Annotated in this window: 48 protein-coding genes and 2 tRNA genes (2 of these 50 running past the window's edge); 27 read left to right on the top strand and 23 right to left on the bottom strand. The window is 63.7% G+C overall.

The genetic code is table 11. The features are described from left to right. The 5 genes from AC5WEY_RS18905 to AC5WEY_RS18925 all read right to left on the bottom strand — a co-directional run. Window positions 1–36, bottom strand: partial view of an acyl-CoA thioesterase gene (locus tag AC5WEY_RS18905; protein WP_495647051.1) — the start only. The gene continues 381 nt to the left of window position 1, outside the view; only the first 36 of its 417 coding nucleotides appear in the window; the start codon lies at window positions 34–36; its stop codon lies beyond the left edge, outside the window. 1 nt (window position 37) lies between these two features. Then, window positions 38–1,717, bottom strand: coding sequence for an energy-dependent translational throttle protein EttA (gene ettA / locus AC5WEY_RS18910; protein WP_032402531.1), 1,680 nt, complete (start codon window positions 1,715–1,717; stop codon window positions 38–40). Window positions 1,718–1,843: 126 nt separating this feature from the next. Next, window positions 1,844–2,329 carry a single-stranded DNA-binding protein gene (locus tag AC5WEY_RS18915; protein ID WP_495647052.1) on the bottom strand — a complete coding sequence of 162 codons (486 nt, stop codon included), beginning with the start codon at window positions 2,327–2,329 and terminating at the stop codon, window positions 1,844–1,846. A gap of 165 nt (window positions 2,330–2,494) precedes the next feature. Next, a complete protein-coding gene (locus tag AC5WEY_RS18920; RefSeq protein ID WP_495647053.1) occupies window positions 2,495–3,127 on the bottom strand; it encodes an IMPACT family protein in 633 nt (210 codons plus the stop codon). A 10-nt stretch (window positions 3,128–3,137) separates the two neighbouring features. Beyond that, window positions 3,138–4,934, bottom strand: coding sequence for an ABC transporter ATP-binding protein (locus AC5WEY_RS18925; protein WP_495647054.1), 1,797 nt, complete (start codon window positions 4,932–4,934; stop codon window positions 3,138–3,140). A 95-nt stretch (window positions 4,935–5,029) separates the two neighbouring features. Here AC5WEY_RS18925 and AC5WEY_RS18930 point away from each other — a divergent pair, with 95 nt between their 5' ends. Next, window positions 5,030–5,455: a MarR family winged helix-turn-helix transcriptional regulator gene (locus AC5WEY_RS18930; protein ID WP_495647055.1), complete on the top strand. Its 426-nt coding sequence runs from the start codon at window positions 5,030–5,032 to the stop codon at window positions 5,453–5,455. Between the two features lie 10 nt (window positions 5,456–5,465). Here the strand turns inward: AC5WEY_RS18930 and AC5WEY_RS18935 are convergent, their stop codons facing one another. Beyond that, the gene (locus AC5WEY_RS18935) at window positions 5,466–7,529 is read right to left on the bottom strand and encodes a bifunctional copper resistance protein CopD/cytochrome c oxidase assembly protein (RefSeq protein ID WP_495647056.1); all 2,064 of its coding nucleotides are present in this window, start codon (window positions 7,527–7,529) and stop codon (window positions 5,466–5,468) included. A 44-nt stretch (window positions 7,530–7,573) separates the two neighbouring features. Then, window positions 7,574–8,731 (bottom strand): XdhC family protein, encoded by a 1,158-nt coding sequence (locus AC5WEY_RS18940; RefSeq protein ID WP_495647057.1) that lies wholly within the window; start codon window positions 8,729–8,731, stop codon window positions 7,574–7,576. Between the two features lie 145 nt (window positions 8,732–8,876). Between AC5WEY_RS18940 and AC5WEY_RS18945 the strand changes: the two genes are divergently transcribed. From AC5WEY_RS18945 to AC5WEY_RS18955, 3 genes are all read left to right on the top strand, one after another. Continuing rightward, window positions 8,877–8,949: transfer RNA gene (locus AC5WEY_RS18945), tRNA-Arg, on the top strand. A 70-nt stretch (window positions 8,950–9,019) separates the two neighbouring features. Continuing rightward, complete coding sequence (locus AC5WEY_RS18950; RefSeq protein ID WP_495647058.1) at window positions 9,020–10,162, top strand: N(5)-(carboxyethyl)ornithine synthase; 1,143 nt, start codon at window positions 9,020–9,022, stop codon at window positions 10,160–10,162. A gap of 13 nt (window positions 10,163–10,175) precedes the next feature. Beyond that, on the top strand, window positions 10,176–11,285 hold the full coding sequence (locus AC5WEY_RS18955) for a methyltransferase (RefSeq protein ID WP_495647059.1): 1,110 nt from the start codon (window positions 10,176–10,178) through the stop codon (window positions 11,283–11,285). A gap of 55 nt (window positions 11,286–11,340) precedes the next feature. Here the strand turns inward: AC5WEY_RS18955 and AC5WEY_RS18960 are convergent, their stop codons facing one another. From AC5WEY_RS18960 to AC5WEY_RS18970, 3 genes are all read right to left on the bottom strand, one after another. Next, window positions 11,341–11,577, bottom strand: coding sequence for a hypothetical protein (locus AC5WEY_RS18960; RefSeq protein WP_032379604.1), 237 nt, complete (start codon window positions 11,575–11,577; stop codon window positions 11,341–11,343). 23 nt (window positions 11,578–11,600) lie between these two features. Next, on the bottom strand, window positions 11,601–12,785 hold the full coding sequence (locus AC5WEY_RS18965) for a fatty acid desaturase family protein (RefSeq protein ID WP_057479843.1): 1,185 nt from the start codon (window positions 12,783–12,785) through the stop codon (window positions 11,601–11,603). Between the two features lie 61 nt (window positions 12,786–12,846). After that, window positions 12,847–13,959 (bottom strand): ferredoxin reductase, encoded by a 1,113-nt coding sequence (locus AC5WEY_RS18970; protein ID WP_495647060.1) that lies wholly within the window; start codon window positions 13,957–13,959, stop codon window positions 12,847–12,849. A 171-nt stretch (window positions 13,960–14,130) separates the two neighbouring features. Here AC5WEY_RS18970 and AC5WEY_RS18975 point away from each other — a divergent pair, with 171 nt between their 5' ends. Together AC5WEY_RS18975 and AC5WEY_RS18980 are read left to right on the top strand one after the other, a co-directional pair. Next, window positions 14,131–14,781: a TetR family transcriptional regulator gene (locus tag AC5WEY_RS18975; protein ID WP_200936716.1), complete on the top strand. Its 651-nt coding sequence runs from the start codon at window positions 14,131–14,133 to the stop codon at window positions 14,779–14,781. Then, window positions 14,778–15,632 (top strand): alpha/beta fold hydrolase, encoded by an 855-nt coding sequence (locus AC5WEY_RS18980; RefSeq protein WP_495647061.1) that lies wholly within the window; start codon window positions 14,778–14,780, stop codon window positions 15,630–15,632. Before AC5WEY_RS18975 ends, AC5WEY_RS18980 begins: the two co-directional genes overlap by 4 nt. Here AC5WEY_RS18980 and AC5WEY_RS18985 read toward each other — a convergent pair. After that, window positions 15,629–16,951 (bottom strand): MFS transporter, encoded by a 1,323-nt coding sequence (locus tag AC5WEY_RS18985; RefSeq protein WP_495647062.1) that lies wholly within the window; start codon window positions 16,949–16,951, stop codon window positions 15,629–15,631. The genes AC5WEY_RS18980 and AC5WEY_RS18985 overlap by 4 nt on opposite strands. Before the next feature lie 82 nt (window positions 16,952–17,033). Between AC5WEY_RS18985 and AC5WEY_RS18990 the strand changes: the two genes are divergently transcribed. From AC5WEY_RS18990 to cmrA, 3 genes are read left to right on the top strand one after another with little or no spacing between them, the layout of a single operon-like run. Beyond that, window positions 17,034–17,561 carry a PadR family transcriptional regulator gene (locus tag AC5WEY_RS18990; protein ID WP_495647063.1) on the top strand — a complete coding sequence of 176 codons (528 nt, stop codon included), beginning with the start codon at window positions 17,034–17,036 and terminating at the stop codon, window positions 17,559–17,561. Next, a complete protein-coding gene (locus AC5WEY_RS18995; RefSeq protein ID WP_495647064.1) occupies window positions 17,558–19,603 on the top strand; it encodes an FAD-dependent oxidoreductase in 2,046 nt (681 codons plus the stop codon). Before AC5WEY_RS18990 ends, AC5WEY_RS18995 begins: the two co-directional genes overlap by 4 nt. Window positions 19,604–19,626: 23 nt before the next feature. Next, entirely contained in the window at window positions 19,627–20,430 is an 804-nt protein-coding gene (gene cmrA, locus AC5WEY_RS19000; RefSeq protein WP_057479838.1) for a mycolate reductase, read from the top strand. 48 nt (window positions 20,431–20,478) lie between these two features. On the opposite strand, the gene AC5WEY_RS19005 is transcribed toward cmrA, so the two are convergent. Continuing rightward, on the bottom strand, window positions 20,479–22,203 hold the full coding sequence (locus tag AC5WEY_RS19005; protein WP_495647065.1) for a helicase HerA-like domain-containing protein: 1,725 nt from the start codon (window positions 22,201–22,203) through the stop codon (window positions 20,479–20,481). A 93-nt stretch (window positions 22,204–22,296) separates the two neighbouring features. Here AC5WEY_RS19005 and orn point away from each other — a divergent pair, with 93 nt between their 5' ends. The 3 genes from orn (at window position 22,297) to AC5WEY_RS19020 (ending at window position 24,138) form a co-directional block, all read left to right on the top strand. Beyond that, window positions 22,297–22,908, top strand: a complete 612-nt coding sequence (gene orn / locus AC5WEY_RS19010; protein ID WP_495647066.1) for an oligoribonuclease — start codon at window positions 22,297–22,299, stop codon at window positions 22,906–22,908. Window positions 22,909–22,986: 78 nt separating this feature from the next. Beyond that, a tRNA-His gene (locus AC5WEY_RS19015) sits at window positions 22,987–23,062 on the top strand. A gap of 326 nt (window positions 23,063–23,388) precedes the next feature. Continuing rightward, window positions 23,389–24,138 (top strand): M23 family metallopeptidase, encoded by a 750-nt coding sequence (locus AC5WEY_RS19020; RefSeq protein ID WP_495647067.1) that lies wholly within the window; start codon window positions 23,389–23,391, stop codon window positions 24,136–24,138. A gap of 19 nt (window positions 24,139–24,157) precedes the next feature. Here AC5WEY_RS19020 and AC5WEY_RS19025 read toward each other — a convergent pair whose 3' ends face one another. After that, window positions 24,158–25,351 (bottom strand): L,D-transpeptidase, encoded by a 1,194-nt coding sequence (locus tag AC5WEY_RS19025; protein ID WP_495647068.1) that lies wholly within the window; start codon window positions 25,349–25,351, stop codon window positions 24,158–24,160. Window positions 25,352–25,612: 261 nt separating this feature from the next. Here AC5WEY_RS19025 and AC5WEY_RS19030 point away from each other — a divergent pair, with 261 nt between their 5' ends. Beyond that, window positions 25,613–29,758 carry a bifunctional nitrate reductase/sulfite reductase flavoprotein subunit alpha gene (locus AC5WEY_RS19030; RefSeq protein ID WP_495647069.1) on the top strand — a complete coding sequence of 1,382 codons (4,146 nt, stop codon included), beginning with the start codon at window positions 25,613–25,615 and terminating at the stop codon, window positions 29,756–29,758. Here the strand turns inward: AC5WEY_RS19030 and AC5WEY_RS19035 are convergent. Continuing rightward, window positions 29,752–30,672: an alpha/beta hydrolase gene (locus AC5WEY_RS19035; RefSeq protein ID WP_495647070.1), complete on the bottom strand. Its 921-nt coding sequence runs from the start codon at window positions 30,670–30,672 to the stop codon at window positions 29,752–29,754. The genes AC5WEY_RS19030 and AC5WEY_RS19035 overlap by 7 nt on opposite strands. A 44-nt stretch (window positions 30,673–30,716) precedes the next feature. Further along, the gene (locus AC5WEY_RS19040; protein ID WP_495647071.1) at window positions 30,717–31,826 is read right to left on the bottom strand and encodes an endo-1,4-beta-xylanase; all 1,110 of its coding nucleotides are present in this window, start codon (window positions 31,824–31,826) and stop codon (window positions 30,717–30,719) included. A 149-nt stretch (window positions 31,827–31,975) separates the two neighbouring features. Here AC5WEY_RS19040 and AC5WEY_RS19045 point away from each other — a divergent pair, with 149 nt between their 5' ends. From AC5WEY_RS19045 to AC5WEY_RS19090, 10 genes are all read left to right on the top strand, one after another. Beyond that, a complete protein-coding gene (locus tag AC5WEY_RS19045) occupies window positions 31,976–32,683 on the top strand; it encodes a GAF domain-containing protein (protein ID WP_495647072.1) in 708 nt (235 codons plus the stop codon). Window positions 32,684–32,849: 166 nt separating this feature from the next. After that, a complete protein-coding gene (locus AC5WEY_RS19050) occupies window positions 32,850–34,316 on the top strand; it encodes a sugar transferase (protein ID WP_495647172.1) in 1,467 nt (488 codons plus the stop codon). A 49-nt stretch (window positions 34,317–34,365) separates the two neighbouring features. Next, on the top strand, window positions 34,366–35,739 hold the full coding sequence (locus tag AC5WEY_RS19055) for an O-antigen ligase family protein (RefSeq protein WP_495647073.1): 1,374 nt from the start codon (window positions 34,366–34,368) through the stop codon (window positions 35,737–35,739). Beyond that, window positions 35,649–36,701 (top strand): glycosyltransferase, encoded by a 1,053-nt coding sequence (locus AC5WEY_RS19060; protein ID WP_495647074.1) that lies wholly within the window; start codon window positions 35,649–35,651, stop codon window positions 36,699–36,701. Before AC5WEY_RS19055 ends, AC5WEY_RS19060 begins: the two co-directional genes overlap by 91 nt. Next, on the top strand, window positions 36,701–38,227 hold the full coding sequence (locus tag AC5WEY_RS19065; protein WP_495647075.1) for a flippase: 1,527 nt from the start codon (window positions 36,701–36,703) through the stop codon (window positions 38,225–38,227). Before AC5WEY_RS19060 ends, AC5WEY_RS19065 begins: the two co-directional genes overlap by 1 nt. Window positions 38,228–38,470: 243 nt before the next feature. Beyond that, window positions 38,471–39,736, top strand: a complete 1,266-nt coding sequence (locus AC5WEY_RS19070; RefSeq protein ID WP_495647076.1) for a YveK family protein — start codon at window positions 38,471–38,473, stop codon at window positions 39,734–39,736. Beyond that, complete coding sequence (locus AC5WEY_RS19075) at window positions 39,726–40,835, top strand: glycosyltransferase (protein ID WP_495647077.1); 1,110 nt, start codon at window positions 39,726–39,728, stop codon at window positions 40,833–40,835. The genes AC5WEY_RS19070 and AC5WEY_RS19075 overlap by 11 nt, the downstream gene beginning before the upstream one ends. Continuing rightward, the gene (locus AC5WEY_RS19080) at window positions 40,822–42,087 is read left to right on the top strand and encodes a hypothetical protein (RefSeq protein ID WP_495647078.1); all 1,266 of its coding nucleotides are present in this window, start codon (window positions 40,822–40,824) and stop codon (window positions 42,085–42,087) included. The genes AC5WEY_RS19075 and AC5WEY_RS19080 overlap by 14 nt, the downstream gene beginning before the upstream one ends. 39 nt (window positions 42,088–42,126) lie before the next feature. Continuing rightward, window positions 42,127–43,212: a glycosyltransferase family 4 protein gene (locus AC5WEY_RS19085; RefSeq protein ID WP_495647079.1), complete on the top strand. Its 1,086-nt coding sequence runs from the start codon at window positions 42,127–42,129 to the stop codon at window positions 43,210–43,212. Window positions 43,213–43,319: 107 nt separating this feature from the next. Next, window positions 43,320–43,904 carry a giguanylate cyclase gene (locus tag AC5WEY_RS19090; protein WP_495647080.1) on the top strand — a complete coding sequence of 195 codons (585 nt, stop codon included), beginning with the start codon at window positions 43,320–43,322 and terminating at the stop codon, window positions 43,902–43,904. A gap of 15 nt (window positions 43,905–43,919) precedes the next feature. On the opposite strand, the gene AC5WEY_RS19095 is transcribed toward AC5WEY_RS19090, so the two are convergent. The 6 genes from AC5WEY_RS19095 to AC5WEY_RS19120 are packed head-to-tail and all read right to left on the bottom strand — an operon-like array spanning window position 43,920 to window position 51,146. Then, window positions 43,920–44,969, bottom strand: coding sequence for an L-idonate 5-dehydrogenase (locus tag AC5WEY_RS19095; RefSeq protein WP_495647081.1), 1,050 nt, complete (start codon window positions 44,967–44,969; stop codon window positions 43,920–43,922). Window positions 44,970–44,975: 6 nt separating this feature from the next. After that, window positions 44,976–46,340 (bottom strand): MFS transporter, encoded by a 1,365-nt coding sequence (locus AC5WEY_RS19100; protein ID WP_495647082.1) that lies wholly within the window; start codon window positions 46,338–46,340, stop codon window positions 44,976–44,978. A gap of 49 nt (window positions 46,341–46,389) precedes the next feature. After that, window positions 46,390–47,907 carry a mannitol dehydrogenase family protein gene (locus AC5WEY_RS19105; protein WP_495647083.1) on the bottom strand — a complete coding sequence of 506 codons (1,518 nt, stop codon included), beginning with the start codon at window positions 47,905–47,907 and terminating at the stop codon, window positions 46,390–46,392. 4 nt (window positions 47,908–47,911) lie between these two features. Continuing rightward, a complete protein-coding gene (manD, locus tag AC5WEY_RS19110; protein WP_495647084.1) occupies window positions 47,912–49,129 on the bottom strand; it encodes a D-mannonate dehydratase ManD in 1,218 nt (405 codons plus the stop codon). Next, the gene (locus AC5WEY_RS19115; RefSeq protein ID WP_495647085.1) at window positions 49,126–50,133 is read right to left on the bottom strand and encodes a 2-hydroxyacid dehydrogenase; all 1,008 of its coding nucleotides are present in this window, start codon (window positions 50,131–50,133) and stop codon (window positions 49,126–49,128) included. The genes manD and AC5WEY_RS19115 overlap by 4 nt, the downstream gene beginning before the upstream one ends. After that, window positions 50,130–51,146 carry a LacI family DNA-binding transcriptional regulator gene (locus AC5WEY_RS19120; RefSeq protein WP_495647086.1) on the bottom strand — a complete coding sequence of 339 codons (1,017 nt, stop codon included), beginning with the start codon at window positions 51,144–51,146 and terminating at the stop codon, window positions 50,130–50,132. Before AC5WEY_RS19120 ends, AC5WEY_RS19115 begins: the two co-directional genes overlap by 4 nt. A 151-nt stretch (window positions 51,147–51,297) precedes the next feature. Here AC5WEY_RS19120 and AC5WEY_RS19125 point away from each other — a divergent pair, with 151 nt between their 5' ends. From AC5WEY_RS19125 to AC5WEY_RS19135, 3 genes are all read left to right on the top strand, one after another. Continuing rightward, window positions 51,298–52,227, top strand: a complete 930-nt coding sequence (locus tag AC5WEY_RS19125) for an aldo/keto reductase (RefSeq protein WP_495647087.1) — start codon at window positions 51,298–51,300, stop codon at window positions 52,225–52,227. A 193-nt stretch (window positions 52,228–52,420) separates the two neighbouring features. Continuing rightward, window positions 52,421–52,780 carry an STAS domain-containing protein gene (locus tag AC5WEY_RS19130; protein WP_495647088.1) on the top strand — a complete coding sequence of 120 codons (360 nt, stop codon included), beginning with the start codon at window positions 52,421–52,423 and terminating at the stop codon, window positions 52,778–52,780. Window positions 52,781–52,924: 144 nt separating this feature from the next. Beyond that, window positions 52,925–53,821 carry a glucose 1-dehydrogenase gene (locus tag AC5WEY_RS19135; protein WP_495647089.1) on the top strand — a complete coding sequence of 299 codons (897 nt, stop codon included), beginning with the start codon at window positions 52,925–52,927 and terminating at the stop codon, window positions 53,819–53,821. Here AC5WEY_RS19135 and AC5WEY_RS19140 read toward each other — a convergent pair. Both AC5WEY_RS19140 and AC5WEY_RS19145 read right to left on the bottom strand, forming a co-directional pair. Next, on the bottom strand, window positions 53,814–55,433 hold the full coding sequence (locus AC5WEY_RS19140; protein WP_495647090.1) for an MFS transporter: 1,620 nt from the start codon (window positions 55,431–55,433) through the stop codon (window positions 53,814–53,816). The two genes, AC5WEY_RS19135 and AC5WEY_RS19140, sit on opposite strands and share 8 nt — an antisense overlap. A 110-nt stretch (window positions 55,434–55,543) precedes the next feature. After that, window positions 55,544–56,119: a TetR/AcrR family transcriptional regulator gene (locus tag AC5WEY_RS19145; RefSeq protein ID WP_495647091.1), complete on the bottom strand. Its 576-nt coding sequence runs from the start codon at window positions 56,117–56,119 to the stop codon at window positions 55,544–55,546. Between the two features lie 111 nt (window positions 56,120–56,230). Here AC5WEY_RS19145 and AC5WEY_RS19150 point away from each other — a divergent pair, with 111 nt between their 5' ends. Continuing rightward, window positions 56,231–57,671, top strand: partial view of a nitroreductase family deazaflavin-dependent oxidoreductase gene (locus tag AC5WEY_RS19150; protein ID WP_495647092.1) — the 5' portion only. Its footprint extends 248 nt past the window's final position; 1,441 of the gene's 1,689 nt are visible here — the first part of the coding sequence; its start codon is at window positions 56,231–56,233; its stop codon lies beyond the right edge, outside the window.

A 57,671-nucleotide genomic window follows, 5' to 3' on the forward strand; every position in this document is an offset into this window, starting at 1 on the left:
CACCTGGAGAGTGCAGGTGAAGGTCTTTCCCGACATGTCAGTCCCTGGTGAGCTTCCGGTGGGTGACGCGGTGCGGACGTGCAGCGTCGGGCCCGAGACGCTCGACCTTGTTGGCCTCGTAGCCCTCGAAGTTGCCCTCGTACCAGTACCACGCTGCCTCGTTGTCGCCGAAGCCACCTTCCCACGCCAGGATGTGGGTGCAGGTGCGGTCCAGGAACCAGCGATCGTGCGAGATGACCACAGCGCAACCGGGGAATTCTTCGAGCGCGTTCTCGAGCGATCCGAGCGTTTCGACGTCGAGGTCGTTGGTCGGCTCGTCGAGCAGGATCAGGTTGCCGCCCTGCTTGAGCGTCATCGCCAGGTTCAGACGGTTGCGCTCACCACCGGAGAGCACTCCGGCAGGCTTCTGCTGATCGTGGCCCTTGAATCCGAACGAGCTGATGTACGCGCGGGATGGGAACTCGGAGCTGCCGACGGTGATGAAGTCCAGTCCGTCGGAGACCGTTTCCCAGACCGTCTTCTTCGAGTCGATGCCCGAGCGGTTCTGGTCGACGTAGCTGAGCTTGACGGTCTGTCCGATCTTGACCTCGCCGCCGTCCGGCTCCTCGAGCCCGACGATGGTCTTGAACAGCGTCGTCTTACCGACACCGTTGGGTCCGATGACGCCGACGATGCCGTTGCGCGGCAACGTGAACGACAGATCCTTGATCAGCACGCGTCCATCGAAGCCCTTGTCGAGACTCTTGACCTCGACCACGACGTCGCCCAGGCGCGGCGGGTTGGGGATCTGGATCTCGTCGAAGTCGAGCTTCCTGGTCTTCTCGGCCTCGGCCACCATCTCGTCGTAACGAGCCAGACGAGACTTGCTCTTGGCCTGACGCGCCTTGGCACCGGAACGAACCCAAGCGAGTTCGTCCTTGAGGCGCTTCTGCAGCTTCTGGTCCTTCTTGCCCGAAACCTCGAGACGCTCGGCCTTCTTCTCCAGGTAGGTGGAGTAGTTGCCCTCGTACGGGTACAGGTGGCCGCGGTCGACCTCGGCGATCCACTGCGCGACGTGATCGAGGAAGTACCGGTCGTGAGTGACGGCGAGGATGGCGCCGGCGTACGCGGCCAAGTGCTGCTCGAGCCACAGCACACTCTCGGCGTCGAGGTGGTTGGTGGGCTCGTCGAGCAGCAGCAGGTCCGGCTTGCTCAAGAGCAACTTGCACAGCGCCACGCGGCGCTTCTCGCCACCGGAGAGGTTCGTGACGGGAGACTCGGGCGGCGGGCAGCGGAGCGCGTCCATTGCCTGTTCGAGCTGGGAGTCGATCTCCCAGGCGTCGGCGTGGTCGAGCTTCTCCTGCAGCTCGCCCATCTCCTCCATCAGCTCGTCGGAGTAGTCGGTGGCCATCAGCTCGGCGATCTCGTTGTAGCGCTTGAGCTGGACCATCGTTTCGCCGAGACCGTCCTCGACGTTCTCGCGGACGGTCTTGGTGTCGTCGAGAACCGGCTCCTGCATGAGGATGCCGACCGATGCACCGGGAGCGAGGAACGCCTCGCCGTTTCCGGGCTGATCGATTCCCGCCATGATCTTGAGGATGCTGGACTTACCGGCGCCGTTGGGGCCGACGACGCCGATCTTCGCTCCGGGATAGAAGCTCATCGTCACGTCGTCGAGGATGACTTTGTCGCCGTGCGCCTTGCGCACCTTCTTCATGGTGTAAATGAATTCAGCCATGAGTCCCAGCTTATCGGTGCGAGCGCGTCCGAACACCATCGCCCGAGAAGGTGACCGACCCGCATCCGCCGTCCACAGTCGATCGCAGCTTCCGATGCAGCGTGGACAGCGGATGCCGGCAGTCGTTCAGGCCGGAACCGACTCCCGCACGTCCTCGTCGATCGATTCGCGGTCCTCGATCGATTCCCGATCGCGGTCGACGGGTTCCACCGCTCCAGGATCGCCGTCCGTCGTCGCCTCCGGCACCACTGCTTTGGTCCGATGGATCGAGACGTTGCACCGTGCGAGGTCCGGTCCGACCGCACTGGCGCTCATCTCCAGATCGGCGCGTTCGAGTCCGTCCCGGTTGGTGTATTCGTTGGTTCGCAGCTGTCCGTAGGCGATGATGGGATCGCCCTTCATCAGTGAGGCTCCGACTCCGCGCACCAGACGGCGCCAGCACGTGACCGTCAGGTAGAGGGTTCCGCCATCGGTCCATTCACCCGTGTTGCGGTCCTGACGCCGAGCGTTGCTGGCCATCCGAAAGCTGAGGACCTCGTCGCCGGTGGATGTCGACCGCTTGACAGGGTTGGTGATGACTGTGCCGACCACGGCGCATTGTGCTTCGTACATGGTGTTTGCCTCTCGATTGTGTATCGCGTGATTGCGATCGACATCGAGACTGCTACGCGCAGGACGTCCGTGGTGAACGTGTTCGCAAAATGTGGACATACGCGTGCCCTGTGGATGAACGGCCCGGATCGGGGCTCGTCGAACCCAAAATGTCGGTGTGCTGTGCTATTCCGGAATTTCCGCGTACGTGTGTCCGCTGCGCACCGGGTCCACGCGTCCGGCGGTGAGCGAACCGACCAGTGCCACAATCGAATCCGCATCTGCGGCCGCGACGGTCAGAACCGCACGAGCTGCGTAGGATGTCCCCACCACGTGCACTCCGCGCCCTCGAAGTTCCGATTCGACTCGGCCCACCTCGGCGTGATCGAGTTCGAGCGTCAGGATCTCGCGTCGCTCCCGGGTCAGAAATGCCGCTCCGGTCAGCGCCTCGGTCACCGCGCCGGAGTACGCGCGGGCCAAGCCGCCGGTGCCGAGCTTGGTTCCACCGAAGTATCTGCTGACCACCGCGACGACGTTCGTCAGGTGATGCCCACGCAGCACTTCGAGCATCGGCATCCCTGCCGTACCACCGGGTTCACCGTCGTCGTTGGACCGCTCGACGCGCGGGTCGGTGGACGACGCGCCGACGATGAACGCCGAACAGTGATGGCCGGCAGCAGGATCGGCCCTGCGGGCGCAGTCGATCAGCACTCGCGCGTCTGCTTCGTCGGCCGCGCGATCGACGACCGCGACGAAGCGAGACCTCTTGATCTCGATCTCGCACTCGACGCGCCCCGCGATGGTCCGCACTGGGATCACCCGGTCTCGCTCATGCAGCCACACTGTCCACGACATCGTCTGCGGCTCGGACCAATTGGGCGTACATGCCGCCCTGCTCCAACAGGGATTCGTGGCTTCCTACCTCACGAACTACCCCGTGGTCGAGCACTGCGATGCGGTCCGCGCTGCGCACCGTGGACAAGCGGTGCGCGATGAGTATGGTCGTGCGACCTTCCATCAGACCGTCGAGAGCGGTTTGCAGTGCACGTTCGGTGCGGTTGTCCAGGGCACTGGTCGCTTCGTCGAGCACCAGAATCGGTGGGTTCCGCAATACGGTTCGCGCGATCGCGATCCGCTGCTTTTCACCACCGGAAAATCGGTATCCGCGCTCACCGACCATCGTGTCGTAGCCGTCGTCGAGTCCGTCGATGAAGTCGTGGATCTGCGCGGTTCGGGCGGCTGCAACGATCTCCTCGTCGGTGGCGTCGGGTTTCGCGAAGCGCAGATTCTCCCTGATGGTCGCGTGAAAGAGGTATGTCTCCTGCGAGACGACGCCGACCAGGTCGGCGATGTTCTCGGACGCCATCTCCCGCAGATCGATGCCATCGATCGTCACCGATCCGGACGTCGGATCGTGCAGTCGCGCAACGAGATAGCCCAGAGTCGTCTTACCCGATCCGGTGGCACCGACCAGAGCAAGAGTGCTTCCGGCGGGGACCTCCAGGTCGATGTCGCTCAAGGTCGGAACTGTCGCCGCGGTATAGGTGAAATCGACGCCGCGGAAGGCGACGTCACCGTGTACCTTCTCGCGTGACAACGCCACCGGATGCGCCGGCTCGGCAACGTCGATCGGCAGATCGAGGTACTCGAACACCCGCCCGAACAGGGCGAGTGAGGCCTGCACCTCGACCCCGGTGTTGAGCAATTGCATGGTGGGCCGGAACAATTGAGTTTGCAGAGCGGTGAAGGCGACCAGAGTGCCGATGGTCAACGTGCTCCCCTGGCCGATGGTGATGCCGGCGAACCAGTACACCAACGCAGGCATGACCGCGAAACTGATCTGGATGGTGGCCATTCGCCACTTTCCCGCCATCATCGCCGCGAGCTCGACGCCGGCCACTTCATGGGATCGGTCGGCGAACTTCTCGGTCAACACCTGCGCGGAACCGGTGGTCTTGCCCAGCAGAATGCCGCTGACGGACAGGGATTCCTCGATCTGGACAGACAGATCACTGAGCAACTTCTGCCGCTTTATCGAGATCTTGCGGCGCTCGTCGCCGATGCGGCGCGCTACGCGAACGAATATCGGCAGGATGATCAACGAGAACGTGGCGAGTTTCCAGTCGAGCAGGAAGAGCGCGATCACCGTCGCGACCACCGTGGTCGCGTTCTGCGCGATGGACGTCGCGGTGTTCGTGACGACCGACTGCATACCGCCGATGTCGTTGGCGATGCGCGATTGCACCTCACCGGTGCGCGTGCGAGCGAAGAATCCGAGGGACTGCCGCTGCAGGTGCGAGTAGACCTGTACGCGGAGGTCGTGCATGAGTTGCTGACCGATGCCGTTGGACATCCAGGTCTGCACCACGCCGAGGGTATTGGTGGCGACTGCTACTGCGATCATGCCGAGCGCGATGAAGGTGACCAGGGTGACGTCACGGTCAGGGATCGCATGATCGAGGAGTTCGCGAAGGAGTAAGGGAGAGGCGAGGGCGATGATCGCACTGGCCACGATGATCGCGCTGACGATGGCGATCTTGCGCCGGTATGGCGTGAACAGAGCCAGGACTCGGCTGACGGGTGCTGGATCGGATGCGGGTACTGCGCGTTCGGGACGGCTTTCCAAGTAGACCTCCGCAGGAGTAGTTCCGGGCTGATGGAGTAATATGCAGAGGTTACCTCACTATGAGGTTGCGAGCAACCCTCGCTATGATCCGTTGCATGGAACCCGGACATTCGACGAATCTGAGCGAGAGTTTCATGGCTGTCGCCCGGCGCATCCGGCGCAGCCACATGACCGCACTGGAACCGTTCGGACTCAATCCTTCGCAGAGCCGGGCTCTGCACGTCCTGGCCCGCGAGCAGGAATCGATGCGCCTGCGCGACCTCGCCGAACACCTGCGTATCGTGGCGCGATCGGCCACCGACATCGTCGACTCGCTCGAAGCGGCACAGCTGGTGACGCGGCAGCCGGATCCGAGTGATCGGCGGGCCGTGCTGGTGACGCTGACAGATACAGGTCGCGCGCTGCTGGACCGGATCGACGACGCGCGTCGTCAGGTGTCGTCCGAGATGTTCGACGGCCTCGAGTCGGACGAGCGAGTCGAGCTCGATCGACTACTCGCGAAAATCACCGAGAGCGACTGACCCCGCTCGGCTAGCGTTCGCCCGTCTGATCTCGTCTGGCGAGCTCGGCGAACATTGCGTTGTGAGCCGCCAGGTCTGCGTCGTGATCGCGCTCGGCGGCGCGGTCGCCGCGCCTGGCATCTCTGTCGTCGCTCCGAGACCACTGGATCAGCAGCGCCAACATGACGAGCACCAACGGAATTTCGCCGGTGGCCCAGGCGATTCCGCCGCCGAGCTTCTGATCTCCGAGCAGATCGGAGTTCCAGTCCAGTCCCAGGGTCCGGTAGAACCAGGCACCCATGACCGTGTTCATGCTCATCAGGGCAACCCCGAAGAACGCGTGGAACGGCAGCGAACCGAATACCACCGCCAGCTTCGTGACCGGCGCAATCTTGCGCGGCGACGGATCGACGCCGATGACGGTCCAGTAGAACAGGTAGCCACTGAGCACGAAGTGCAGATTCATCAGCAGGTGCGCGCCGTGACTGTCCAGCACGGCTCCGAAAATCCCGCCGAGGTACAGCACGTAGAAGCCGCCGACGAAGATCAGTGCCGCCACGAGGGGGTGAGTCACGAACTGCGAGATTCGACTGTGCAGTCCCATCAACAACCACTCGCGCATTCCGGGGACACCGTCCTTGCCTGCTGCGGGCAGGACTCGCAACGCCAACGTCAGCGCTCCGCCGAGCGCGAGGAGGACCGGTGCCAGCATCGAGAGCATCATGTGTCCGGTCATGTGCACGCTGAACACGGCCGTGGAGTAGCGACCGATTCCCGAGGACGTGCTGATCAGCAGCGTGAGGCAGCCCAGAATCCAGGCGACGGTGCGGCCCACCGGCCATGCGTCTCCGCGTAGCCGCAGCCGTCGCACACCGATCAGGTACACCACGGCCATCACGATCGCGGCGGTGCCGAAGATCAGATCGAAGCGCCAGTCGAAGGCCATTCGGGCGAACGTGGGCGGGCCGCTCAGGTCGTATCCGAGTTCGGCTTCCGCGGGTGTGAGGTTGGGATCGATCTCGGCCGGCGGCGGTGTGCGCCCGAGCCCGACGGCCAGGCCGATGGTCGCGGCGAGCACGAGCACCTCGGCCCCGGCGAAGCGAAGCAACGGTCCGCGAGCAGTGGGGTCGGCGACCAGTGCGGGCAGTGCCCGACGACGCTGCATCCACCCGAATCCACCGAGCACGACCAAGGCGGTGATCTTGCCCACGATCAGCAGACCGTAGGTGGTGGTGAACAGGTCGCCGATCGAGACCCGAACCATCGCGTTGATGACGCCGCTGATGCCCATCACGACGAAGCAGATGCCCGCGATGGTGGAGAACCGGCGCGCTGCGACGTCGGCGTGCGCGCCTGCCCTGCGTACGTGCGCCAGCAACGCGAACAGCCCGCCTGCCCACAGTGATGCGGCCCCGAGGTGCAGAATCAGGCTGTTGGTCGCGACGTCATGCGACCCGCCCGCCGCCGAGTGGCCGCTCAACGCGATCGGCAACAGTGTTGCGAGGGACAATCCGAGCAGAGCGGGTGTCCAGGTCCACCGCAACACCGTGCGCGAAAAGATGGCCAGCACCACGGCCATGATCGCCGTCCAACGCCATGCACTGGCAATCTCCACTTGATCGAGCGCGACCCACAGGTTCGCCGGCTTGATGGCCTCCGCGAACGGCTGGCCGGAGGTGTCGGACAACGTCAGAGGCACGAGGAGAAGCGCAGACACGGCCCAGACGATGGATGCGACCGAGCCGGTGCGCACAGCCCGGTAGCCGTCGACGTCGAGGACACCGTTTTTCTGCGGCGGCACCAGAAACGCGGCCAGCAGGAAGGACCCGATGGCGATGACGGCGGCGATCTCTCCGATCGCCCGCAAGGCGGGCAGACCGTAGGTAGTGGCCGGACCCGGGTCCGGGATTCCCAGCAACACCAACGCGTCGGAAGCGGAGAGCATCACGATCAGCGCAGCCACCACACCGGCGATGACGCCCGCCGTGACGAACACAGCTGTGGTGGCCGAGCGCGGTTCCCCGTCCATCCCCACATCGTCCGCCGAGAGTTCGGCGGTCGAGGGTGCGGTCTTCGCGACATCCGGTGTTGCCATACCACCAGAGTAGGAGGTGATCGGCGATACCGGAAAGGCGAGTCCTACACAGCGTCGTACTTGCCCCCGCGCCCGTCCTCGATTGCATCGTGGTGGATGCGGCCGTGTCGGACGCGCAAGGGCTCACCGGTGCCACCCCAGCGGCGCGCGATGATCTCGGCCGCAATCGACACTGCGGTCTCCTGAGGCGTTCGGGCACCGAGATCGAGACCGATCGGGCTGGCCAACCGAGACAGTTCGGACTCGGTCAGCCCCGCAGCCCGCAACCGAGCCGTGCGGTCGTCATGAGTACGGCGTGAGCCCATCGCACCGACGAAGGCCAGGCTCGGCAGGCGCAGCGCGACCTCGAGCAGGGGCACGTCGAACTTGGGATCGTGGGTGAGCACACAGACAACGGTTCGCTCGTCCAACTCCCCCGCCGACCACTGCTCCGCAAGGTAGTCGTGCGGCCAGGCGACGACGACCTGTTCGGCGGCGGGAAATCGCTGCGGTGTGGCGAAGACCGCACGCGCATCGCAGACGGTGACGCGGTAGCCGAGAAAAACACCCTGCTGCGCGACGGCGGCTGCAAAATCGATGGCCCCGAACACCAGCATTCGGGGCGGCGGTGCGTGGCTGGAGACGAATACCTCCATGCCGTCACCTCGTCGCTGACCGTCGGGCCCGTATGTCAGGACGGCCGAACGGCCCGACACCAGAAGCCCTTTCGCGTCGTCGGCGACGGCAGCGTCGGCTCGCGCACTGCCGAGCGAACCGTGGATGCCGGACTCTCCGACGACCAGCCTTCGGCCGATGCGTTCCGGATCGGTGTGCGACACCACGGTCGCCACGGCGACGGGAATGTTCTCGCGCACGTCCGCCACGATCGACTCGAGTTCGGGGAACGTCTGCCGGGACAACACCTCGACGAAGACGTCGAGTGTTCCGCCGCACGTGAGCCCGACTGCGAACGCATCGTCGTCGGACACTCCGTATCGAGTGAGAACAGGAGACCCGGTGCGCAGGACGTCCTGTGCGAGTTCGTAGACCGCGCCTTCGACGCAGCCGCCCGACACCGACCCGGCAACCGTGCCGTCCGAGCCGACGAGCATGGCCGCTCCGGCGGGACGCGGCGCCGAATCGAACGTCCGGATCACCGTGGCCACTGCCGCGACGTCGTCGGATTTCCAGGCATGCAGCGCGTCGTCGAGGATGTCGTGCATCGAACCTCCTTCGACGTGCTTCGGGACGATTCCGAGAGCGTTGCTTTCCCGCTACGGCCGTCGCCCAACCCATGCCTGCGCGATCGGCGTATACGGAAAGGTACACTCGTCAACCGTGCTCGAGCGGGTCCGCCCGCACGTGCCAGCCTCCGTAGCTCAGGGGATAGAGCAAGGGCCTTCTAATCCCTTGGTCGCAGGTTCGAATCCTGCCGGGGGCACCCTCTGACCAGCAGAAACGAAAGTCCGTTCGGCTCACTGTGGTTGACTTCGCATAACGAAGGGTCACACGTGCATCAGCTCACACTCGGAGTCCTCTCACGTTCGCGCAAGCCCGATGAGCGGCGACTACCGATTCACCCACTGCATTTCGATCGAATAGATGCCGATATCCGCGCCCGGATGTTCCTCGAATCCGGCTACGGCGAGCCGTTCGGAATTTCGGACGAGCACCTGGCCACCCAGGTGGCGGGCATTCGCACGCGCGAGCAACTCGTCGCCGAGTGCGATGTGATTCTGTTGCCCAAGCCGCAGGCAGAGGATCTCGCATCCTTGCGCCCGGGGCAGACACTGTGGGGCTGGCCGCACTGTGTGCAGGACGAGAAGCTCACCCAGATCGCCGTCGATCGCAAGCTCACACTGATTGCATTCGAGGCCATGAACCACTGGACCCAGGAGGGTTCGTTCAATCTGCATGTCTTCCACAAGAACAACGAGTTGGCCGGCTACTGCTCGGTGCTGCATGCGTTGCAACTGATCGGGTCCACCGGCGACTACGGCCGCCGGTTGCGTGCTGCGGTCATCGGATTCGGAGCCACTGCTCGCGGTGCGGTCACCGCACTCAACGCACATGGCATTCACGATGTGGACGTTCTCACCCAACGCGGCGTCACTGCGGTGAGTTCGCCGATCCATTCGGCCAACATCGTCAATTTCGATCTCGACGACGCCGATCCTCGCCAGAGTCGAGCACTCACTCCGGACGGTCGAGTACCTCTGTCACGCTTCCTGGGCGACCACGATGTCATCGTCAATTGTGTTCTGCAGGATACCAATTCACCATTGACGTTCCTGACGAACCAGGACCTACCCACACTGGCACCGGGCACACTGGTGGTGGACGTCTCCTGCGACGAGGGCATGGGATTCGAGTGGGCCAAGCCCACGTCGTTCGCCGATCCCATGTTCACCGTGGGCGACAACGTGCGGTACTACGCCGTCGACCACAGTCCGTCCTACCTGTGGAATTCGGCCACCTGGGAGATCAGCGAATCGCTGTTGCCGTACCTGCGGATCGTGCTCGACGGCCCCTCGGCGTGGAGCGCCGATTCCACCATCGAGCGATCGATCGAGATCAGGGGCGGCGTTATTGTCAACCCCAATATCCTTGCCTTCCAACATCGCAGTGCGGAGTACCCGCACACTGCAGCCTGAACGAGAGCGCGGCATGAGCATCACCTGGGTCGAAGACGGTAGCGAGAGGACATCTCGCTGGCAGTCGGAGAATGCCGCTCCCCCGCCTCGGGTGGTGCGCATCGTCGACGACTCGATCACCGCGGACGTGGCGTACAAGTTGGCCACGATCGGCGAGGCCATGTTGTGGCGCGGTGACTACAACAATGCGCGACAACTGTTGTCCGCGATGACCCGCCGGGTTACGCCCGCCAAACGGTCGCCCGACGCGTCGCCCGCCGAGCAGTTTCATCTGCATCGCCAGTACCAGGCGCGCCGCGCTCGAGTGCTCGGAATGCTTCTGGTCGAACTCGATTCGAGTGCCCGCCTCGGTCTCGGCCGGGCACCGGATGTCCAGGCCGCAGTGTCGGAGGCCATCGGCCCGGACGCTGCGCCGTGCGTGCTCTCGTTGCGCGAACTCCTCGGCATGGTCGGCGCACACGAGTGGCGTCGCAAAGGAGTCTTCGTACCGGCTCTGGACGCCTCGATTCACCCGCATTACGGAGTCTTCTCCCCCATTCGCGGCGAGTACATCCACCTCGTCGCCGACGCACCACTGCCTCCCACGGACCGCGCGTTCGACATCGGTACCGGCTCGGGCGTTCTGGCTGCAGTACTCGCCCGCCGCGGCGTGAGCACGGTGGTAGCCACCGACAAGGACCCGCGGTCGGTCGCGTGTGCACGCGAGAACATCGAGACACTCGGTTACACCGATCGAGTCGAGGTGGTGCAGACCGACATCTTCCCGTCCGGACGCGCCGGGCTGATCGTGTGCAATCCACCGTGGATCCCCACGAAACCGACGTCGGGCATCGAGCATGCGGTCTACGACCCCGGTTCACGCATGCTGAAGTCTTTCCTGAGCCGCCTCGGTGGGCACCTCACAGCGAACGGCGAGGCATGGCTGGTGCTGTCCGACCTCGCCGAACTGCTCGGATTGGTCACGCGCGCAGACCTTCTCGACGCCATCGACGCAGCCGGACTGATCGTCGCCGACCGCACCGACACCACACCGACGCATTCGCGCGTCACCGACTCCTCCGATGTGCTGCACGAGGCCCGCTCGCGCGAGACGACGTCACTGTGGAGACTGCACCGTCGCTAGATACGACGAAGCCGCCCGAGCATGGCTCGGGCGGCTTTGTCGACAGTGCTCTACCTCAACGGCGGTCGCGAGTCTCGAACTCTCCGTTGATCACGGTGCCCAGAGGCGCGTCACGCTCCGCCTTCTTCGCAGCTTCCCGCATCTCGATGCCGTCGGTGATCAGATCTCCGATTTCACGAGTGACGTCACGAACCGCTCCGGTGATGATCACCACGATTCGGCCGACATGATTGGCGGCAGATTCGGTGAACTCCTGCACGGTGTCCTTGTTGCGCTCGAACTTTCCCACCAACAGGACCGCCCCCTTCGAAGTCGTCACGCTGCGTCGGTCTTCTTACGCTCGACGATAACACTGGCCGGAGCTGCCGATCCCGTGAGCGAGTTGGGCAGGGCGAGCTTGAAGATCTTGCCCCACACGGTGCCGATCTGGTGGAAGAAGCCGCCGGTGTTGTAGGGCAGGTCGTACTTCTCGCACAGTGCCTTGACCTCGGGCGCAATCTGCGGGTAGCGGTGCGCGGGCAGGTCCGGGAACAGGTGGTGCTCGATCTGGTGCGAGAGGTTGCCCGACATGATGTGGAAGAGCGGGCTTCCCTCGATGTTGGCCGATCCCAACATCTGACGCACGTACCACTCGCCCCGGCTCTCGTCGGCGGTCTCCTCCTGGCTGAAGGTTTGAACCCCCGTCGGGAAGTGGCCACAGAAGATGATCGAGTAGGTCCACACGTTGCGGACGAGGTTCGCGGCCACGTTGCCGACGACTGTGGTCGCGAAGAACGGTCCGGTCAGCGCGGGGAAGATCACGTAGTCCTTGAGCGCCTGCTTGCCCGCCTTGCGCCACATGCCCTGCAGCAGCGGCTTGACGTCGTGCCACTTGCGCTTGCCTGCGACGATGTTCTCGGTCTCGAGGTCGTGCAGCATGACGCCCCACTCGAAGAACGTCATCAGCAGGAATGCGTACACCGGATTACCGAGGTAGTACGGGTTCCACTTCTGTTCCTGGTCCATGCGCAGGACGCCGTAACCGATGTCGCGGTCCATGCCGACGATGTTGGTGAAGGTGTGGTGCATGTAGTTGTGCGAGTGCTTCCACTGATCTGCCGGGCAGACGGTATCCCACTCGAACACCTCGGAGTTGAGGCCGGGCTCGCGCATCCAGTCGTACTGGCCGTGCATCACGTTGTGGCCGATCTCCATGTTGTCGAGAATCTTCGCCACGCCGAGAGCACCGACACCGGCAAGCCACGCCGGCGGGATGAACGGCAGGTACATCAGGGCGCGTCCGGTGATTTCGAGGCCGCGCTGCGCCTTGATGATCTTGTAGATGTATTCACGATCCTCGTCACCGAGCTTGGCGACGGTGCGGGCCCGCAGGGCGTCGAGCTCGCGACCGAGCTCCTCGACCTGTTCGTAGGTCAACACGGTCGGCTCGTCCGGCAACGTTTCGTTGCGGCGAAACGGGAGGACGGCGGTGGGAAGGATCGAGAGAATCGTTCCGAGCATCTGATGATCTCCAATTCGATCGGGTCGAGATGGTCTGTGGCTGAGAGTGTTTCGGTTCGACCTAGATGTCGATGTCGACGTCACCGACGGCAACGGACACACAGAGCTGGATCTTCTTGTCGGACTCGGTGTCGGTCTCGCCGGTCTTGATGTTCTTGGTGCAACCGGATTTCTTCACCGAGGTGCAGGTGAAGCAGATCCCCATGCGGCAGCCGTTGGCCGGCGAGAGACCGGCTGCCTCGGCCTGCTCGAGCAGCGTCTCGCCGTCGTTCTCCGAGGACACATCGCTGCCGGAGAAAGTGGTGGTTCCGGTGACGTCGTCGCCGACGGTGGCGAACGACGGCGTGAACTCCTCGAGGTGCAGCCGCTCGCCGAGGCCGGCTTCGTCGAAGAAGGACCGCACTCCCTTCATCAGTCCGGGAGGGCCGCACAGGAACGTGTCGGCATCTGCGAACCATGGGGCCACGGCATCGAGGTGCTCTTGTCCGAAGAAGCCGTGCAGGTCTCCGCCGGTCTTCTGCTCGGTGTACGCGAAAACGATGTTCACGTTCTCGTGCTCGGCGGCGATCTTCTCCAGGTCCTTCTTGTACGCGACGTCGTTCTCGGTGAACGCGTAGTGCAGGAAGGTCAGGTCGCTGCTGTACCCCTCGTCCAGCAGCGACCTGAGCATCGACAACACCGGCGTGATTCCGCTGCCACCGCTGATCAGCAACGTCTTGGCCGGCCGCGGTTCGGGGAGCGAGAATGTGCCGTCCGCCTGCGACAGGCTGACCACCAGGCCGATGTGTGCGTTCTTGTGCAGGTACTGCGACACCAGACCCTCGGGGTGGGCCTTGATCGTCAGTTCGATCCGACCGTCCTTGCGGTATTGCGAGCAGGCCGGCGAGTAGCAGCGTGTCTGACGAACACCGTCGATGACGACACCGACCTGAACAAACTGACCCGCCTTGAAGCCTTTCCACTGACGCGTGGGGCGGATGGTCAGCGTCAGCGAGTCTTCGGTGGACCGATGTATCTCGGTCACTTCTCCGCGAAGGTCCCGAACCGTCGTCATAGGATCGACGAGTTCGAGGTACCGATCGAGCGCGTGGGGTGTGGCCATGGCCTCGAACAGGGAAAGAAGCGAGAACTTGCGTGAACCCGAGGTTCGCGACGGACGTTCTTGCAGCGTCATTCCATCCTCCCTAACCGGATCGAAACCAACGACCCATTCAGTGAACGATTGTGCACTAACATGAGTGTGACAGAGCGACACCGGTACCTGTCAACGTTTATGTGACCGTCGTTACAGAGATGGATCGACCGTCGACGGGTGCCGGGGTGGAACCGGGAGAGAGGTCACAGAATGCGCGCCCATAAACTGGACGTCGTGACAGAACCGGGGACTCGCGCCGAGCGCAAGGAGCGCACGCGTCAGGCCCTCATCGAGGGCACCCTCGATCTGCTTCGCGAACGGTCGTTCGCCAGTGTCAGCCTGCGTGAGGTAGCCCGATCGGCCGGCATCGTTCCCACTGCGTTCTACCGCCACTTCGCCTCCATGGAGGATCTGGGTGTCGCGCTCGTCGAGGACAGCATGCGCATGTTGCGCCAGATGCTGCGCGACGCCCGACGCAATCCGAGCGCCAGGACGGCCACCGAATCCTTCGGGATTCTGGTGCGGCAGGTTCGCAGCCACGAAGATCAGTTCCGCTTCCTCAGTCGTGAGCGGTACGGCGGCGTCACCGAGGTGCGCCGCGCCTTCGCCACCGAACTACGACTGTTCGTCAGCGAACTGACCATCGACCTCTCACGTATGCCGGGACTGGAACGCTGGGACATCGCCGATCTGGAGATGACGGCCGATCTTCTCGTGTCGACGATGCTCACGGCCGTGGTCGGTCTGCTGGAAATAGACAGACCGGGTAACCAGAACGAGAAAGACCTGATCGAGCGCACGGAGAAGCAGATCCGCATGATCATGCTCGGGATGAGCCGATGGGAACCACGTCGAGCATGACCGTGCGACAAGACGACTACGAAGGGACATCCATGACCGAGATGGGTATCGGCGAGTACGTGTTCGAGGTTGCGATGTCGGGGCCGGCGGACGGCATTCCGGTGGTTGCGCTGCACGGCTTTCCGCAAACCAACGCGTCGTGGACGAGCGTGACACCCGGACTCGTCGCCGCGGGTTGTCGGGTGATCGCACCCAATCAGCGGGGATACTCCCCCGGAGCCCGCCCGATCGGCGTCGAGCACTATCGCATCGAGCAGCTCACCGGTGACATCCTCGGTCTGCTCGACGCGCTGGATCTACCGTCGGCGCACCTGGTCGGACACGACTGGGGTGCGGTGGTCGCCTGGCACGTGGCGGCCGAACACCCTGATCGCGTGCGCACGCTCACGGCAGCATCGGTTCCGCATTCGGCGGCGTTCAACTGGGCCATCCGCGAGGACCCGGATCAGCAGCAGCGGTCGCAGTACTTCGGCCTGCTTCGGGAGCCAACGAAGGCCGAGCGAGTTCTGGTGGAGAACGACGCCCAGCGTCTGCGTGCAATGTTCGGTGCGGAGAGCCTGGACGACGAGTACGTTCGGCATCTCACCGTCCCCGGGGCGCTGACGGCCGCATCGAGCTGGTACGCCGCAATGACCAGGGAATTCGCGAACCTTCCACCGGTGACAGTCCCCACCACCTACGTATGGAGCAACGGGGACACCGCCATCGGCCGGGCCGGTGCCGAGCGTTGCGGCGAATTCGTCGATGCGGCGTACCGATTCGTCGAACTCGACGGCATCTCGCACTGGATCCCGGAAGAAGCGCCCGAGGAACTGACGGCCGAGATCCTGTCCCGTATCGCCTCCGTCTAGACCCGCTCCGGAGCCCGCACCTTCAGCAGCGCCAGCAGTCCGGCAGCGAGGACGATGATCAACCCGGCGATACCAGCGCGGTCGGCGTCGAACAACCACACGAACAGGCCGAACAGGGACGGCGCGAGGAACGACGCCGCACGACCCGTCGTAGCGAACAGTCCGAAGAACTGACCTTCGCGCCCGGGAGGTGCCAGTCGGGCCAGAAAGGTGCGCGCAGACGATTGTGCGGGGCCCACAAACAAGCACAGGATCAACCCGAAGATCCAGAACATCGTCGGCCCCGACACGAACAGCAGAATGGTTCCGGCCGCGATCATGGACGTGAGCGAAAAGACGATGACCTTCTTGGGTCCGATCCTGTCGTCGAACCGTCCGGCAACGATGGCACCGAGGCCTGCGATGACGTTGGCGGCCACGCCGAACAGCAGTACGTCCGCCGCGCCGATACCGTAGACGCTGACGGCGAGAACGGCCCCGAAGGTGAAGACACCTGCCAACCCGTCTCGGAACAGTGCGCTGGCGATCATGTAGTAGACGGCGCGCCTGTCTGCGCTCCACAACTCGCGCACATCGCGGACGAGAACTCGGTAGGACTCCGCGAATCCGGCCTGTGCAGCTTTGGGATCGGCAACGGCCCTGGGCACTTCGGGAACTGCGAACATCACCGGGATGGCCGAGACGGCGAACCATACGGCCGCGAGTACGGCGACGAGTCTGATGTTCAGGCCACCATCGGTGGTCAGACCCAGCACGCCCCGAGTGTCGCCGTCGCCGACGATGAAGCCCAGGTAGCACAGGAGAAGCAGCACGATCCCACCGAAATAGCCCATCGCCCAACCGAATCCGGATACCCGACCGATGTTTTCCGGAGTGGAGACCTGCCGCAGCATCGAGTTGTACGGGATACTGGCCAACTCGAACATGATGGATCCGAGGCCGAGCAGCACCAGGCCGAGCCAGAGATAGTGATAGTCGTCCTTCACGAAGAACAGGCCGGCCATGGCCACGACGGTCAGTGCGGTCAACACCCCCAGCAACCATCTGCGCTTGCCGCGCGCGTCGAAGTACTGCCCACAGACCGGTGCCAGGAGTGCGATGACGACGCTCGACAACGCGATGGACCAGCTGAACCAGGTGGTGGCCGAGATCGAGCCGGGAAGGTCGTCACCGACTGCGTCGGTGAGATACACCGAGAATACGAACGTGAGAATCACGGCGTTGAACGCAGCCGAGCCCCAGTCCCAGAATCCCCAGGCGGTGACCTGTTTCCGCGTGGTTGCGACTCCGACGACAACGGCCTCCGGCTGGGTTCCCATAGTTGCCAACACTAGACTGCGGCATCCGAGTTCTAGAGTGCACCTAGTTGCATAGTCACCGCGTTGCATACATACTCTCGTTGTGGCCTTGGAACACGCGATTTTGGTTTCACTCGCCGAGCTCAGTGGCTCGGGGTACGAGCTCGCTCGGCGGTTCGACAAGTCCATCGGCTTCTTTTGGAGCGCAACGCATCAGCAGATCTACCGGACGCTGACGCGGATGGACGACGCCGGATGGATCACCGGTGAGGCCGTCGCCCAGGACGGCCGTCCCGACAAGAAGGTCTACTCGGTCAGCGCCGCAGGCCGCGCCGAGCTCGATCGCTGGATCGCCGCGCCGACCGATCCCTCACAGCTACGCGAGGAGCTTGCGGTCAAGATTCGCGGCGCCGCCAACGGTGACATCGACGCCCTGAAAGTCGAAGTCGCCCGCCATCGCGATGTTCATGCCACCCGACTCGACGTCTACCGACTGATCGAGAAGCAGGATTTTCCGGACCCCGCTGCCCTCAGCGGCACCGCGTTGCATCAATACCTGGTGCTGCGTGGCGGAATTCGCGTCGAAGAAGGTTTCACCGAGTGGTGCACCGAAGTATTGGAGAAGCTGTGAAGACCGAGCAGACCGCTGGCCCGTATCCGATTCTGTTGTCGCCGTTGGACGTCGGTGCGACCACGCTGAAGAACCGGGTGATCATGGGCTCGATTCACACCGGCCTCGAAGATCGCGCCCGCGACACCGGCCGCCTGGCGGCCTACTTCGCCGAGCGAGCTCGCGGCGGCGTCGCCCTCATCATCACCGGCGGGTATGCCCCCAATCGCACCGGTTGGCTCTTGCCGTTCGGAGCCAAGCTGACCAACCGTCTCGAGGCCCGTCGGCATCGGCGGATCACCGCGGCAGTACACCGTGAGGGCGGCAAGATCGCGCTGCAGATCCTGCACGCCGGGCGCTACTCGTATCAGCCGCTGAGCGTGTCTGCTTCGTCGATCAAGGCTCCCATCAACCCTTTTCGGCCGCGGCGATTGACGTCGAGAGGCGTGCGCTGGCAGATCCGAAACTATGTGCGCTGCGCCCGTCTTGCCCAGAGCGCCGGCTACGACGGCGTCGAGATCATGGGCGGCGAGGGATATTTCATCAACCAGTTCCTCTCCGAACGCACCAACAAGCGGCGTGACGAGTGGGGCGGTTCGGCGAAAAATCGCCGTCGGATGGCCGTGGAGATCGTGGGACAGACGCGGGCGGCGGTGGGCGAGGACTTCCTCATCGTGTTCCGGCTGTCCATGGCCGACCTCGTGGAACAGGGCCAGAGCTGGAACGACATAGTCGCACTCGCCGAGGACGTCGAGGCCGCAGGCGCAAACATCATCAACACCGACATCGGCTGGCACGAATCGCGGGTGCCGACCATCGTCACCTCGGTTCCGCGAGCAGCGTTCGCCGATATCACCGGCAAGCTGGAAAAGTACGTCACCATCCCCGTCGCGGCATCGAATCGCATCAACATGCCCGAGATCGCCGAGAATATCCTCGCCCGCGGCGACGCACAGCTGATCGCGATGGCCAGGCCTATGCTCGCCGATCCGTTCTGGGTCGAGAAGGCAGCCACCGACTCCGCCGATCAGATCAACACCTGCATTGCCTGCAATCAGGCCTGCCTCGACCATGCCTTCGTCCACAAGAAGGTCTCCTGCCTGGTCAATCCTCGTGCGGGCCGGGAGATCGACCTGCAATTGCTACCGACGAAGAAGACGAAGAAGGTTGCCGTCGTCGGAGCCGGGCCCGCAGGCTTGGCAGCAGCGCTCAATCTCGCGCAACGCGGTCATGCCGTCAGCCTGTTCGAGGCCAGGGACGAGATCGGCGGTCAGTTCGGCATCGCGCGGCTGATTCCCGGCAAGGAGGAATTCGCAGAGACGATTCGTTATTTCTCCAGCGCGCTCCGCACCGCCGACGTCACCATCCATCTGGGCAGTCGGGTGACGGCCGCCGATCTGATCGCAGGTGAGTTCGACGAAGTGGTACTGGCTACCGGCGTCACTCCCCGGATTCCGAGCATTCCCGGCATCGAGCACCCCTCGGTGTTGTCGTATGCAGAGCTGGTGCGCGACGGCAAGCCCGTCGGTGATCGCGTTGCCGTCATCGGTGCAGGCGGAATCGGCATCGACATCTCCGAGTTCCTCACCACCGACGCCTCCCCCACGCTGGACCTGAAGGAATGGAAGCAGGAGTGGGGTGTCACCGAGCCCGAGGCGGCACCCGGGGCATTGACCACACCGGTGCCTGCGCAGTCACCGCGCGAGGTGTATCTGCTGCAGCGCAAGCCAGGACGCATCGGCGCGGGCCTGGCCAAGACGACCGGTTGGGTGCATCGAGCTGCTCTCAAAGCCAAAGGCGTGCATCAGCTTTCGGGAGTCAACTACGAGAAGATCGACGACGCGGGGCTGCACATCTCGTTCGGAGAGAAGCATGAGCGCGCGCGTGTGCTCGAGGTCGACACCATCGTGATCTGTGCGGGCCAGGAGTCGGTTCGCGATCTGGTCGACGAGCTGCAGGCCGCCGGTACCACCACGCACATCATCGGCGGTGCGGACGTCGCGGCGGAGCTGGACGCCAAACGGGCCATCGAGCAAGGCACCCGGCTCGCGGCCGCGATCTGATCTGTCCGCTAGCCTGTCTCACCGTGAGCCTGCCCAAGCCCAACCCCGATGCCCGCGCCGTCGTCACCGGAGCCTCTTCCGGTATCGGTGAAGCCCTGGCCACCGAACTCGCCGCCCGTGGTCATTCACTCATCGTGGTGGCCCGACGCGGCGAACTGCTCGAGGCGCTCGCCACGAAGCTCACTGCCGAGCACGGCGTCACCGTCGAGGTGCGGCAGTCGGATCTGTCGAACCGCGAGCAGCGCCAGGAACTGGTCACCGAACTGTCCGAGCGTGAGATCTCGATCCTGTGCAACAACGCGGGTATCGCGACCTTCGGACCGGTGGCCGGGCTCGATCCCGCGTACGAGCGTGATCAGGTGGAGCTCAATGCCGTTGCCGTACACGATCTCACGTTGGCGGTCATGCCCGGCATGATCGGCCGCGGAGCCGGCGGCATTCTCATCACCGGTTCGGCTGCAGGCAACATGGCCATCCCCAACAATGCGACGTACGCAGCAACCAAGGCCTTCGTCAACACGTTCTCGGAGTCACTGCGCGGTGAGCTCGCGGGCACCGGCGTCAACGTCACCCTGCTCGCTCCGGGCCCGGTCCGCACCGAGACACCCGACCCGGCCGAGGCCTCGATCGTGGACAAGATGGTTCCCGACTTCCTCTGGATCGACAGCGCCTACACTGCGAAGCTGTCGCTGGACGGCCTCGCGAAGAACAAGATGCGCGTCGTGCCCGGCCTGCTGAGCAAGGGCATGTCGGTCGCCGGGCAGTACAGCCCGCGCAGCATCTCCGCGCCGATCATCGGCAGCTTCTACAAGAAGCTCGGCAGCTAGTACCCGAATCCTGGTCGTTCCGCGGGCTCCACTCCCGACTGAGCAAGCTCAGCGCCGCCGACGGCGACCGGTTCCGAAGATGCTGCGCGAGATCTCCCGTCCGGCCGCCGACGCAGCCGATCTCAGGAAGCTCTTGACCGCCGGGTTGCCCATGATCCGTTCCGCGGCCGACGGCCCGTCGGGTTCGTTCGGAGGTAGGTCCGGCAGGTCCGCGGGCAGGGGCGGGATGTCGAACTTCTCGGCCGGGGCGGGCACATCCGCCACCCGCGCGTTCATCCGCTCGTAGGCGGACTCACGGTCGATGGTCTCCCTGTACTTCGCAGACAGAGTGCTCGACGAGGCGGCCGCCGCGATGGCGTCGTTGCCGATGGTGTCCATCAGTGAGCGGGGCGGGCGAATCTTCGTCCACGCCACCGGTGTCGGCGCACCTTTTTCCGAGAGCACCGTCACGATCGCTTCGCCGGTCCCCAGCGACGTCAGCGCCTTTTCGAGGTCGTACGCGTCGGTCTTGGGGTACGTCCGCACCGTCTTGTTCAACGCCTTCTGATCGTCGGGGGTGAAGGCGCGCAGGGCATGCTGAATACGTGCACCCAGCTGTGAGAGCACGTCGTTGGGAACGTCGGTGGGCAGCTGCGTGCAGAAGAAGACGCCGACGCCCTTCGAGCGAATGAGCTTGACGGTCTGTTCCACCTGCTGCAGAAAAGCCTTGGACGCATCGGCGAACAGCAGGTGTGCCTCGTCGAAGATGAAGACCAGTTTGGGCTTGTCGATATCACCGACTTCGGGAAGCGTCTGGAACAGGTCCGCGAGCACCCACATCAGGAAGGTGGAGAACATCACCGGGCGGGACGCCTGCGCCCCGAGCTCGAACAGTGTGATGACCCCTCTGCCGTCCGGTCCGACGCGCAGCAAGTCCTCGGTCTCGAGCTCCGGCTCACCGAAGAACGTGTCGCCGCCGTCTGCTTCGAGGTTGACCAGTGCGCGCAGAATCACCCCTGCGGTCGCCGAGGAGACCCCGCCGATGCCTTTGAGATCTGCCTTCCCCTCGTCACTCGTCAGGTGCATGATCACCGACCGCAGGTCCTTCAGATCGAGCAGGGCGAGCCCCTGGGAGTCGGCCCAGTGAAAGATCAAGCCGAGGGTGGATTCCTGAGTATTGTTCAGTCCCAACACTTTACTGAGCAGAATCGGCCCGAAGGCAGTGATGGTGGCGCGGACCGGTACCCCGATCCCCTCGGTGCCGAGGGAGAGAAACTCCACCGGATGTCCGGTCGGAGCCCAGTCCGGAATCCCGGTATCGGTTGCTCGGCTGCGGATCTTCTCGTTGTCCTCGCCCGGCTTCGACATGCCCGACAGGTCGCCTTTGACGTCGGCCATGACGACGGGAACGCCTGCGGCAGAAAGCTGTTCGGCAATACCCTGCAGCGTCTTCGTCTTGCCGGTTCCGGTGGCTCCGGCCACGAGACCATGTCTGTTCAAGGTCGCCAACGGGATTCGAATGCGGGCACCAGGGTCGGTGACGCCGTCGAGAACTACGGTTCCCAGCTCCAAAGCGGCACCCGCAGAGGCATATCCGGAAGCGATCTCCGCAGCCTTGCCGGTAGCCGGCGATACCTGCCCTCGTTCTGCCGCGATAGCCTCGGCTTCGGCCGCGTCGGCTGCAGCCATTGCTTCGGCAGCCACTCGCGCGGCTTCCACTGCGGCAGCCTTGGCAGCCTTCGCTTTCTCTGCCGGGCTGAGCGATGGCGTCGGCTGAGTCGGGTCGACTGTCATGTCCGCGTCCTCCATGAACTGTGCTGATGCTGAACTGGCTCGATCGCCACCGCAAACCCTAGTGGCATCGCAGCTCGCACTAGGGTGGAGCCTGTGCAGGACAAACTTGTGTGGATCGATTGTGAAATGACCGGCTTGGACCTGAGCAAGGACAAGCTGATCGAAATTGCGGCGCTGGTGACCGACAGTGAGCTCAACATCCTCGGAGAGGGTGTCGACATCGTCATCCACGCCGATGACGACGCGTTGGCGAACATGCCTGCCGTCGTCACGGACATGCACGCCAAGTCGGGCTTGACCGACGAAGTGCGCGCATCGACGGTGACGCTGGAGGAAGCCGAGCAGCGTGTACTGGCGTACATCAAGGAGCACGTCCCGGTGGCCGGAACGGTTCCGCTTGCGGGAAACTCCATCGGTACCGATCGTGGGTTCATCTCTCGCGACATGACCGCACTCGACACCTACCTCCACTACCGCATGATCGACGTCAGCTCGATCAAGGAACTTTCCCGACGGTGGTACCCGCGGATCTACTACGGACAGCCGGCCAAGGGTCTCGCACACCGCGCCCTGGCGGACATCAAGGAGTCGATCAAAGAACTGCAGTACTACCGCCGGACGGCTTTCGTGGCTCCCCCGGGGCCGTCTACCAGCGACATCGCTGCTGTTGTTCAGGATCTCGACACGCATCCAGGGGCGGATTAGCAACCGCGGATTCAACCCGCTAGTATTGTCGACGCTGCTGATGGAGAGCCCGAAAAGGTTCTGTGGACGCATGCAATGGTGGGCGTAGTTCAGCTGGTAGAGCACCAGGTTGTGATCCTGGATGTCGCGGGTTCGAGTCCCGTCGCTCACCCCATACGAATAAGGCCGGTCTCCTCGCGAGACCGGCCTTTTTCGTGCGTATGTCTCACCCCTCGGAGCGGCCGCACGTCCGCACGCAACGACCCTGACCTCGAATTACGTTGTTGTAATTCAACTTTCGAGTTCCCTGTGGGGTTGATGTGACGTACGGTAACTATTGGCACTTTTGGGGAAGAAAAGTACCGATGTGGTTCATGTGTTTTCTGCTACGTGAGTTCAACGTGCCCCGAAGCGTCACCGAACATGTTCTTACGTTCTCCGCGCGCCCGTTCGACGGATGCGCGGAGTACGCAGACGAGGAGGCTTTTCGTGGGTCGCAGAATGCACAGAGTCATAGCGGGTTCGATCTTGTCGGCAGCACTGTGCCTAGGCACAACCGGCTTGCTCAGCCCCGCGGTGGCCACCGCTCAACCCACGATCGAACTACCTCAGATCCCGATCCCCCAGCCCGATGCACAGCAGCGAGCCGCGATACTCGCCGCAGTGCTCGACGCCACCGGCGTTCTGATCAACCAGGTCGCGGCGATCGTTCTCGACGGCGATGTGTTGTCGGTGCCCGATTCGCCCGACGCTCCGAGCGCTGTCGATGTTCCCGAGATCGAACTACCGAGTGCGCCGCCGACCGTCGGTCTCGGCGGCGCGGTGCTCCCGATCGACGCGGGCAAATACCGCATCACCTCGGGTTACGGCGGACGCAACAACCCCACCGGTAACGGCGCGCAGTACCACCAGGGCGTGGACCTGGCCGCCGACAGCGGGACCCCCATCCATGCGGTGACCGGCGGAACCGTCGTTCAGGCCGGCGACGCGGGCGACGGCTACGGCAAGCTCGTTCGGGTCAAGAGCGGAAATACCGAGACCTACTACGGCCACCAGTCCAGCCTCGCGGTATCGGTCGGCGACGAGGTGGCTCCGGGAGACGTACTCGGCGCGGTCGGCAGCACCGGTAATTCGACCGGACCGCACCTGCACTTCGAGGTACGCAACAACGGCTCGAGCATCGAACCGGTGGCATACCTGAAGACACTCGGGATCGATCCTTCGCTCTACCAGACCCGCGATCGAAGCTGATCGGTCCGACCGACACCGATCACACCGTGGTGGCGTTGCCGGCTTTCCACTCGTCCCACGGGATGTTCCAGTCACCGAGGCCGTCGGTACCCGACAACGTTCCGCCGACGGTGTTCTTCACCACGACGATGTCGCCGCGCTTGGTGTTGTCGTAGACCCACTTGGCATTGGTCGGGCTCAGATTCAGGCAACCGTGCGAGGCGTTCGAGTACCCCTGCTGCCCCACCGACCACGGCGCGGAGTGGAAGAAGATGCCGCTGTACGACATTCGCGTCGCCCAGTCGACGGGCGTTCGGTATCCGGAGGACGAGTTCACCGGCACGCCGTAGGTCGAAGAATCCATCACGAGGTGCTCGAAGCGGTCCCCGATGATGTAGACGCCGTTGTCGGTCGGGGTGCTGTCCTTGCCCATCGACGTCGGCATGGTGATGACGTCCTGGCCGTTGACGTTGAACGTCACCTGCTTGGTGTTGTCGTCGGCGGTAGCGATGACAGCATCACCGATCGTGAACGACGTCGTCGCGTTCTCCTGACCGTAGATGTCGTCACCGAGGTCGCGGCCGTACACGTTCACTGCCACGTCGACCTCGGTGCCCGGAGCCCAGTAGTTCTGCGGTCGCCAGCGAACCTCTTTGTTGTTGACCCAGTAGAACGCGCCTTCGACGGCAGGCGTCGTGGTGACCGTGATCGCGTTCTGTGCAGCAAGCTTGTCGGTGATCGCTTCGTCGAACTGGACCGCGACCGGCTGCCCGATACCCACGATGGCACCAGGATTCGGCAGCACGTACGGCTTGGTGAAGTTACCGGGTTGACTGGTGGTGAAACTGGTGACCGTGCTCGACGCTCCCCCGAGTCCGTACGCGTCGGCCTGCACGCGATACTCGCGGTCGTAGCCGAGCGGCTCGGTGTTGGTCCACGACAACCCGTCGGGCGCAATAGCCCCCGACACCGGCTCACCAGCCGGGTTGAGCATCGTCACAGAGGACAACTTGCCGTCGGCCACCGACACGGTCACGGGGTCTGCGGGCGAGAATCCGACGGCGCCGTCGAGGACACTCGAGGTCAACTTCGGCTTCATCAGCTCGGTCATGGGATTGGAATCGATGGGCACCGACGGTTCGGAAATGTCCGATGCCGAACTGCATCCCGACAGGACCGCTACCGAAGCAACGATTCCCACCGCGGCGAGTACGAATCCGCGATTCACCCTCATCAAACACACCACTTCCCAGTTCGAGCCCGACTCGTGCGATTGTGCCAGCGCAGAATCTTCACATTCCACTCGACAGCCCGTTCGATCAATAACGTTCGAGTACCAATCGTCAGGCGCAAAGTTCGTGTTACCTCCCACCACGCAAGATGGGGCGTCGCGTCACGAGATCACCAGTCCCGGCCCAGCACGGTGAGGACAACGTCATATATGGCTAACTGACGTGTAATGGCCGCGCACCCTGAACCAGGCACTGTGGAATCCATGGTCACCACGGTGAAGACACTCTGCGCCTACTGCGGCGTGGGTTGCGGCATGGTGCTGCAGGTCGGGGGCCTCTCGACATCTGCCGGCGCATGCCCCCCGGTCGGCAAGCCCGCCGTGACCAAGTCCATCGGGGACAAGACGCACCCGGCCAACTTCGGCCGCCTGTGCACCAAAGGGACGACCACCGCAGACATGTTGGCCGCACCCGGTCGGCTCGAAAAAGCACAGATTCGGCATCGCCGCGGCGAGCGTCCGGACAGCACGGACACCGCGGTGGCGATCCACGACGCCGCCCGGCGGCTCCGCACCATCATCGACGAGCACGGTCCCGATGCAGTGGCCCTGTACGTGTCGGGGCAGATGTCGATCGAGGCACAATACTTGTCGAACAAGTTGGCCAAGGGATTCATCGGCACCAACCAGATCGAATCCAACTCACGTCTGTGCATGGCGAGTGCGGGAACCGGCTACAAACAGTCGCTCGGTGCCGACGGGCCGCCCGGGTCCTACGAGGACTTCGACCACGCCGACGTCTTTCTTGTCATCGGCTCCAACATGGCCGACTGCCACCCCATCCTGTTTCTGCGAATGATGGACCGTGTCAAAGCCGGCGCGAAGCTGATCGTCGTCGACCCTCGACGCACCGCCACCGCTGACAAGGCCCACCTACACCTGCAGCTCGAGCCGGGATCGGACCTCGCCCTGCTCAACGGGTTACTTGCGCTCCTCGTCGAGGACGGCAACACCGACCCACGATTCATCGCCGAGTTCACCGATGGGTGGGACGCGATGCCGGAATTCCTTGCCGACTACACTCCGGACAACGTTTGTGCTGCAACAGGTCTCGACGAGAAAGACCTCCGTGCGGCGGCCGCGATGATCGGTGCCGCGAACAATTGGATGAGCTGCTGGACCATGGGCCTCAACCAGTCGACCCACGGCACCTGGAACACCAACGCGCTGTGCAATCTCCATCTGGCCACCGGAGCCATCTGCAAGACCGGAAGCGGACCCTTCTCGTTGACCGGGCAACCGAACGCCATGGGCGGACGGGAAATGGGCTACATGGGTCCAGGACTCCCGGGACAGCGATCGGTGATCAGCGATGTCGACCGTGTATTCGTCGAGGATCGATGGGGTATCCCCGAAGGGACGCTCCGCACCGATGTCGGCGGCGGAACCATCGAGATGTTCTCGAAGCTGGCCGCAGGTGAGATCAAGGCCTGTTGGATCATCTGCACCAATCCGGTTGCGTCCGTGGCCAATCGAACGACCGTGATCGAGGGACTCGAGCGCGCCGAATTGGTGATCACCCAGGATGCATTCGCCGACACCGAGACCAACGGCTATGCAGATGTCATGCTTCCCGCGGCGCTGTGGACCGAAGCCGAGGGCGTGATGGTCAATTCCGAGCGCAACCTGACCCTGTTCCAACCGGCAGTCGCGGCACCGGGCGGGGCACTGCCGGATTGGAAGATCATCGCCGACATGGCCTGCGCACTGGGATATTCGGAGGCATTCACCTATTCGAGTGCCGAGGAGGTGTTCGAGGAGATCAAGCAATTCTGGAACCCCGACACCGGCTACGACATCCGGGGGGTCACCTACGAGCGCCTGCGCGAGAATCCACTCCAGTGGCCGTGCCCGCCCGGCGCAACGAACACCAGAAATCCGATCCGCTACCTCAACGACGGTGTCAGCCAGAGACAACGCGTCCGCGAGGACGGATCGATTCCCGCACTGTCGTTCCCCACCCCCAGCGGCCGAGCACAGTTCTTCGCCAGGCCGAGCATGGCGCCGGCCGAGATGCCCGACGACGACTACCCGTTCGTGCTCAATACCGGTCGTCTTCCCCATCAGTGGCACACCATGACCAAGACCGGCAAGGTCGCCAAGCTGAACAAGCTCGATCCTGGCCCGTTCGTCGAGTTACACACCATCGATGCCGACCGACTCGGTGTGGCCGACGGCGACAGTGTGGAAATTTCATCCCGCCGCGGCCGAGCGGTGCTGCCGGCTGTCGTCACCGATCGAGTTCTCCCGGGCAACTGCTTCGCACCGTTTCACTGGAGTGACGAGTTCGGCGAGAATTTGGCGATCAATGCGGTCACCAACGACGCGATCGATCCGTATTCTCAACAGCCCGAGTTCAAGGCGTGCGCTGTCACCCTCACCAAAGTTACTGTAGCCCAACCACTCTCACCCGTAGTCTACGAGCATTCCGAGGACCCGGTCGATGCACTCGCCGCAATCGTCGGCCGGCCTGCGCGCCCGGCAGAACCGTTGACTGTCATCGAGCAGCGTTACATCGCAGGACTTCTCGAAGGTCTGGGCAGTGAGGCAGGCCGCAGCGCAGCGGGAACGCCCGCTCTGCCGTCGAAGACTTCCCTGTCCCCCGAGACCCACGCGTGGCTCGACGGCGTTCTCGCGGGCCTGTTCTCGCGTAGACCCGACACCGACGGTGCCACTTCCGGAGTATCGGCCGATACCGCTGATCCGGACCGACGGCCGGTGCTGTTGCTCTGGGCCTCCCAGACCGGCACCGCCGAGGAGTACGCCCAGTCCTGTCTCTCCCACCTGAGGGGAGCCGGTCTGACGATTGCCGAACACTCGATGGATACGTTCACCGTCGAACGTCTGCCTGCCGAGGCCGATGTGCTGATCGTCAGCAGTACTACCGGCGACGGGGAAGCGCCCGACAACGGCGCGACGTTCTGGGACAGTCTCGTCGCCGAGTCCACCGTGAAGCTTGCGGGAATCCGTTATGCCGTACTCGCTTTCGGTGATTCGAGCTACGCCGACTTCTGCGGCCACGGACGCAGGATCGACGAGCGCCTCACCGAATTGGGTGCCACCCGGTTCCTCGAACGAGTCGACTGCGAACCCGATTACGAGGCCGAGGCGGGGGCGTGGCTCGATGCGGTGGTCGATCGGCTCCGGCACGATGACGGCACCACCAGCTCCAACGACGCACAGGTGGAGCCTGCTCCGCGCACCGTCCCGCAGACCCGAGCGGAGCCGGAGCGGTACAGCAAGAAATCGCCGCTGGTGACGACGCTCGTGCGCAACCGAGTATTGAGTTCGCGCGGATCCATGAAGGACGTGCGCCAACTCGGCTTTCATCTACCCGCAGGAACACTCGATTACGAGGTCGGTGACGCACTGGGGGTCTGGCCGCGTAACAGCGACGCCTATGTCGACGAGTGGCTCGAGGCCACCGGCCTGGACCGTGACACCGCTGTCGAACTCGCTGAACACGGCTCGATGACGCTGCGCACGGCGCTGAGCCGCCACCTCGAAATCGCTCGTGCGACGCCTGATCTGCTGAAGTTCGTCCATCGACGGACGGCGGACGACGACCTGGAGGCGATGCTGCATCCCGACAACAAGCATGCTTTGTCCGACTGGATGTGGGGTCGTCAGTCGATCGATGTGCTTGCTGCACATCCGGTTCGGGCTTCGGTGGACGACTGGTTGAGCGTTCTCAAACCGCTGCAGCCGCGTCTGTATTCGATTTCGTCGAGCCCGAAGGAGAATCCCGACGAGGTACAGGTGACTGTCTCGGCAGTGCGGTACAACGTGCACGGAGTTCCGCGACGTGGCGTGTGCTCGACCTATCTGGCCGACCACGCGGCAAACCACGAGGTGGGAATCTTCGTGCAGAAGTCCTCGCATTTCAAGCCACCGGAGGACCCCACCACGCCCATGATCATGGTCGGCCCCGGCACTGGCATCGCCCCGTTCCGAGCGTTCCTGCACGAGCGGCGCGCACTCGGTCATACCGGTAAGAACTGGCTGTTCTTCGGTGAGCAACACGCCGACACGGACTTCTACTACCGCGACGAGCTGACGGCGATGTTGAGCGACGGGTCGCTCGATCGTCTCGACGTCGCCTTCTCTCGGGACCAGAAGGACAAGGTCTACGTGCAGGATCGCATGCGCGAACACGGCAGCGAGCTGTGGAACTGGATTCACCGAGGTGCCCACTTCTACGTCTGCGGCGATGCGTCCAGAATGGCCAAGGACGTCGATGCAGCACTGAAGGGCGTGGTGGCCCAGCACGGGAAGCTCGCCCCGAGCAGCGCCGAAGCCTACGTCAAAGCCCTTGCTGCCGAAAAGCGGTACGTGCGCGACGTCTACTGAGTCGGTGGGACCGTGCGGGTCAAGAACTCGATCTGGTCTGCCACCACCCGCTCGAACGGCTCGCCCAGATAGATGGCGAAATGACCGGCCTCGTAGGTCTTGACCTCGCCTAGCGGTGCCGTTCGTGCGTAGCGCAGAGTGGCCTTCGCCGGAGCGACCGAGTCCGTCTCGCAGACCACGAACAGAATAGGGCAACGAACATCCTTGGCTCGACGTCCGGGCCGGTGCCGCACGATCTGCAGCGCGACTCTGGCAGCCACCCGGTTGTGGAACGACTCGTCGGCGTCCGGCGCGAGAGCCAGGTACCCGTCGTAACTGTCGGGCGACGTCATCAGTGCCGTCGTCCCCGGTCGCCCGGCGGTCGCCACCATCAGCGGCGGCCGCCCGACCACCGATCCCGCCAGATCACCGAGCGCCCGACCGGACAACTTCATCGACGTCCAGGTGTTCGACGCGAGTCCCGATGCAATTCCGTCGGTGAACGGGCACTGCGCCACGACGGCCGCAACCTTCTGGTCTCGGGCGGCAGCGACGATGACGTGGCCACCGCCGAACGACGAGCCCCACAACACGATGCGAGTGTTGTCCACATCGGTGCGCGAACGCGCATGAGCGATGGCCGACGCCCAGTCCTGCAGCTGCGATTCGATGTCGAGCAGTTGGCGCGGCTCACCGCCGCTGGCCCCGAAGTAGCGATAGTCGAAGACGAGGCATGCGTACCCGGCGGCACGGAAGCGCTCGGCGTAAGCGTCGAGCCGCATTTCCCGGGTACCGCCGAGGCCGTGAGCCATCACGATCACCGGAGCCGGCTCGGGACTGTCCGGCAGGTACAGCCAGGCCGCACAGTCGACCCCATCGGACTGGAACGTGATGTCTGTACGGTCGGGTACCGCGCCCCCCGGCTGCGAATTCATGGGCAGACCATAGCCCACCACGATCGGAAGCGGAACCGACGGTCCTACGGCGCCGAGTGCTCGGCGGCAAAAGCGTCGACACGGGCGTACGCCAGCTTCGGCGTCCAGTCCCGATGAAGCAATCCGAAGTTCTGCTCGACGTCCGAGGTGTCGGTTCCCGAGTCGCGCAGTGAATACACGAATGCGGGGCCGAGCCAGTCGGTGCCCAGGACTGCGTCGAGAATGATGCCGATGGTGTCGGATTGAACCTGCTCGGACACGCTGTTCGGGTTGGTTCCTGTCGGTGCACCGAATTCGGTGATCCAGATCTGCTTGTGCGAGTCACCGCCCGCGACCATGACATCCCGCATGGGCCACATCTTCATGGCGGTATTCCACGACGACGTGCCGGGATCGTTCGGGAGATACGGCCACGTGTACGGGTGGACGTTGAAGGCATCGAAGTACAGATTGGCTCCCTGCTCGTACATCGAGGACAGGAAGGTCGTCCCGGTGATGTTGCCCTGTGTGGTCTCGGCCGGAGCCATCCCGCCCGCGAGCACAGTGGAGTTGGGTTGAACCTGCTTGATCGCTTGATACGTCGCGCGTAGCAGCGCCGAGTAGGCAGCCACGTCGGGGGCCGGTGCGAAGAACGACACGAGGTTCGGCTCGTTCCACACCTCCCACAGGCTCATTCGGTCCTGGTACCGCTGGACGACGGTGCGCGCGAACGACGCGAATTGGGCGGGGTCAGCCGGTCGCGCATGCGGGTTGTCGATCGCGGCGGGCACGCGAGCCCACCGCGGCGTGTAGCCCACGATGCCGTACGGGCACATTCCATGGGCGACGACGGCATCGATGATGCGGTCGCTCAGCGCCCAGTCGAACGCGCCGCGAGTCGGCTCGATCAAGCCCCAGTCCAAGTCGAGTCGGACGGCGAAGGCACCTGCGTCCTTGGCCAAGGAGAGCTCACGATCGAGGTCCGTCGAGGACAGGCTCGCGATTGCTGCACCCGGTGATACTCCGATACGGACAGCGTCGGACTCTCCACCACACTGGGCTGGACTCGACTGCGTTCTCGCGACGGGGGCTGCGCCGGCTCCGGGAGTCGCCACGAACGACAGCATCAGAGCCGCCAGAACCGCAGTAGACCGGAGAGCTGCATTCGCTGACATCTGCAGATGCTAGCAACAAAGGCGCGCAGTCATTCACGAATGGATTGTCATACGTATTGTGGCAAAGGCGCAGCACTTTCGAGAACCGAAAGGTACCTTCTTGCGGCAGTCATCGGTACGACAACATTGCCTGTACTACCATTTGCCCAATGACTACAGGCTTTCCCGGTTTCGACGAGCGTCTGAACGAGCTACTCGCCCGGCAAGCGGAGAAATCCGGGCTTTCCACCGAAGAATTCGTTCGGCGCGCAGTGGTGGACCGACTCGTTCGTGAACTGTCCGACGATCAGGACTCCGACGTAGGTGCGTTGCTGCGAGCTTTGCAGGCCGCCTCGGAGAAAGGCGTCGAACCGGTCGAGGTGACGCGGGCATTCGGTACCCCGATCGACGACCCCGAGAGGCTGGCAGCAGTGACTCGGACAGGGTTGATGGACACCGGATCCGACGCCGGCTACGACCGGATCGTCGCGATGGTCGCCGATGCATTGAACGCTCCGTCGGCCGCATTCTCGCTTCTCGACGACAAACGTCAGTACTTCAAGAGTGCACTCGGACTGCCGTCGGAACTCGATGGCGCGCAAGAGGTTCCCCTCGAAACGTCCATCTGCCGTTATGCGATCGATCTGGGCCAGCCGCTGGTGGTAGAGGACGCGAGACTCAACGACGCCCTCAAGGATCATCCGGCGGTCCAGAGCAATCTGTTCGTTTCCTACCTCGGAGTTCCACTCGTCGACGACGACGGCCATTCTGTGGGCACCCTCTGCGTGTGGGATCGACAGCCGAGGCAGTGGACCACCGGTCACATCCAAATTCTGCAGGATTTGGCCTGGATTATTCGAGAGCGAGTTTTCGATTAATGGCCGTTTTTCCTGTCGGCTAATACGTTTTTCGGCACTCACCCGACTTCGAGTTTTTTTCATGAAGTCGACCGGGTGACCTCTTTCTGGGCGGTATACATTGAATGGGATATTCAGGACGAACCCACTCGAAACTAGCCACCGGGAAGAAGCTGTGCCCGAAACACTGGAATCACCGCACACTCGCCCGCGGGCCACCGACCCCGACGCCGTCGTGGCCCGTCGCACACTCGTGGACAGACTTCGAGTCGATCCGTTGAACACCGCGATCACCGTCGCAGTCGACGTGCTCGCCGGAACCATCGCGCTCGTGGGCGCACTGCTGTGGTACTCCGGCAGCCTCACCGAGACCGGTTGGCTGCCCTGGCTTTATCTACCGCTACTGATCCTCGTTCTCGCCGGTAAGTCCATGTACCGGCGCAGCCTCCGTCGCAACTTCCTCGACGAAATCGGCCCGGCAGAGACGGCAGTCGCTTTCGCGTCACTCGCCCTGCTGGTCGCGATGTTCCTGGCCGACACGGACTACCGACCCAGTGCGGTCGTGCTGCGTCTGTGGTTGCTCACAGCGTTCACCGTCGCTATCGCTCGCCTGATCCGTGTTGTCATTCAGCGCTTGATCCGTTCGAGGTTCGGCTCCGCGGCACCGACCATCGTCCTCGGAAACGATCCGATTGCCCACCAACTCGTCGCGCGCACAAGACAGTTCCCAGAGTACGGTCTCGCCCCGGTCGGTTATATCGGCGAGGCACCGATCGCCGATGTTTCACCGGGCAGTGGAGTGCCCGATCTTCCGTACCTCGGTTTGCCCGGCGACTTCGAGACGGTCGCCCGCAAAACCGGTGCCGAGGAGTTGATAGTCGCATTTGCGCCGACCGAAGACCGAGAGTTGGTCGGTGCCATCAGAATTGCGCACCGACTCGGTATGCGAGTCTGGGTAGTTCCCAGGTTGTACGACGCGGTCGGCGGCAACACCCGAGTCGAGCACATCGGCGGCCTGCCGTTGATGGTGCTGCCGCACGTGAACCCCAAAGGCTGGCAGTTCGCCCTCAAAGGTGTTCTCGATCGAGTCCTGACCGCGTTCGGTCTCCTGCTGCTCTCCCCCGTCTTCCTGACGCTGATGCTGCTCGTGCGCCTGAGCTCCCCCGGCCCGATCTTCTTCGCGCAGGAGCGAATCGGGCGTGACGGCTTGCCCTTCGATTGCCTGAAGTTTCGTTCCATGCGGCCCCCGCGCGCGTCGGACGCCGTGTTCGAGCGCAAGGCCGGGGACGCACCCGGTGGCGTCGAGGGCGTCGACCGGCGAACGCGCATCGGCAAGATCATGCGTCAGACTTCGTTGGACGAACTACCCCAGCTTCTCAACGTCCTTCGCGGCGATATGAGCCTGGTCGGCCCGCGGCCGGAAAGGCCCGAGTACGTCGATCTGTTCGAGATGCAGATCCGTCGGTACGGCGAGCGCCATCGGGTGAAGGCCGGCGTGACGGGATGGGCTCAGGTTCACGGACTTCGCGGCCAGACATCGATCGCCGACCGCGCAGAATGGGACAACTACTACATCGAGAACTGGTCCGTTTGGCTCGACGTCAAGATCCTCTTCCTGACGGTTCTGGCCGTTCTCAAGCGCGCCGAGGACTGACCGTGTTCTGCACCCGATACGAGCGCGGGCAGCACGTTCGGGTCGTCCGATGATCACCTACGTCGCTCTCGCCTTCGGCGCAGCGCTAGTCCTCGCACTCGGTTGCGTGGTGGCACGCGCAATCTACCGGCGACCGCAGCGCGGAGTGTTGCTCTTGGCGGCGCTGGTTCCACTGCACGGACTTCTCGTTCTGGTCCCGCTTCCCGGAGTCGTATCCGGCTGGAAAGAGGGCCTCGTCGTCTTCACGGTGCTGTGTGCATGGATGCGTCGACCACGACACGTCCATGGCTCGACGCCGCGGGTGTTCATGCCATGGTGGCCCGCGGCGGCTCTGTTCGTCGTATTCGGCAGCGTCTCCGCGTTCGCGACGTTCGGCATCGTCGGCGTATTCGGGATCAAGGTGACGTTCTTCTACGTGCTGTTGGTCGTCGTGATGTGGCTCGCGCCGTTCGACGCCGAAGACCGCGACCACCTCGTCTCCCTCCTCATGGGTATGGGTGTCTTCACCTCGGTGGTCGGCATCGCACAGCTGGTGGCCGGACCGGCGGCACTGGTGTCGCTGGGCTACGAGTACGGCACGCAGGTCCGGACTTCCGGTGGACTACTGCGCACGTTCAGCACGTTCAACCTGCCGTTCCCCTTCGGCCTGTACGTGATGTTGGCGTTGCTCGTGGGCGGTGCGGTAGCGCTGGCCGATCCACGCCGTCGTCGAAATACGCTGTTCCTCTGCGCGTCTCCGATGATGGTCGTAGCGATGTCCAGTTCGATCGTTCGAGGAGCGATTCTCGGGCTCGCGGTCGGGTTGATCTACTTGATCGCGGTGCGCTTCCGCTACCTCGCTGCGCCACTCGCTCTCGTTGCAACGGCCGTAGCGGTCGCAGTGCCCTTCGTTCCCAAGATCACGTCGGTCTTCTTCTCGTCGAGCAGCCTGGGTCAACGTGGCGACGGCTGGGCCAACATCATCGCCAGTATCCTGATCCATCCGGTCGGAACGGGACTGGGATCGAGCGGGTCTGCGGCAGACCGCATTTCCACCGCCGAGGGTGTTGCGTTCACGCAGTCCGGGCTTTCGACCAACTACCAACCCGACAACTACTACGTGAAGGCTCTGCTCGAACTGGGGCCGATCGGCCTGTGGGCAGTGGTGGCCCTGCTGGTGACGTCGCTGCTGTGGTGCACGCGTCTCTCGCGTGCACTGCCGGGTGCAGACGGTGCCCTTGCGCTCGGGGTAGGAGCCTCGATCGTCGCGGCCATGTTCGCGAGCCTCGTCTCCACGTATTTCGAGATCTTTCCGATCGATGTCTATTTCTGGCTCTTGTTAGGAGTGGTGGGATGCGCAGCAGCGCAACACGAATCGTTTTCGGGGCGCTCGCCCTCCGGCCGGGCGGAAGCGGCGTACAGACCTACATTCGCGAGCTCCTGAACGAACTACCTCAGTGTCTGCCCGGAGCAGAACTCGCTGCGGTCGTCCAACGCGACGCCGTCGGGGAACTGTCGCCCGCGGTCCGCGCGATCGAACGACCGGTCACCAGTGGTGCGGCTCGCGCAGTGCTCGGTGCCCTGCCGGTCGAGCAGTGCGACGTCATGCACGGCCTCGACGTCGACCTACCGTTCTTCACCACAGCGTTCACTGTCGCGACAGTCCACGATCTTTCGGTCATCGACATGCCGTCGGCGTCGAGCCGTTTCCGTGCACTGGGTGAACAGCGATTGGTGCGGCGCGCCCTACGCCGCGCCGATCTGCTCGTGGCGGTCTCACAATTCACCGCGGATCGGATCAAAGCTGTCAGCGGGCGAGACGCCACGGTGGTCGGCTTGGCACCCGCTGCGTGGGCCACCGTGCCCACCGAGGCCCGCATCGACGCCGTTCGGTCGAAATACGACCTACCGGATCGGTTCGTCATTCAGGTCGGAACGGTGGAGCCTCGCAAGAACGTTCAGCTGGTAGCCGATGCTGCAGAGAGCCTCGGAGTCCCCTGCCTGCTGGCCGGAGCAGGCTCGACCGGGCCGGATGCTCCCCGTAATTCGCGAGGTCTCGGATACGTCGACGTGGAAGACTTGTCCGCCCTCTACGCCGCCGCGACCATCACCGCGTACGCCTCGCGGTACGAGGGGTACGGTCTGCCGCCCGTCGAGGCCATGGCCTCGGGTGGAGCGGTCGTCGCCAGTGCAGTTGGTGCCCTTCCCGACGTCGTCGGAGACGGTGCAATTCTCGTCGGATCGGAGAACATGGACGATTGGGTGGATGCTATGAAACCCATCGTCTTCGACGCGGATGCCAGGGCAGCGCTGGTCGACGCGGCGGCCGACGCATCCCGTGAGATCAGCTGGCGCCGAACTGCGGAGCTCACCGCCGACGCGTATCGCGCTGCGGGCGTGGCCTGATGTCCGACGAGCTCGCGCTCGACGGCACCGAACAACCCCCGGACTACCGGGCGATCGCTGCCGATCCGAAAGCAGCAGCGAAGGCCACCATCGCGGTTCTCATCAGCCGAGTGATCATTGCTGCGCTCGGCTGGGTCGGTAGCGTCATCATCGCAAGATCGCTCGGAGCGGAGGAATGGGGTCAGTTCAGCTTCGTCTTCGCGCTGCTCGGTCTGATGTCCGTCGTGACCGATCTGGGAGTCGGACGCGTCGTGCTGGCGAAGTTGATGGACGACGATCCCGAGGAAATCGGTCGCACTGCGTCGTCGTTCCTCGCTCTGCGAACCGCTCTCGGATTGGTGGGATACGTACTGGCCGTCGCATACGTTCTCCTGCTGCAGTATCCGAGCGAGGTCGTCCTGGCGACCGTTCTGGGTGGGCTGGTGGTGGTCTTCGCCACGCCGGGGCACGCCTTGAGCGTGCTGTTCCAGAGCCGTCACCGATTGGTCCTGGTGGCTGTGGCCGAAAGTGCCGGTCAAGCAATTCAATTGGCGTTGACGGTGTTGGCAGCCGTATTGGCCCCCACCCTGCTCATCTTCGTACTTCCAGCAGTGGTCAACGAGGTGTTCAAACTGGCCACCAAGGGTTTCGGCATCGGTAACCGGTCCATCGGGCTCCGACCGTCGCGGCACATCGAAGTGCGTCGCTGGGGTCCGTACCTGAGAGAGGCCGTGCCGCTCGCGATCGGCTTCGCCCTCACCATTGCCATGCTCAAGATCGACATGCTGATGCTCAGCCTCCTCGACACGTTCGAGGCTGTGGGTCTGTACTCCATCGGTTACAAATTCTCGGACATGATCGATACCTTCGTGTTGGCGGCGGTGGCACCGATCAGCACCCTCCTCGTCGCGTCGTGGCCCCACGACACCACGGCTTTTCGAGCGCGCTCCCGTTCGGCTGCACTGCTGTTCGCCCTGTTCGGCGCGATGGCAGTTGCGGCGTTCGTTCCGTCGGCCGAGCCGTTGATCGGCCTGCTGTACGGCGACAGCTTCGTCGACGGAGCTCACGCGGCGCGTCTGCTCGTGATCGGCGCAGCGCTGATGTCGTTGGTGATGCTCGGCATCTTCCTGCTCGCATCGGCCGGTATGCAGCGCCACTACCCAGTGGTCGCGCTGGTCGGTCTGGCCCTGAACATCGGGTTGAACCTCGTCCTGATCCCCCGCATGTCGTACGACGGAGCTGCAATCTCGACAGTCGCGACGATCGGAACCACCTTGATACTGCTGTGGATCGTGATCGGACGCAGTATGCCCGTATCCAAACTACTTCCAGTGCAATCACTTTCGGTAATTCTAGTGGTAACCGCGGCCACGACGGCGGGCGGTTGGTCACTGGTGCAGCACTACCCCGAACTATGGCTGCTGATATCGGTTGCGGCGGCAATACTGGTCGCGGCTTCGCTGTATGCGTTCGTCGCCATCGGACTCGTCGAGTCGCCTCTACCCGGATCGGCAGAGAAAGGACGACACCGTGCGCTCTCCGAGTGAAGACATCGAACACAGCGGACACAACGCCCGCTTCGGACCCGGACTCCCAGAGCCGAGGTCGGCTTCCGGGTGGATAACAAACCGATACACTTTTTCCGCGAATGTTGTTGATGTGCAGTTCCATTCACCACCGGCACGGTTACGCGAACAGAGCTCGCGCCCGGCTATCATCGAGTCCGTCGGCTTTACCCATCACCGAAGCGGTACATCCGCTCGCATCGACGACGGAAGGATAAGCGGTTGATGTCCGTCCACGATGCCGTCCACCGAGGCGATGTTCCACCCCCTATCGATCTGGCGGGACACATGCGCGAACTCGGTCGCGCCCTGCTGCCGGCTCTGATCGTCGCAGTGCTGGTTGGTGCAGGCGTTTTCTACGTCAGGAGTGAACTCACCGACAAGCAGTACGCCGCATCGATCGTCGCCGAGATCAAGCCGGCCCAGACTCTGGTACCGGGTGATGCGTTCATCGAACAGATGCGCGCGCCGTTCATCGAGTTGGCCACCGACAGTGGCGTGCTCGATCAGGTCCTCACCGAGGTCGATGCCGACATGGATGCCACGGAACTGGCATCGAGCGTGGAGCTCTCGCCCGGCACGTCACCCGCGCTGCTGACCGTGACGGTGACGACCGGGTCTCCGGCGCTCTCTGCAGATCTGGCTCGAGCAATGGTGTCGGCGATGGCGAGCACGTCGAGTGCCAATGCACTCCGAGACTCGCAGGAGCGGACGGACGAGGGGCAGTCCGCCATCGATGCACAGCAGTCGCGGGTCGACGCGCTACCGGCCGACGATCCGAGTAGGCCGGCCTCTCTGTCCGAGCTGGCCGAACTACGCACGCGCCAAAGCGAACTCGAAGCCACTGCGAGCGGAGATCAACTGGTCGTGTTGTCCAATCCCGAGCAGAGCAGCGCTCCGGTGTCGCCGAAACCGGTGTCGGAGGCACTCGTCGCGGCGCTCGCTGCGCTCATCGTTGCGGCCGAACTGATCGTGCTGCTTCGAGGACGTCTCGGCCGCAAGCCTTCCCGCTCCTGGGCCCGTCGGGTATCCCGCAAGTACGGTGCACATTTCGATCCGGCGACCGGCGACGCAATTCCACCCGCCGTTGCATCGCGGATCGCTGCGCTCGAGCGTGGTGACCGTCCCGCTTCGAGGGGCGCTCGGCACGCTGTACCCAAGGGCGACAGTGTTGTCCTTCTGCTGGTGGGTGAAGGTGCAGCCTTCGAATCTGCACATGGCGAGGGTCAGGCCACTGGAGATCGGCGCGCCACTGCAGAATTCGGTTTGTCCGAGCAGTGGTGGCAGTACACCGACGTGGGTGAGGTCGAGACGGTCGTGGTGCTGGTGTCGAAGCGTGGACGAGACAAGAAGGCAGCAACTGCGGCACTACGTCGACTGGACCACTTCGACATTCCAGTTCACCTCGTGCTGCAGAACAAGAACTCGTCCAGACGCGTCGAACAGACCGCGCAGCCGATCGCGCCGGAGGGCCAACGCCATGCCAGCTGACAGAATCGCCGTTGTACACGAACGATTCACCGAGATCGCCGGATCCGAACACGTCATCGAACAACTCGCCCTGCATTGGCCCGAAGCCGAGGTGTTCGCGCCAATCTCGCGCCCGTCCGGCGTTCCGGACGGCATCGGTCGCGGACCGCACGTATCCGGACTCAATCGTGTGTACAACGCGCTGGGCCAGCGGTCGTACGCACCCGTTCTGCCGATGATGCCGTTGGCGTTCCGTCGCATGCCACTGAAGGGTTACGACGCAGTCGTGGTGAGCCACCACGCCTTTGCAACACAGGCCGTGTTCGCCACCGACTCCCCCGTGATCGCCTACGTTCACAGCCCTGCACGGTGGGCGTGGGACCCCGAACTGCGCGCAGGCGAAGGCGGCGGCAGAGCCGGAGCGACGATTCTGACGGCGCTGTCGGCCGTGGCCCGTCGATGCGAGATCGCTGCCGCACCGAAACTGACGACCGTGGTGGCCAACTCGACGGCCGTCGCGCGCCGGATCGAAGAATGGTGGGGCCGAGACGACGCCGTGGTGGTCCATCCGCCGGTGGACACCCAGGGCTTCACTCCTGACCCGTCGATCGAGCGGGAGAACTTCTTCCTGCTCGCCGGCCGACTGGTCCCCTACAAGCGTCCCGACATCGCGGTGCGCGCTGCCGCCGAGGCCGACGTGCCCCTCGTGGTGGCGGGAGACGGCCGTGCGATGGACGCCTGCCGGGAACTGGCCGGACCGAAAACGACCTTCTTGGGACGGGTTTCACACGAGAAACTACTCGAGCTTCATCGAACGACGCGTGCCCTGCTGATGCCCGGAGTAGAAGACTTCGGCATCGTCCCCGTCGAGTCCATGGCAACAGGAACCCCGGTCATCGCGCTGGGTGACGGCGGTGCCATGGACTCCGTGATTCCAGGCAAGACCGGCCTGCATGTGCAGCCGGGCTCCGACGAGGCAGTCGTCGCCGGGTTCGCCGAGGCGATGCGTTCGTTCGATCCCGCAGACTACGATCGCGCAGCTATTCGGACCTGGGCGGAGGGCTTTTCGCGGGCCAACTTCCGCAGTCGAATGCAGGAGGTAGTCGATGCCGTCCGCTGAGGCCACCTACCGCTCGACCGCGTTGGATCGTGTCTTCGCCGACACTCGGATAGTGACGGCAATCGGACCCGTCAGGGGCCTCGACGTCGAGCGCACGCGTGCGACGCTCATCGCCGCCGAACACGTCGACGCGGCACCGCACATTGCGCTGGAGCCACGAGCGGATGCACGACAGTGGCGGTATCGCAACGACATCGCCGGCAACAATGTAGTCACGGGCAGCGGGGCCACCGACGACCTGGGCCAGATGCTGACCGACATTCGGCACCGGGACGGTTCACCGAGCCCACTCGAGGTGGTCGTGTTCGGCGACCACCTCGCAGTGGACTACTCGCACGGGATCGGGGACGGCCAGATCGGCGTCATGATGCTGGCGGCCTTCTGTGATGATGCCGAGGGGACCTTGGTGCCCGGCCTCGCTGCGGGGTTACCGTCGAGCACTACCTGGAAAGCACTGTGGCGACACTACTCTCGCAATCCCAGGACGCTGGTGGACTTCTGGAAGTTGCGTGCGCGCCATCGGATCGAGGCCGGCCCCACGTCCACTCCCCGTCGTCGCATCGAGAATTGGGAAACCGCCAAAGTCAGCCGCGCCGGGTACATGAGCCCAACCAGAGTCGAAGAACTCAAACACTGGACGGCCGAGAACATGCCCGGAGCGACCGCGGCGTCGGTCTCCATCGCGCTGTGGGCCGCAGCGCTGCGGGCGGAATCCGTCGACGTCGCCGATCACGTCATGGTGCTGTTCAACAGTCGGCGTTATCTCGATCCGTCGCTGCAGAATTCGCACGGGAACTTTGCTGTCGGCATTCCACTTCACCTTCCCGCACACACGACGCCCGTCGGCATCGCCGCGGCAATGCGTGAGGTGATCGAATCCGGCTGGCCCATCGCAGTACTGGGGATGTCACATCTCCGCGATGTGGCGTCGCGCATCAGGCGTTCGGCACAGACGCACAACGAGAATGCGGTCGTCGAGGTGCCCGATACGTTGCGACTGGCCGTCAGCGACCTCGGACGCGTCCGAGTGTTCGACCACCTCGACTGGGCCGACGACGGCAGACCCCGGCAAATGGCCGCATCACTCGAACCGGACGGCCCGGACGGTTGCACCATGCTCATCGCCGAGATCGCCGGCGGGCGTACGTACACGGCCTCGTTCTGCAGCAAGATGGTCGACGCCGAGGTGATGGACGCGGCGTTGCGGAGAATGTGCGAAGACCCTGTGGCACTGCTCCGCGATGTGTACTGATCCGCCAGAACCACCTTTGCCGCACAGACGGGCTCGCTCATGACCTCTGGATCGACAGTGCTGTTCCTCGCCCACACCGGGCAGGTCTCCGGTGCCGAAAAGGTTCTGCTGGATCTGATCGACGAGGCCGAGCGGCGCGGCCACGACACTGTCATCGCCTGCCCCAACGGGCCACTGGCCGATCGGATTCCCGACACGACGCGACACATCCCGATCGGCGAACTCGGTCTGGGTGGCGAACGAGGAGCGGCCAGGGGCATCGCCGCGATTCGCATGGTGGCGAGGTGGGTCACCGCATCGCGTGCGGTCCGCGCGATCGCCCGCCAACCGGATACGGCCACCGTCGTCAACTCGCTCTTCGCCCTCCCGGTCGCCACCCTGTCTCGCCCACCCCGAGGCGCGTCATGGCTGGTCCACGACACTATGACGTCCCTCAAACAGCGTCTGGTGGTCCGCTACGCCCGCTCCGCAATACGGGTAGCGGTATCGGTCTCGGACGCCACGGCAGTACCACTGCGTGCGGCCGGCCTTCCGGTGGTCGTGTCGCACAACGGAGTCCAGTGGCCGGTACCTCGCTTGGGCGGAGAACTGCATTCCCCGCCGGTCGTCGGGATCCTCGCCCTCCTCACGCCGTGGAAGGGCCACCGAGTACTGCTCGACGCAGTGGCCGCGATCCCCGATATTCGGGTCGAACTGGCAGGGGGCAGCTTTCCCGGTGATCGCGAGTACGTGGCGGAACTCCACGAGCGCGCATCTCGACCCGACCTCGCGGGCCGGGTCGAGTTCCTCGGACACACCGACGCACCGTCTGCGCTGAGCAGATGGGATGTGGTCGTCTCGGCAAGTACGTCACCGGAGGCCGGTCCATTATCGGTGCTCGAAGCGATGTCGTACGGACTGCCGGTGATCGGAACCGACCATGGCGGTACCCATGAATTCCTCGCCGACGGTGCCGGAATTCTTGTCGAGCCCGGTGACGCCGCTGCCCTCGCCGGTGCAATCTCGTCCGTCGTCGGCGATTCGGATCGTCGACGAGCACTCGGAAGCGCCGCGCGATACCGAGTCGCAAGCCGCCACGACATCAGTGAGACTCTCCCCGAACTATTGGCACGTCTGACCAGCTGACCGATGCGCCGAACGGGCAAGATCGGAGTCGGGTCTCGGCGAAAATAGAACCTCGGCGCTCATGGCTGTGTTTCAATCGGTTGCCGAATGGAACGATAGGGGCCGAAATGACTCGTGCTGCGATCAGATCGAACGAGCATTACCAGTGGGGAATCGGGGTGATGGCCTCTCTCGCCATCACCACTGTCGTCAGGCGCATCGTTTCGGCTGCTGCGCTGTCCATGGCCGTGGTGGTCACCCTCGAGCTGGCGTTCGGCTACGGCGCGACCACAACGCTCCCGTCGATCGTGCAATGGACGTCGATGATCGCCGCGTACATCATGGGCGCGTTCTGGTGGTTCGGTCCGTGGCCGACGCTTCGGCAGGCGTTCGCGTTCGTCGTCATTGCCGACATCGCGATTTTCGCGGCCACCATCACTGCTAATTTCGAGCCCGAGGTCACCCTCGGAAAATGTACTTTCCTCATTCCCATGGGAATGCTCGCCGGATTCTTCTTCGACAAGTGGCGTCTGGCCGCCCACATCGCACTGTGCCTGCTCGGCACGTCCATCGTTGCGGTGTACATCGTGTTGGAGCGGGATGTGGACACATTCGTCGCGATCGTTCTGTGGGCACCGATCGTGGTGACGCTGACCGGCTTCGTGCTGATGCTCCAGGCCACGTCGCAGTCCACTCGCCTGGAGTTCGAGTAACGACCGGACACTCGATCAGAACGTCAGTAGGACCTTGCTCGATCGAGACGCGTCGGCAGCCAGCGCAAAGGCGTCGAGCGCCTCCGCTACGGGATACTCCGCAGTGATGACGGCTTCGACGTCGAGAGAGCCGTCCGCCAACGCCTCGATGACATCGTCCATCTCGTCGTTGAAACGGAACGAACCGACCAGGTCTATCTCGCGGGTGATCGCCAGCGACACCGGCACCGGCTGATCCCCCGCTGGCGGTAGCCCGACCATGACCACTCGCCCGCCGCGCATGGTGCCGTCGATCGCCGAAGCGAGCCCGCGGTGGTTGCCCGAGCACTCGAACGTGACGTCCGCCTCCACGGAGGCGATTGCCGAGGACTCGCGAGCATCGATAGTTCGATGCGCCCCGAGTGCACGTGCCACGTCGAGCGAGAAGTCCGTCAGGTCGGCCGCCACGATGTGTGCCGCACCCGCCCGCGCGGCGACCGCCACGATGAGGGCACCGATCGGGCCGGTGCCCACGACGAGGACGGTCTTGCCCGAGACGCCGGCGGCTCGCTCGACGGCGTGCCAGGCGACGCTCGCAGGCTCGGCCAGCGCTGCGATCCTCAGATCGAGTCCCTCGGGCAACGCTCTGAGCATCCGTGTCGGGACGGCGACGTGCCCGATGAAGAGTCCGTCGTTGTGCGGTACCTGCGCGGCGCTGCCCATGTACCGACACCCGGGCGAGAGGTTCGGACGATCCGCCGGATACTTCGCGCCCGTTCCGCCCGGTGTTGCCGGGTGGACCGTCACCGTGGTGCCCTCGACGGGTCCGCTGCCATCCTCGGCACGGCGAACCACCGTTCCCGATGCCTCGTGGCCCAACCTCATCGGCGCTTTCAACACCGATTGCCCTGCCGCGCCGTGCTGCCAGTAGTGGAGATCCGAGCCGCAGATCCCGCCGTAGGCGACGGCAATGATGGCCTCGTTCGGTGCCGCGGCTGTCACGACCACGGTGTCGAGACGAAGGTCGTCGGCGGCGTGAGCGATCAGGGCAACGGTCTTCTCCGGAACCTGCACTGCTTCGGTCATCGTGGCTCAGACCTTGCCGAGTACGGGATCGGTCGCATTGGCCGGATCGGTCAGGTCCCTGTCTCGGGTTTCCGGAGCGAACGACGCTGCCGCGAGCACCGAGATTGCCATGATCATCATGTAGACGGCAACGGGAACCCAGGATCCGGAGAACGCAGTGATCAATGCGGCGCACAGCAGGGGGGCGATGCCGCCGCCGAACACCGATGCGAATTCACGGCCCAAAGTCACTCCGGCGTAACGGTATCGGGCTCCGAACATCTCCGGGAAGTAGCTCATGGTGACACCGACGGCACCCTGGCACGCCAGGATGAATCCGATGATCATCACCACTGTGATCAACACGTGCGAGCCGGTGTTCAATGCCATGAAGGTCGGGAAGGGCAGCACCACGAGAAGGCTGACGATGCCGATGTACACCGGCTTGCGGCCGACCTTGTCCGAGAGCCAGCCGAAGCCCCACGCCGCGATGCCGCCGCAGATCGCGCCGATGAGCAACACCTTCGGGATGAACGTGGCGTCGACGCCGATGTCGTTCTTCATGTACGAGGCCATGAACACCTGATAGGTGTAGGACTGTGCACTGATGCCGACGGTCATGAACATGACGATGAACAGCGGGCGCTTGCCGTTGGTGAACACTTCCTTCACCGGTGCCTTGGGGCGCTCCTGCGCTGCCTTGAGTTCCTGGAAGACCGGGGACTCGTTGAGCTTGCGTCTGATGATGAACGCGGCAATGGTGACCAGAATGCTGCTGAGGAAGACCATCCGCCAACCCCAGGACATCAACTGATCGTCGGGAAGCAATTGGGCCAGAATCCAGGCGATGGCTCCGAGCGCAGTACCGAGAGCCGCACCCGTCATGACGAGGGCCGCGAGTCTTCCGCGTTTACCTATCTCGGCAGTCTCGGTGAGAAGGGTTGCACCACCTGACTGTTCGGCACCGGCGCCGAATCCTTGGAAGAACCGGCACAGCACCAGCAACACCGGGGCCAGCAGCCCCACCTGCTCGAAGGTGGGCAGCAGTCCGATGGCCATCGTCGCGCCGCCCATCAACATCAACGTAGCCACCAGAACCCACTTGCGACCGAGTCGATCACCGTAGCGGGAGAAGAACAGTCCGCCCAGGGGACGAGCGAGGAAGCCGACGGCATAGGCGCTGAAGCTGGCAATGATGCCCGCCGCCGGAGAGATGTTGGGGAAGAACAGTTTGTTGAAGATTAACGCCGACGCCGTGCCGTAGATGACGAAGTCGTACTGCTCGAGCGTGGTGCCGATGAGGCCTGCCCACGCTGCGCGGCGCACCGCGGTCGGGTTGTGCTTGGCCGGAGCAATTCTGGGAGAGTCCGACGGTTCTGTGGTCGTGTCCATGGTTGTCCTCGGGTGAAGTGACGGCCTGAGCCGAACGAAGGAGAAAGAGTCAGTCGAGTGTGGTCCGGGATGCTGTGACGACAGGGCGGAGCGAAGAACTCGCCGCTTCGACGGCTGCTGCCATCGGACCGTGACGGACAACAGTATCCATCAATTCCGCAGTGCGTGTGATGAATTCGGGAAAGTGGGCCAATTCGACGGGGAGGATGTCACCGCGTTCGAGTACCGAACGAACGACATCTTCACTGGACGCTGCCGAGGCGGCAAGTCCTGCCAATCGCGCACGTGCTGGGTCGGCCATCGCACGTGCGTGCGGGCCTGGATCGAAACCGTCGGGAGGGCATACGCAGCAGAGATACGCAGCCAATGTCAACGAGAGATATTGCGGTACAACACCGTTGCGCAGGTGGTACAGCGCTGGTGTCGGGATTCTCTGCGCGAGTTTCGCCGAGCCGTCGGAACCTACCTGTGCCGTCCTGTGGCCCAGAGCGGAGTTGGACCACCGTACGAACAGCTGGGCGATGTAGTCGTCGATGTCCACCCCGTCCGGCACGGGCACGGTCGGGAGATACTCGTCGATCAGCAATGCTCGGGCCGCAGCCTCGACAAAAGGGCGACCGATCGAGTCCGGAATTGTCGCGCAGCCATCGAGTGCGCCGAGATATGCTATGAGAGAGTGTGTTCCATTGAGCAGTCGAACTTTCATCAGTTCGTACGGCTCGACGTCGTCGGCGAAGACTGCACCGCCGGCTTCCCACTGGGGACGCCCCGCGGCGAATTTGTCCTCCATCACCCACATCGTGAACGGCTCCGCCGGTACAGCAATGGTGTCCACAGCGCCCAATCCGGCGGTGGACTCGGCGTCGTACGACGATCTGCTGGACGGGACGATGCGATCGACCATGGAATTGGGGAACGTCACCGCCGTTGCCAGCCAGTCGATCACATCGTCCGCACCGCAGCGGGTAAGGAATTGGCGTACGAGAGCGGCGGTGCGATCACCGTTTCCCAGCAGGTTGTCGCAGCTGGCCACCGTGATCGGAGCACCGTGAGTTCGAGCCCGTACCGACAGGGACCGCGCCAGCTGTCCGATAGTGGTGGTCGGTACCTCTGTCCGCGACAAATCCTGTTGCACTGCAGTCGATTCAACATCTAGCGCGCCCGTCTTGGACGAGAAAGTGTAGCCGAGCTCCGTGACGGTGATCGTGACGATCCGAACGTTCTGGTCCGCGATGGCAGCCACGACGGCGGCGGGGTCGTGGGCCGCCACCATGACTCCGGTGTGCGCTCCCGGCACACCGACTCGCGCGCCGGACGGCGAAATCTCGACGACGCCGTACAGCAGGTCCTGGGCGAGCATGGCATCGGTGACCGTACGAGATCTGTTGGCGACGCCCAGGATTCCCCAGGATCCACCATCCCGCTCCAATGCCGCGGCGGTGTACACGGCTTGATGCGCGCGGTGGAAGTTGCCCAGTCCCAGGTGCACGATTCCGGTTCCGTCCGGCCTTACGGGAACGAGTCCCGAACCGGCGAGCGCCGAACGGGACAGTCTCGGTTCGATCATCTCGTCACCAATCCGTCATGGAGCCGTCGAGGCGACGCGCAACCGGTAGATATGCGGGCTCGTACGGGTGTCTCGCCGCCAACGACTCGTCCATGTCGACGCCGAGACCGGGCGCATCACCCGGGGTGAGGTAGCCGTCGGCGAACGACCATGCGTGCGGGAACACTTCGTCGACCAGCGGGTCGTAGCCCATGAATTCTTGAATGCCGAAGTTCGGGGTCGCCATTCCGAGGTGCACGCTCGCGGCGAGGGTGATCGGCGAGACGTCGGACGGTCCGTGGGGCCCGCAGCGCACCTGATGCACCTCGGCGAGCGAGAAGATCTTGCGCACATGGCTGATGCCGCCGGCATGCGCGATGGCGACGCGGATGAAGTCGATCAGCTTCTCGGAGATCAACTGCTGGCAGTCCCAGATGGTGTTGAACACTTCACCGATGGCGAGCGGGGTGGTGGTGTGATGACGCACCAGCCGCAGGGCGCTCTGGTCCTCAGCGGTGGTGACGTCCTCGAGCCAGTACAGGTCGACGTCTTCGAGCGACTTACCCAGTCGCGCAGCCTGTTGCGGTGTCAGTCGGTGGTGCGCGTCGTGCAACAACTTCAGCTCGGACCCCACGTGGTCTCGCACAGCTGTCAGCACTCCGGGGACGTGATTGAGGTAGGCGTCGGTATCCCACAGCTCCTCCACCGGAAATGCTCCGCGCCCTGCGGGTTCGTAGCCCTGCGCTCCCCGGTGCACGCCGTACACGGAATCGAGTCCCGGCACCCCGGACTGGGCGCGCACCGCACGAAAGCCCTGAGCCCGACGCCGATCGACCGAATCGATCAGTTCCGCGGTGTCCCAGCCGGTGGCATGGGTGTACGAGAGAATGCGGTCTCGGACGGCTCCACCGAGTAGCTGGTACACCGGTTGGCCCAGCGTTTTTCCCTTGATGTCCCACAGCGCGAGATCGACTGCACCGATCGCGGCCATCGTCACCGGGCCGCGACGCCAGTAGACACCGCGGTAGAGGTACTGCCAGGTGTCCTCGATACGCGCCGGATCTCGACCGATGAGCAAGGGAGCGGCGTGATCCCGTAGGTAGGACGCGACGGCAAGTTCCCGGCCGTTCAATGTCGCATCGCCATAACCGACGACGCCGTCTGCGGTGGTCAATTTCAGAGTGACGTAGTTGCGAGCGGGGCTGCAGACGATCACGTCCGCGGCGATGATCCGATCGGTCATGAGATCGGTACCTCTGCGGTGAAGTTCTCTCCGGCAACCACATTGGTCAGGGATTCGCTCGCTGCGAGTCGACCGATGTTGGCAGTGATGTCGTCGACCCTGCCTTGAAAGGTTTCACCGGTGATGCCGGAGGAATGGGGTGTCATGAGGACGTTGGGCAGGGTGCGAAACGGACGCGGCGAGGGCGCACCGATGCCATCGGGCGACGGGTAGTCGTACCAGACATCGATGGCGGCACTGCCGAGCGAGCCGGTGGACAGCGCCTCGAACAGCGCGTCCTGTTGCACTAGCGGGCCACGTCCGACGTTGATCAGTACCCCGTCGGGTCCGAGGGAGGCGAGTTCCGTGGCACCGATCATGCCGGTGGTGCGCTCGTTCAGTGGCGCGGACACCACGACGACGTCTGCTTCGATCATGAGATCGGACAGGCGGTCCGTCGATGCAGCCCAGGCCAATCCGTTCTCGGACGCATTCACCGATCCACTGCCGGTGACCGCGATGCCAGTGCACCCGAACGCCCGCAACAAAGCCCACGATCGAGCGCCGATGTGACCGAAGCCCACGAATCCGACGGTAGCCGAACCCAACGAACTGGACTGCCGAAGTGTCCGGTCGTAGACCGGAGACGACCACCTGTCTTCTCGCAGTTGCCGGTCCTGCTCGAGGAATCCGCGTCGGAGCAATACTGCCGTTGCGGCAGCGTACTCGGCAATCGAACGCTCGTGGTGAAATGTGTTGGCCACCAGGGTGTGCGGATTCAAGGCGTCGAAGTCCACGCCGTCGGTGCCGGCTCCGGCGACATGCACCAACCGCAGCTCCGGCGATGCCTCGGCCAGGGCGGCCGGGAACTTCCCGCCGACGTACACGGTCGCATCGGCGATGTCGGCAGCAATCGCATCGATGTCGAAACTGTCGTGCCAAGACAGGTCGACGCCGGGGACGACCCGGTCCTCGAATCGCTTGCGATGGGGCAGAAGGTTGGAATCTGCGATGACGACCTTCACTTCGAATCGTCCTTTCCTGGACCGAGAGTGCGGTTGTGAACGGGACCGGACGAGCCCCGGACCACGAGTTGGGTGGGGAGATGAATGGTGCGCGCCGGGGAATCGGGCTCGGCTGCGCGTTGGAACACCAGATCGGAGCTGACGAGGCCCGCACGGCCCATCGGAACGTTGATGCTCGTCAGCGCAGGATGCGCCAGATCGGCGAGAGGCGAATCATCGATGCCGATGACGCTGAGGTCCCCGGGAACCGTCAGACCCATCGACCGGACTCCGTTCATGACGCCGATGGCCATGGGGTCGTTGTGAGTCATGACAGCAGTGGCTCCAGTGGCGACGACGCTGGCAGCGGCGGCGTGACCGCCCGCCAGGGTTTCCTGCTGCCAACCGAGAACGTCCAGCACGATTCCTCTTGCCGCACAGAACTGTTCGACGGCCTCGACGCGTCGCTCGTTGGACCAGGACCGCGGTGAACCCTGGACGTACGCCAGATGCGAATGACCCAGAGCTGCGAGGTAGTCCACGGCCTGCCGAATTCCATCCTCCGAATCGGCTACGACGCAGTCGCATTCCTCCGAGGATCGGTTCACCAGCACCAGCGGGGTATCGCCGGCAAGTTGCACGATGTCCTCCGCGGGCAGACGCGGCGCACAGACGATCAGCGCGTCGACCCGACCCTGCAGCTCACCGATCACCTCACGCTCTCGATCAGAGCTTCCGTCGGTATCGGTCAGGACGATCGTCTGCCTACGATGCCAGCCCTGAGCCTGCGCGGACTTGACGAAGCTCGCGAAGACCGTGTGGCCGATATCGGGCACGACGACAGCAACTGTTGTCGCGGCAACACGGGTGTCCGACGATCGGCCAGAGGCCGCGACGTAGCCGATCTCATCGGCGACGGCGATGATCCGGGCCAGCGTGTCTGCACCGATACGGTCCGGATTGCTGAAGGCGCGCGACGCCGTCGACAACGACACACCTGCTTGTTGCGCCACCTGCGTGAGGGTGGGTGCCATGGTTCACCTCGAATGTCGTTTGTGATTCTGAGCACAACAGTTGCAGATATTGCGCAATATTGTCAACACCTTGCGCAAGCCTGGAGATTGCGGCTCGCCCGTCTTTGACAGACTCGACCCGACAGCTCGACCGGCGAACAGGAGATCCACCGTGCGCACCTTTCCCCTCCCCCATACCGGCACCAGCGTCTCGAGCATCGTGCTCGGGTTCATGCGCATCACCGATCTGGACCGTGACCGGATCAGAAGGTTGGTGGACACCGCCCTCGACGCTGGGGTCACCGTGTTCGACCACGCCGACATCTACGGCGGTACTCCGCACACCTGCGAGAAGCTGTTCGGGGATGCGGTGACGCTGACCCCTACCCAGCGCGAGCGAGTCGACATTCAGAGCAAGGTGGGCATTCGCGAAGGCTGGTTCGACTTCTCCCAGGACCACATCGTCGCCACGGTCGAGAACTCCCTCGCTGCTCTCGGCGTGGATCATCTGGACACACTTCTCCTGCACCGACCCGACGCCCTCGTCGAGCCTGAGGAGGTGGCGGCAGCGTTCGACGCGTTGCACACCTCGGGCAAGGTCCGCGGCTTCGGCGTCTCCAACCACACACCCGGACAGATCGAGCTGCTGAAAACTGCTGTGAAACAACCGATTCTGTTCGATCAAGTGCAACTGAGCCTCGTGCATTCTCCGCTGATCGCGGCCGGCCTGACCGCCAACATGAGCTCGGAGGATCAATCGATCGATCGGGACAACGGTTTGTTGGACTACGCACGGACGCGGGGTATCACTCTGCAGGCGTGGTCACCCTTCCAGAGTGGGACCACCTCCGGCGTCTTCGTGGGCGACCGGCTGAATTATCCCGAACTCAACACCGCACTGGATGAGATTGCCGAGTCGCACGGCTCGACCCCGTCGGCGATCGCGACAGCATGGATCACGCGGCATCCGGCGAACATCCAGGTGGTGTTGGGCACCACGAACCCCGATCGAGTGGTCGAGGCCGCGGCTGGTTCGGACGTACGTTTGACCAGGCAGGAGTGGTACCGACTCTTCATCGCCGCTGGTCACACCTTGCCCTGAACGTCGCTCAGCTGCGTCATATCTGCTGTGACCGTTTTGTTATTCACTCGCTATCGTTCCGTGATGAAGAGGCCTCGATACGGTGACGTTGCGCTGTCACGATTACTGCACGGCACGCGAAGGAACCTGTAGCCCTCGGGTTCCACCCAGAGCCTGCCGGTCGCTTGGCCATCCGAACTGAGAGGTTCGCATCGTGACTGTTTCCGATTTCACCGACGTTCGTTTCACCCCCGCTCGAACCGGTCAGCGCTACACGATCGGGACAGAGTCCTACACCCCTGACCTGACTGTCGTTCGCGCCGCCGGCGAGTTGGACATGAGTGCACGAGCAGATCTGGTGTCGTCCCTCGACCGCGCCCTCGAGGCCGAATGCGTTGTGTTGCTTGACCTGTCATCGGTCGAATTCATGTACTCGGGAGCTGCGAGCGTGATCGTCGATGCTGCCGAACGCTCCCATGGCCGCCTGGAGGTCTTCGCTCCCACGCGCCCGGCGCGCAGAGTGCTCGATGCACTTGGTGCTCACACGATCGGTGCGTACCCGACCCTAGGCTGAGTCTCGAGGTTTGCCTACGGAGACAACCGGCAAACCAAGTGTCGACAGCGACTCCAGTCGGGAACGACCGTGATTCGTCTCAAGAATTGGGGCGGCTTTGGTTGTGCCGCGGTGGGTCCTCTTCACACGAGGCAAGGATCGACGATGTCCGACCAGTTCACGAAGGCCGACCCCACTACCGCGTTCTCGCCGCCGGAGCGGGCAGAGCAGAATCCCTTGGACCACCCCGGGCTGACGCGAGACATGGTCACTGCACCCGATCACGGTGAGAGTTCCTACCGAGGGTCGGGCCGTCTGCACGGCCGCAAGGCCTTGATCACCGGAGGCGACTCGGGTATCGGACGAGCCGTCGCACTCGCTTTCGCACGCGAGGGGGCCGACGTCGTCATTGCTCATCTCGAATCCGAAGGTCCGGATGCTCAGGCCACGATCGACTTGATCGAGGGTGCCGGCCGAGCCGGACGGGCGATCGCGTGCGACCTCACCGACGAAACGCAGTGTGTGCAACTCGTGGACACCGCGAGCGACGTTCTCGGCGGACTCGACATCGTCGTCAACAACGCTGCATTTCAGATGGCTCAGATGGGCGGCATCGCCGACATCACCACCGAGCAGTTCGATCGTGTACTCAAGACGAACCTGTACGCCCTGTTCTGGATCTCCAAACGCGCGGCAGAAACAATGGACGCCGGTGCGGCCATCATCAACACCACCTCGATCCAGGCGTCGAATCCATCTCCGGAGCTGATGGACTATGCCACCACCAAAGCGGGAATCGTAGCCTTCACCAAGGGCCTGGCCGGCGACCTGGCACCGCGCGGTATCCGGGTCAACGCCGTTGCGCCAGGACCGATTTGGACCCCACTGATCCCGGCCACGATGCCGCCCGAGAAGTACGAGAAGTTCGGCGAAACCGTTCCTCTCGGACGACCCGGCCACCCCGCGGAGCTGGCTCCGGCGTATGTGTTCCTGGCATCGAACGAGTCGAGCTACATCACGGGCGAGACCATTGCCGTCACCGGCGGTACACCGTTCAACTGATCTTCTCGCTGTCCGTGTGTCCACGCCATGCAAGCAGCACACCGTCGCCCTCGGGTCGTCGCCACGGCAGGAACAGCGCAACAGCGAGCGCGCAGGCCATGGCCGCCCCGACGGTGACGAACGACGCGAGTTGGAAGCCTTCCAACGAAGCCGCCTTCATTGCGTAGATCAGGTCGGCCTTCTGCGTCGCGAAGATCGGGTTGGTGGGCGCTTTCACGATCTCGATGACGCTGACAACCGTCTCGCGAGCGAATGCTTTTTGATAGGGCTCCATGATGGCGTCGGGAATGACGTCGATTCTCGGCCCCACCTGAGTGGTGTAGATCGAAGCAACGATGGAGCCGAGTACGGCCACACCGAGCGTTCCGCCGACCTCTCGGGTGGTGTCGTTCACGGCCGATCCGGCACCGGCCTCGTCGAGCGTCACCGAAGACATGATCGATTCGGTGGCCGGCCCCTGCACGATCGCCAGACCGAGGCCCATCAGGATCATCGACACCACGACCGGTCCCAGGTAGGGCGTTTCGACCTTCACCTGACCGGCGATGAACATCCCGACGCTCATCACCACCAAGCCGAAGACGATCACGGTCGTGGTGCCGATCCGCTGGGCGATCACCGTGGCCATCGGCGCGCCGATCGCGATGGAGACCGCGAAGGGCAGCGAGTGGATGCCGAACTGCAGCGGCGTCAGTTCCATCACACCTTGGAAATACTGGGTGATCATGAACAGAAAGCCGAACATGCTGAAGTACGCGACGGCAATCGCCAAGGCAGGCAATGAGAACCGTCTGTTCCGAAACAAATTCAGGTCGAGCACCGGCGAGGGTGTTCGAAGCTCCCACCACACGAACCCGGCAAGGCCGACCAGACCGGCGACATAGGCAACGACACTCGTCGCAGACAACCAGCCGTTGTGCGGCGCTTCGATGATCGCCCACACCAACACCGTGATTCCGGCCAACGACAGCGCGATACCCAGCGGGTCGTACTTGCCGACATGCTCGGCTCTCGATTCCGGTACGCACCACAACGCGGCAAACAGAACCAGAAGCGCCACAGGCACATTGATCCAGAACACCGAATGCCACGAGAAGTGTTCGAGCAGAAAGCCGCCCGCCGTGGGGCCGATCGCGATCGCGAAACCCGCCATGGCGGTCCAGGCGGCGATAGCCAGAGCCCGCTCCTGTGCGTCGGTGAAGATATTGATGATCAGCGCCAGGGTCGCCGGGAACACCGCTGCCGCACACACACCCATTGCTGCCCGTGCTGCGACGACCTGCCCCAGATCAGCGGCAAGAGCGCCGCCGACCGACATGACCGCTATACCGGCCAGCCCGACGATCATGACCTTCTTTCGACCGTAGCGATCGCCGAGGTGACCGAACGCCAGCAACAGTCCGGCAAAAGTCAGCGTGTAGGCGTCGACCACCCACTGCAGCCCGCTGATATCGGCACGAAGCTGCAACCCCATGGAGGGCAGCGCAACGTTGACGACGGTGTTGTCGAGAACGACGAGCAACTCGGCTGCGCAGATGACGAGCAGCGCCAGGTATCGCCGACTCCGCGGCGGGACATTTGCCCGGTGGTGGGAAGTGGTAGGCAACGACATGAGAATCCCTTCGACTATGACGATCGGCATAGTTCTTGAAGGAAAAGTAACTGTAACTGGACGTTATAGCAACAGTCTTGGATGCGGCCGACTCACGGACGGGTATGGTCCTATGCGTCCAGTACGGCCTCGAGCAGGGCCAACAGCTCTTTTTCGGTACGATCCAAGGCGGTGGTGGATCGCTGCGCCTTGGCCAGGATCAGCGCGCCTTCGATAGCGGCGATGGCGAAAGTCGCCAGTGTGTAGGACCGCTCACGGACCAGACCGCGCTGCCACAGGGATGCCGCGATCACGTCCTCCCAGGACGAGAAAGACTCACCGGCCGCGGCCACCGCACCCGGCGCATGCAGCCCCTCGAGCGCAGCAGGTGCGACCGGGCACCCTGCAACGAAATCCGTTGCCAGCAGCTCGCTGCGGAATCCGTCGATAATGGCCCGGACCGTCGCCGACGGACCGGCCGATGCCAGGCCGGCCGAGATCATCGAGCTCATGACGGTGCCCGCAGTTCGCGTCGCCTCCTCCACCAGTTGAGTCTTCCCACCGGGGAAATGGTGATAGATCGAGCCACGCGGTGCTCCCGCGTGATCGATGACGTCCGCCAGCGAGGTGGCTTCCACCCCGCGCTGACGGAACAAATGCGCGGCGCTGCGCAACATGTCGGCTCGCGCGCTACTTCGATCAGCCATCCGAACCCTTCCGGACCGTCATTGACGTAACACTGAGTTACATCTAGGGTCACTTCCACTATGCTGCTGAGCATAGACCGAAACGCTGTCCATCGGAATCGGAGCAACGCCATGTCCCCTGACACCGACGTTATCGACCTGAGCAGCCCTCTCGCACTCGCCTGCGGGCAGATCCTGCCGAATCGCGTGATGAAGTCGGCTCTCAGCGAGGGATTGGCGACGTCCGAGCATGCACCCGACTCCCGCCTCGAGACGCTGTATCGCCAATGGGGCGCGGGCGGCTACGGACTGGTGGTAACCGGCAATGTCATGGTCGACCGATCCCATCTCGGAGAACCGGGCAACGTCGTCATCGAAGACGACCGCGATCGCGATGCACTGTCCCGGTGGGCACAAGCGACGTCCGACGGCGGCGCACCCATCTGGATGCAGCTCAATCACCCTGGTCGACAGGCCAATCCGATCGTCACCCGCACCAAGCCCGTCGCACCGTCCGCTATTGCTCCCAAGATCCCGGGTATCCCGACACCGCGGGCGTTGAACGAGACCGAGATCCGCAACATCATCGACCGATTCGCCACCGCAGCAGCCGTGGCCGAGTCGGCCGGCTTCGACGGCGTCCAGATACACGGCGCACACGGTTATCTGGTGTCTCAGTTCCTGTCGCCACTGTCCAACACCCGCGACGACGCCTGGGGCGGCAACCTCGACGGACGAATGCAATTCGTTCTCGAAGTGGTCCGTGCCATCAGGGCCACGGTGTCCCCCAGCTTCGCCGTGGGAATCAAACTGAATTCGGCAGACTTCCAGCGCGGCGGGTTCAGCGAAGAAGAATCACGGATCACCGTGGAGCATCTGGTCCAGGAATCGATCGACCTGATCGAAATCAGCGGTGGCAGCTACGAATCACCCGCGATGATGGGCACCGCGAGCACTCGAGAGCGCGAAGCCTATTTCCTGGAATATGCGCGAACGGTGCGTGACGCCGCGGGAACGGTTCCCTTGGCCGTGACCGGAGGCTTCCGCACCCGTTCGGTGATGAGTTCTGCGGTTCGGTCGGGCGAGTGCGACATGGTGGGTCTCGGCCGTCCTACGGCGCTGACGCCCGATGTCGCCGGTGCTCTGGTCGCCGGCACGTTGGATCGCGTGGAGTCACCGCGGGTAGCTCTACGCCTCCCATCGAAGGCGAACGCGTTCAAGCAGATCAACGGAGCTCTGGACCTGCAGTGGCACACCGACCAGCTCCAACTCATGGGAGCCGGCCGGCAACCGAATTCGAGCCGACCAGCATGGAGAACCGCAGCAACGATGGTCCAGCGCAACGGCTGGGACGCGTTTCGGAACCGTCGCAGCGCCGGCAATGCCACCAGCAGTTCCACTACTGCGAAGTTTCGACGCGAACGCTTGATCGGCAAATACGTCGCGAATCCCATCGTCAACGGCTTGACATCCATCGGTGTGACCACTTCGCTGGTGACGGATATCGAGACGGTGGGCCGGAAGACCGGACTGGCCAGACGCGTGCCGGTGTCGGCGTCTTTCGACAACACCG

The organism is Rhodococcoides sp. S146-33, assembly GCF_059489205.1.

Coding starts and splice junctions, on each gene's coding strand:
- AC5WEY_RS18940 (WP_495647057.1), bottom strand. CDS start 8,731: ATGCACGACATCCTCGACGACGCGCTGCATGCCTGGAAATCCGACGAC.
- AC5WEY_RS18975 (WP_200936716.1), top strand. CDS start 14,131: ATGCGCGCCCATAAACTGGACGTCGTGACAGAACCGGGGACTCGCGCC.
- AC5WEY_RS18935 (WP_495647056.1), bottom strand. CDS start 7,529: ATGGCAACACCGGATGTCGCGAAGACCGCACCCTCGACCGCCGAACTC.
- AC5WEY_RS19090 (WP_495647080.1), top strand. CDS start 43,320: ATGACTCGTGCTGCGATCAGATCGAACGAGCATTACCAGTGGGGAATC.
- AC5WEY_RS18980 (WP_495647061.1), top strand. CDS start 14,778: ATGACCGTGCGACAAGACGACTACGAAGGGACATCCATGACCGAGATG.
- AC5WEY_RS19135 (WP_495647089.1), top strand. CDS start 52,925: ATGTCCGACCAGTTCACGAAGGCCGACCCCACTACCGCGTTCTCGCCG.
- AC5WEY_RS18915 (WP_495647052.1), bottom strand. CDS start 2,329: ATGTACGAAGCACAATGCGCCGTGGTCGGCACAGTCATCACCAACCCT.
- AC5WEY_RS19040 (WP_495647071.1), bottom strand. CDS start 31,826: ATGTCAGCGAATGCAGCTCTCCGGTCTACTGCGGTTCTGGCGGCTCTG.
- AC5WEY_RS19145 (WP_495647091.1), bottom strand. CDS start 56,119: ATGGCTGATCGAAGTAGCGCGCGAGCCGACATGTTGCGCAGCGCCGCG.
- AC5WEY_RS19100 (WP_495647082.1), bottom strand. CDS start 46,340: ATGGACACGACCACAGAACCGTCGGACTCTCCCAGAATTGCTCCGGCC.
- AC5WEY_RS19055 (WP_495647073.1), top strand. CDS start 34,366: ATGATCACCTACGTCGCTCTCGCCTTCGGCGCAGCGCTAGTCCTCGCA.
- AC5WEY_RS19075 (WP_495647077.1), top strand. CDS start 39,726: ATGCCAGCTGACAGAATCGCCGTTGTACACGAACGATTCACCGAGATC.
- AC5WEY_RS19085 (WP_495647079.1), top strand. CDS start 42,127: ATGACCTCTGGATCGACAGTGCTGTTCCTCGCCCACACCGGGCAGGTC.
- AC5WEY_RS19060 (WP_495647074.1), top strand. CDS start 35,649: ATGCGCAGCAGCGCAACACGAATCGTTTTCGGGGCGCTCGCCCTCCGG.
- AC5WEY_RS18965 (WP_057479843.1), bottom strand. CDS start 12,785: ATGCTCGGAACGATTCTCTCGATCCTTCCCACCGCCGTCCTCCCGTTT.
- AC5WEY_RS18985 (WP_495647062.1), bottom strand. CDS start 16,951: ATGGGAACCCAGCCGGAGGCCGTTGTCGTCGGAGTCGCAACCACGCGG.
- AC5WEY_RS18970 (WP_495647060.1), bottom strand. CDS start 13,959: ATGACGCTGCAAGAACGTCCGTCGCGAACCTCGGGTTCACGCAAGTTC.
- AC5WEY_RS18930 (WP_495647055.1), top strand. CDS start 5,030: ATGGAACCCGGACATTCGACGAATCTGAGCGAGAGTTTCATGGCTGTC.
- AC5WEY_RS19095 (WP_495647081.1), bottom strand. CDS start 44,969: ATGACCGAAGCAGTGCAGGTTCCGGAGAAGACCGTTGCCCTGATCGCT.
- manD (WP_495647084.1), bottom strand. CDS start 49,129: ATGACCGATCGGATCATCGCCGCGGACGTGATCGTCTGCAGCCCCGCT.
- AC5WEY_RS19030 (WP_495647069.1), top strand. CDS start 25,613: ATGGTCACCACGGTGAAGACACTCTGCGCCTACTGCGGCGTGGGTTGC.
- AC5WEY_RS19035 (WP_495647070.1), bottom strand. CDS start 30,672: ATGAATTCGCAGCCGGGGGGCGCGGTACCCGACCGTACAGACATCACG.
- AC5WEY_RS19045 (WP_495647072.1), top strand. CDS start 31,976: ATGACTACAGGCTTTCCCGGTTTCGACGAGCGTCTGAACGAGCTACTC.
- AC5WEY_RS19020 (WP_495647067.1), top strand. CDS start 23,389: ATGCACAGAGTCATAGCGGGTTCGATCTTGTCGGCAGCACTGTGCCTA.
- AC5WEY_RS19070 (WP_495647076.1), top strand. CDS start 38,471: ATGTCCGTCCACGATGCCGTCCACCGAGGCGATGTTCCACCCCCTATC.
- AC5WEY_RS19065 (WP_495647075.1), top strand. CDS start 36,701: ATGTCCGACGAGCTCGCGCTCGACGGCACCGAACAACCCCCGGACTAC.
- AC5WEY_RS19080 (WP_495647078.1), top strand. CDS start 40,822: ATGCCGTCCGCTGAGGCCACCTACCGCTCGACCGCGTTGGATCGTGTC.
- AC5WEY_RS19005 (WP_495647065.1), bottom strand. CDS start 22,203: ATGACAGTCGACCCGACTCAGCCGACGCCATCGCTCAGCCCGGCAGAG.
- ettA (WP_032402531.1), bottom strand. CDS start 1,717: ATGGCTGAATTCATTTACACCATGAAGAAGGTGCGCAAGGCGCACGGC.
- AC5WEY_RS18955 (WP_495647059.1), top strand. CDS start 10,176: ATGAGCATCACCTGGGTCGAAGACGGTAGCGAGAGGACATCTCGCTGG.
- AC5WEY_RS19120 (WP_495647086.1), bottom strand. CDS start 51,146: ATGGCACCCACCCTCACGCAGGTGGCGCAACAAGCAGGTGTGTCGTTG.
- AC5WEY_RS19025 (WP_495647068.1), bottom strand. CDS start 25,351: ATGAGGGTGAATCGCGGATTCGTACTCGCCGCGGTGGGAATCGTTGCT.
- AC5WEY_RS19105 (WP_495647083.1), bottom strand. CDS start 47,907: ATGATCGAACCGAGACTGTCCCGTTCGGCGCTCGCCGGTTCGGGACTC.
- AC5WEY_RS19140 (WP_495647090.1), bottom strand. CDS start 55,433: ATGTCGTTGCCTACCACTTCCCACCACCGGGCAAATGTCCCGCCGCGG.